The 55583-nt window shown below is 42.1% G+C and carries 63 protein-coding genes and 3 tRNA genes (2 of these 66 running past the window's edge); 21 read left to right on the top strand and 45 right to left on the bottom strand.

What is annotated here, in order from left to right:
* The 18 genes from TERMP_RS05680 to TERMP_RS11280 form a co-directional block, all read right to left on the bottom strand.
* Positions 1–1302: the 5' portion of a proton-conducting transporter transmembrane domain-containing protein gene (locus TERMP_RS05680; RefSeq protein WP_013467413.1), read on the bottom strand. The gene continues 261 nt to the left of window position 1, outside the view; only the first 1302 of its 1563 coding nucleotides appear in the window; it begins with the start codon at positions 1300–1302; its stop codon lies beyond the left edge, outside the window.
* Between the two features lie 11 nt (positions 1303–1313).
* Positions 1314–1799, bottom strand: coding sequence for a Na+/H+ antiporter subunit E (locus TERMP_RS05685; RefSeq protein ID WP_013467414.1), 486 nt, complete (start codon positions 1797–1799; stop codon positions 1314–1316).
* Positions 1796–2209 carry a Na+/H+ antiporter subunit C gene (locus TERMP_RS05690; RefSeq protein ID WP_013467415.1) on the bottom strand — a complete coding sequence of 138 codons (414 nt, stop codon included), beginning with the start codon at positions 2207–2209 and terminating at the stop codon, positions 1796–1798. The genes TERMP_RS05685 and TERMP_RS05690 overlap by 4 nt, the downstream gene beginning before the upstream one ends.
* Positions 2202–2972, bottom strand: a complete 771-nt coding sequence (locus TERMP_RS05695; RefSeq protein WP_013467416.1) for an MnhB domain-containing protein — start codon at positions 2970–2972, stop codon at positions 2202–2204. The genes TERMP_RS05690 and TERMP_RS05695 overlap by 8 nt, the downstream gene beginning before the upstream one ends.
* Entirely contained in the window at positions 2973–3227 is a 255-nt protein-coding gene (locus tag TERMP_RS05700; protein ID WP_013467417.1) for a hydrogenase subunit MbhD domain-containing protein, read from the bottom strand. It lies immediately after the preceding gene.
* A complete protein-coding gene (gene mnhG, locus TERMP_RS05705; protein ID WP_013467418.1) occupies positions 3220–3579 on the bottom strand; it encodes a monovalent cation/H(+) antiporter subunit G in 360 nt (119 codons plus the stop codon). Before mnhG ends, TERMP_RS05700 begins: the two co-directional genes overlap by 8 nt.
* Positions 3576–3860 (bottom strand): monovalent cation/H+ antiporter complex subunit F, encoded by a 285-nt coding sequence (locus TERMP_RS05710; RefSeq protein WP_013467419.1) that lies wholly within the window; start codon positions 3858–3860, stop codon positions 3576–3578. Before TERMP_RS05710 ends, mnhG begins: the two co-directional genes overlap by 4 nt.
* Positions 3850–4428 carry an NADH-quinone oxidoreductase subunit B family protein gene (locus tag TERMP_RS05715; RefSeq protein WP_013467420.1) on the bottom strand — a complete coding sequence of 193 codons (579 nt, stop codon included), beginning with the start codon at positions 4426–4428 and terminating at the stop codon, positions 3850–3852. Before TERMP_RS05715 ends, TERMP_RS05710 begins: the two co-directional genes overlap by 11 nt.
* A complete protein-coding gene (locus tag TERMP_RS05720) occupies positions 4421–4939 on the bottom strand; it encodes a 4Fe-4S dicluster domain-containing protein (RefSeq protein WP_013467421.1) in 519 nt (172 codons plus the stop codon). Before TERMP_RS05720 ends, TERMP_RS05715 begins: the two co-directional genes overlap by 8 nt.
* Before the next feature lie 3 nt (positions 4940–4942).
* Positions 4943–6556 (bottom strand): hydrogenase large subunit, encoded by a 1614-nt coding sequence (locus TERMP_RS05725; RefSeq protein WP_013467422.1) that lies wholly within the window; start codon positions 6554–6556, stop codon positions 4943–4945.
* Between the two features lie 2 nt (positions 6557–6558).
* Positions 6559–7440 (bottom strand): respiratory chain complex I subunit 1 family protein, encoded by an 882-nt coding sequence (locus TERMP_RS05730; RefSeq protein WP_013467423.1) that lies wholly within the window; start codon positions 7438–7440, stop codon positions 6559–6561.
* Positions 7437–9344 carry a proton-conducting transporter transmembrane domain-containing protein gene (locus TERMP_RS05735; protein ID WP_013467424.1) on the bottom strand — a complete coding sequence of 636 codons (1908 nt, stop codon included), beginning with the start codon at positions 9342–9344 and terminating at the stop codon, positions 7437–7439. Before TERMP_RS05735 ends, TERMP_RS05730 begins: the two co-directional genes overlap by 4 nt.
* Before the next feature lie 215 nt (positions 9345–9559).
* Entirely contained in the window at positions 9560–9754 is a 195-nt protein-coding gene (locus TERMP_RS05740) for a CooT family nickel-binding protein (protein ID WP_013467425.1), read from the bottom strand.
* A complete protein-coding gene (locus TERMP_RS05745) occupies positions 9755–10561 on the bottom strand; it encodes an ATP-binding protein (protein WP_013467426.1) in 807 nt (268 codons plus the stop codon).
* Between the two features lie 73 nt (positions 10562–10634).
* Positions 10635–12536, bottom strand: a complete 1902-nt coding sequence (gene cooS / locus TERMP_RS05750) for an anaerobic carbon-monoxide dehydrogenase catalytic subunit (protein ID WP_013467427.1) — start codon at positions 12534–12536, stop codon at positions 10635–10637.
* A 10-nt stretch (positions 12537–12546) separates the two neighbouring features.
* Complete coding sequence (locus TERMP_RS05755; RefSeq protein WP_013467428.1) at positions 12547–13182, bottom strand: 4Fe-4S dicluster domain-containing protein; 636 nt, start codon at positions 13180–13182, stop codon at positions 12547–12549.
* Between the two features lie 104 nt (positions 13183–13286).
* Positions 13287–14405: a winged helix-turn-helix domain-containing protein gene (locus tag TERMP_RS05760; RefSeq protein WP_048159771.1), complete on the bottom strand. Its 1119-nt coding sequence runs from the start codon at positions 14403–14405 to the stop codon at positions 13287–13289.
* Positions 14405–14965, bottom strand: a complete 561-nt coding sequence (locus tag TERMP_RS11280) for a V4R domain-containing protein (protein WP_081452206.1) — start codon at positions 14963–14965, stop codon at positions 14405–14407. The genes TERMP_RS05760 and TERMP_RS11280 overlap by 1 nt, the downstream gene beginning before the upstream one ends.
* Before the next feature lie 72 nt (positions 14966–15037).
* On the opposite strand from TERMP_RS11280, the gene sfsA reads away from it, so the two are divergent.
* The 3 genes from sfsA to xerA all read left to right on the top strand — a co-directional run bounded on the left by sfsA (position 15038) and on the right by xerA (position 17534).
* A complete protein-coding gene (gene sfsA, locus TERMP_RS05770; RefSeq protein WP_237702887.1) occupies positions 15038–15739 on the top strand; it encodes a DNA/RNA nuclease SfsA in 702 nt (233 codons plus the stop codon).
* A gap of 73 nt (positions 15740–15812) precedes the next feature.
* A complete protein-coding gene (locus tag TERMP_RS05775; protein WP_013467432.1) occupies positions 15813–16676 on the top strand; it encodes a toprim domain-containing protein in 864 nt (287 codons plus the stop codon).
* Positions 16677–16703: 27 nt separating this feature from the next.
* Positions 16704–17534, top strand: a complete 831-nt coding sequence (gene xerA, locus TERMP_RS05780) for a site-specific tyrosine recombinase/integron integrase (RefSeq protein ID WP_013467433.1) — start codon at positions 16704–16706, stop codon at positions 17532–17534.
* A 20-nt stretch (positions 17535–17554) separates the two neighbouring features.
* On the opposite strand, the gene pfkC is transcribed toward xerA, so the two are convergent.
* Together pfkC and TERMP_RS05790 are read right to left on the bottom strand one after the other, a co-directional pair.
* On the bottom strand, positions 17555–18937 hold the full coding sequence (pfkC, locus tag TERMP_RS05785) for an ADP-specific phosphofructokinase (RefSeq protein ID WP_013467434.1): 1383 nt from the start codon (positions 18935–18937) through the stop codon (positions 17555–17557).
* A 111-nt stretch (positions 18938–19048) separates the two neighbouring features.
* A complete protein-coding gene (locus TERMP_RS05790; protein ID WP_013467435.1) occupies positions 19049–19762 on the bottom strand; it encodes a maleate cis-trans isomerase family protein in 714 nt (237 codons plus the stop codon).
* A gap of 96 nt (positions 19763–19858) precedes the next feature.
* Here TERMP_RS05790 and TERMP_RS05795 point away from each other — a divergent pair, with 96 nt between their 5' ends.
* From TERMP_RS05795 to TERMP_RS05820, 7 genes are all read left to right on the top strand, one after another.
* Positions 19859–20464: a nitroreductase family protein gene (locus TERMP_RS05795; RefSeq protein WP_013467436.1), complete on the top strand. Its 606-nt coding sequence runs from the start codon at positions 19859–19861 to the stop codon at positions 20462–20464.
* Positions 20465–20508: 44 nt separating this feature from the next.
* Positions 20509–20829 (top strand): hypothetical protein, encoded by a 321-nt coding sequence (locus TERMP_RS05800; RefSeq protein WP_013467437.1) that lies wholly within the window; start codon positions 20509–20511, stop codon positions 20827–20829.
* Between the two features lie 5 nt (positions 20830–20834).
* A complete protein-coding gene (thiI, locus tag TERMP_RS05805; RefSeq protein ID WP_013467438.1) occupies positions 20835–21980 on the top strand; it encodes a tRNA uracil 4-sulfurtransferase ThiI in 1146 nt (381 codons plus the stop codon).
* A 21-nt stretch (positions 21981–22001) separates the two neighbouring features.
* Positions 22002–22595 carry a 7-cyano-7-deazaguanine synthase gene (locus TERMP_RS05810; protein ID WP_048159942.1) on the top strand — a complete coding sequence of 198 codons (594 nt, stop codon included), beginning with the start codon at positions 22002–22004 and terminating at the stop codon, positions 22593–22595.
* A 67-nt stretch (positions 22596–22662) separates the two neighbouring features.
* Complete coding sequence (locus TERMP_RS11735; protein WP_256381350.1) at positions 22663–22788, top strand: hypothetical protein; 126 nt, start codon at positions 22663–22665, stop codon at positions 22786–22788.
* A complete protein-coding gene (locus tag TERMP_RS05815; protein WP_013467441.1) occupies positions 22760–23581 on the top strand; it encodes a cysteine synthase family protein in 822 nt (273 codons plus the stop codon). Before TERMP_RS11735 ends, TERMP_RS05815 begins: the two co-directional genes overlap by 29 nt.
* Complete coding sequence (locus TERMP_RS05820; protein ID WP_013467442.1) at positions 23578–23877, top strand: hypothetical protein; 300 nt, start codon at positions 23578–23580, stop codon at positions 23875–23877. The genes TERMP_RS05815 and TERMP_RS05820 overlap by 4 nt, the downstream gene beginning before the upstream one ends.
* An 86-nt stretch (positions 23878–23963) precedes the next feature.
* On the opposite strand, the gene TERMP_RS05825 is transcribed toward TERMP_RS05820, so the two are convergent.
* On the bottom strand, positions 23964–24818 hold the full coding sequence (locus TERMP_RS05825; RefSeq protein ID WP_013467443.1) for a zinc ribbon domain-containing protein: 855 nt from the start codon (positions 24816–24818) through the stop codon (positions 23964–23966).
* Between the two features lie 206 nt (positions 24819–25024).
* Here TERMP_RS05825 and TERMP_RS05830 point away from each other — a divergent pair, with 206 nt between their 5' ends.
* From TERMP_RS05830 to TERMP_RS11285, 3 genes are read left to right on the top strand one after another with little or no spacing between them, the layout of a single operon-like run.
* Positions 25025–25981, top strand: a complete 957-nt coding sequence (locus TERMP_RS05830; protein WP_013467444.1) for a zinc ribbon domain-containing protein — start codon at positions 25025–25027, stop codon at positions 25979–25981.
* On the top strand, positions 25981–26250 hold the full coding sequence (locus TERMP_RS05835) for a hypothetical protein (protein WP_013467445.1): 270 nt from the start codon (positions 25981–25983) through the stop codon (positions 26248–26250). The genes TERMP_RS05830 and TERMP_RS05835 overlap by 1 nt, the downstream gene beginning before the upstream one ends.
* 11 nt (positions 26251–26261) lie before the next feature.
* Entirely contained in the window at positions 26262–29063 is a 2802-nt protein-coding gene (locus TERMP_RS11285; RefSeq protein ID WP_013467446.1) for a CGP-CTERM sorting domain-containing protein, read from the top strand.
* A 35-nt stretch (positions 29064–29098) separates the two neighbouring features.
* Here the strand turns inward: TERMP_RS11285 and TERMP_RS05845 are convergent, their stop codons facing one another.
* The 7 genes from TERMP_RS05845 to TERMP_RS05870 form a co-directional block, all read right to left on the bottom strand.
* Positions 29099–29806, bottom strand: a complete 708-nt coding sequence (locus TERMP_RS05845) for an acetate--CoA ligase family protein (RefSeq protein WP_013467447.1) — start codon at positions 29804–29806, stop codon at positions 29099–29101.
* A gap of 4 nt (positions 29807–29810) precedes the next feature.
* Positions 29811–31232: an acetate--CoA ligase family protein gene (locus tag TERMP_RS05850; RefSeq protein ID WP_013467448.1), complete on the bottom strand. Its 1422-nt coding sequence runs from the start codon at positions 31230–31232 to the stop codon at positions 29811–29813.
* Between the two features lie 167 nt (positions 31233–31399).
* Positions 31400–31882, bottom strand: coding sequence for a sugar phosphate isomerase/epimerase family protein (locus TERMP_RS11680; protein WP_013467449.1), 483 nt, complete (start codon positions 31880–31882; stop codon positions 31400–31402).
* A 1-nt stretch (position 31883) separates the two neighbouring features.
* Positions 31884–32159: an apurinic/apyrimidinic endonuclease family protein gene (locus TERMP_RS11685; protein ID WP_013467450.1), complete on the bottom strand. Its 276-nt coding sequence runs from the start codon at positions 32157–32159 to the stop codon at positions 31884–31886.
* A 1-nt stretch (position 32160) separates the two neighbouring features.
* Positions 32161–33336, bottom strand: a complete 1176-nt coding sequence (locus tag TERMP_RS05860) for a magnesium transporter (RefSeq protein ID WP_013467451.1) — start codon at positions 33334–33336, stop codon at positions 32161–32163.
* A 76-nt stretch (positions 33337–33412) separates the two neighbouring features.
* Positions 33413–34123, bottom strand: a complete 711-nt coding sequence (locus tag TERMP_RS05865) for an endonuclease III domain-containing protein (protein WP_013467452.1) — start codon at positions 34121–34123, stop codon at positions 33413–33415.
* Positions 34086–34520: a DUF6849 domain-containing protein gene (locus TERMP_RS05870; protein WP_013467453.1), complete on the bottom strand. Its 435-nt coding sequence runs from the start codon at positions 34518–34520 to the stop codon at positions 34086–34088. The genes TERMP_RS05865 and TERMP_RS05870 overlap by 38 nt, the downstream gene beginning before the upstream one ends.
* 123 nt (positions 34521–34643) lie before the next feature.
* Here TERMP_RS05870 and TERMP_RS05875 point away from each other — a divergent pair, with 123 nt between their 5' ends.
* The 5 genes from TERMP_RS05875 to TERMP_RS05895 are packed head-to-tail and all read left to right on the top strand — an operon-like array spanning position 34644 to position 37633.
* The gene (locus tag TERMP_RS05875) at positions 34644–35108 is read left to right on the top strand and encodes a PadR family transcriptional regulator (RefSeq protein WP_013467454.1); all 465 of its coding nucleotides are present in this window, start codon (positions 34644–34646) and stop codon (positions 35106–35108) included.
* Positions 35101–35505 carry a 4Fe-4S dicluster domain-containing protein gene (locus TERMP_RS05880; protein WP_013467455.1) on the top strand — a complete coding sequence of 135 codons (405 nt, stop codon included), beginning with the start codon at positions 35101–35103 and terminating at the stop codon, positions 35503–35505. The genes TERMP_RS05875 and TERMP_RS05880 overlap by 8 nt, the downstream gene beginning before the upstream one ends.
* Before the next feature lie 5 nt (positions 35506–35510).
* Complete coding sequence (locus TERMP_RS05885) at positions 35511–36503, top strand: ATP-binding cassette domain-containing protein (RefSeq protein ID WP_013467456.1); 993 nt, start codon at positions 35511–35513, stop codon at positions 36501–36503.
* Entirely contained in the window at positions 36500–37315 is an 816-nt protein-coding gene (locus tag TERMP_RS05890) for an ABC transporter permease (RefSeq protein WP_013467457.1), read from the top strand. The genes TERMP_RS05885 and TERMP_RS05890 overlap by 4 nt, the downstream gene beginning before the upstream one ends.
* A gap of 9 nt (positions 37316–37324) precedes the next feature.
* The gene (locus tag TERMP_RS05895; protein WP_013467458.1) at positions 37325–37633 is read left to right on the top strand and encodes a hypothetical protein; all 309 of its coding nucleotides are present in this window, start codon (positions 37325–37327) and stop codon (positions 37631–37633) included.
* Here TERMP_RS05895 and TERMP_RS05900 read toward each other — a convergent pair.
* The 8 genes from TERMP_RS05900 to TERMP_RS05935 form a co-directional block, all read right to left on the bottom strand.
* A complete protein-coding gene (locus TERMP_RS05900; protein WP_013467459.1) occupies positions 37619–38869 on the bottom strand; it encodes a phosphoglycerate kinase in 1251 nt (416 codons plus the stop codon). The genes TERMP_RS05895 and TERMP_RS05900 overlap by 15 nt on opposite strands.
* Positions 38870–38972: 103 nt before the next feature.
* Positions 38973–39587: a hypothetical protein gene (locus TERMP_RS05905; RefSeq protein WP_013467460.1), complete on the bottom strand. Its 615-nt coding sequence runs from the start codon at positions 39585–39587 to the stop codon at positions 38973–38975.
* Positions 39588–39677: 90 nt separating this feature from the next.
* Positions 39678–41654, bottom strand: coding sequence for a metallophosphoesterase (locus TERMP_RS05910; RefSeq protein WP_013467461.1), 1977 nt, complete (start codon positions 41652–41654; stop codon positions 39678–39680).
* A gap of 95 nt (positions 41655–41749) precedes the next feature.
* Positions 41750–42361: a DUF447 domain-containing protein gene (locus TERMP_RS05915; protein WP_013467462.1), complete on the bottom strand. Its 612-nt coding sequence runs from the start codon at positions 42359–42361 to the stop codon at positions 41750–41752.
* A 33-nt stretch (positions 42362–42394) separates the two neighbouring features.
* Positions 42395–43456, bottom strand: a complete 1062-nt coding sequence (locus tag TERMP_RS05920; protein WP_013467463.1) for an ABC transporter ATP-binding protein — start codon at positions 43454–43456, stop codon at positions 42395–42397.
* A gap of 10 nt (positions 43457–43466) precedes the next feature.
* A complete protein-coding gene (locus TERMP_RS05925; protein WP_013467464.1) occupies positions 43467–45308 on the bottom strand; it encodes an ABC transporter permease in 1842 nt (613 codons plus the stop codon).
* Entirely contained in the window at positions 45305–46708 is a 1404-nt protein-coding gene (locus TERMP_RS05930; protein ID WP_013467465.1) for an ABC transporter substrate-binding protein, read from the bottom strand. The genes TERMP_RS05925 and TERMP_RS05930 overlap by 4 nt, the downstream gene beginning before the upstream one ends.
* 90 nt (positions 46709–46798) lie before the next feature.
* Complete coding sequence (locus TERMP_RS05935; RefSeq protein ID WP_013467466.1) at positions 46799–47926, bottom strand: CGP-CTERM sorting domain-containing protein; 1128 nt, start codon at positions 47924–47926, stop codon at positions 46799–46801.
* A 222-nt stretch (positions 47927–48148) separates the two neighbouring features.
* Here TERMP_RS05935 and TERMP_RS05940 point away from each other — a divergent pair, with 222 nt between their 5' ends.
* Positions 48149–49276: a tyrosine--tRNA ligase gene (locus TERMP_RS05940; RefSeq protein ID WP_013467467.1), complete on the top strand. Its 1128-nt coding sequence runs from the start codon at positions 48149–48151 to the stop codon at positions 49274–49276.
* A 37-nt stretch (positions 49277–49313) separates the two neighbouring features.
* Here the strand turns inward: TERMP_RS05940 and TERMP_RS11400 are convergent, their stop codons facing one another.
* The 4 genes from TERMP_RS11400 to TERMP_RS05955 all read right to left on the bottom strand — a co-directional run bounded on the left by TERMP_RS11400 (position 49314) and on the right by TERMP_RS05955 (position 50382).
* On the bottom strand, positions 49314–49415 hold the full coding sequence (locus TERMP_RS11400; protein WP_081452207.1) for a HepT-like ribonuclease domain-containing protein: 102 nt from the start codon (positions 49413–49415) through the stop codon (positions 49314–49316).
* A complete protein-coding gene (locus tag TERMP_RS05945; RefSeq protein ID WP_013467468.1) occupies positions 49416–49790 on the bottom strand; it encodes a type II toxin-antitoxin system PemK/MazF family toxin in 375 nt (124 codons plus the stop codon).
* Complete coding sequence (locus TERMP_RS05950) at positions 49780–50058, bottom strand: ribbon-helix-helix domain-containing protein (RefSeq protein WP_013467469.1); 279 nt, start codon at positions 50056–50058, stop codon at positions 49780–49782. The genes TERMP_RS05945 and TERMP_RS05950 overlap by 11 nt, the downstream gene beginning before the upstream one ends.
* Before the next feature lie 236 nt (positions 50059–50294).
* A tRNA-Leu gene (locus TERMP_RS05955) sits at positions 50295–50382 on the bottom strand.
* Between the two features lie 99 nt (positions 50383–50481).
* Between TERMP_RS05955 and TERMP_RS05960 the strand changes: the two genes are divergently transcribed.
* Both TERMP_RS05960 and TERMP_RS05965 read left to right on the top strand, forming a co-directional pair.
* Positions 50482–50559 (top strand) — tRNA-Lys (locus tag TERMP_RS05960).
* A 42-nt stretch (positions 50560–50601) separates the two neighbouring features.
* The gene (locus TERMP_RS05965) at positions 50602–51750 is read left to right on the top strand and encodes a DEAD/DEAH box helicase (protein WP_048159944.1); all 1149 of its coding nucleotides are present in this window, start codon (positions 50602–50604) and stop codon (positions 51748–51750) included.
* Between the two features lie 6 nt (positions 51751–51756).
* Here the strand turns inward: TERMP_RS05965 and TERMP_RS05970 are convergent, their stop codons facing one another.
* The 5 genes from TERMP_RS05970 to asnS form a co-directional block, all read right to left on the bottom strand.
* Positions 51757–52899, bottom strand: a complete 1143-nt coding sequence (locus TERMP_RS05970; RefSeq protein ID WP_013467471.1) for a transglutaminase-like domain-containing protein — start codon at positions 52897–52899, stop codon at positions 51757–51759.
* Between the two features lie 120 nt (positions 52900–53019).
* On the bottom strand, positions 53020–53157 hold the full coding sequence (locus TERMP_RS11530) for a hypothetical protein (RefSeq protein WP_158304566.1): 138 nt from the start codon (positions 53155–53157) through the stop codon (positions 53020–53022).
* A gap of 153 nt (positions 53158–53310) precedes the next feature.
* A tRNA-Arg gene (locus TERMP_RS05975) sits at positions 53311–53387 on the bottom strand.
* A 200-nt stretch (positions 53388–53587) separates the two neighbouring features.
* Positions 53588–54703 carry a DUF4268 domain-containing protein gene (locus TERMP_RS05980; protein WP_013467473.1) on the bottom strand — a complete coding sequence of 372 codons (1116 nt, stop codon included), beginning with the start codon at positions 54701–54703 and terminating at the stop codon, positions 53588–53590.
* 96 nt (positions 54704–54799) lie between these two features.
* Positions 54800–55583 carry the 3' portion of an asparagine--tRNA ligase gene (gene asnS / locus TERMP_RS05985; RefSeq protein WP_013467474.1) on the bottom strand. The gene runs 509 nt beyond the window's last position, so the window shows 784 of its 1293 coding nt (coding positions 510–1293); the start codon falls outside the window, past its right edge; its stop codon occupies positions 54800–54802.

A 55583-nucleotide genomic window follows, 5' to 3' on the forward strand; every position in this document is an offset into this window, starting at 1 on the left:
GACAAGAACTAACGCTAAGACCAAACTCCTATCAAGGAAAGCATTAAAGAGCAACAATTTACTGAAGAATACGTTAAGCGGTGGGATTCCGACCAGGCTTAGCGTTGCAATTGCCAGTGAAAACGTGGCAATAGGCATTCTTCTTCCAAGTCCAGCCAAATCCTCGATATTCCTTGAGCCGACAGCATGAATAAACACTCCAGCCGCCAAGAACAACAACGCCTTGGCAATAGCATGATTAACTAAATGGAACAACGCCGCCTGTAAGCCCAGGGAAGTGCCAAGACCAACAGCCATAAACAAATAACCCATGTGCATGATTGTCGAATAAGCAATCAAACGCTTAACATCCCTCTGAATATTCATCATCAAAGCACCGAATAATGCTGAAACAGCACCCAAGACAATTACAATCGTGCTCAAAGTCCCAATAATATGAGCCAATTCTGGAGCCAATGAACCACCGTAAACAGTGTATAAGAACCTAATCAAAGCATAGACTCCGACGTTAACAACCAATCCAGAGAGGACTGCTGAGATTGGACTTGGAGCTGCCGGGTGAGCCTCCGGAAGCCAGAAGTGGTTTGGCACTATGGCTGCTTTAATGAGGAAAGCCCACGTAGCCAAAGCCAAAGCAACACCAGACGCCAAGATTATGTTCCCAACCGGACTGCCAGTAACGGGAAAACTCAAACTATGAACCTTTGCTGATAAATCAGCAAAATTCACTGTACCAAAGGCGCCATAAAATACCCCCAAGGCAAGGAAGTACATGGTAGTCCCAACTGCACCAATCAAAGCATACTTAAGCCCGGCAGTAACTGAGTCCCCCCTGTCGCGGTAGAACATTACCAAGGCATAAGCAGCAATGCTCGTAACCTCAATCATGACGAAGAGGTTGAAAGCATCACCCGTCAATAATACACCAAGCAAACCAGCCTCCAAGCCCAAGTAAAGCGTATAATACCACTCCAAGCCTTCCTCGTGCTCTAAATACCTATAAGAGTAGATTGCAATTAAGAACATTAACCCAGCAGTGACCAAGGCAATCAAAGCACTCAGCCTGTCAACCTCATAAACTATTCCAATTGGGGCAATCCACTTGCCGAAAGTATAAACTAAGGGAGTGCTTGAAGAGTAAGCCAGCTGGAAGAGCTTAAACGAGGAGATTAAAGTCAAGCCCGTTCCAATTAGAGCATAAGTTTGGACGATTTTTCTGTTTCCTTTGATGAGGATTGAGAATAATGGCAGTGCGAAGGCGAAGACGATTGGAATGATTGGGGTCAAGCCAGCGACGTTCATCCTTCACCACCTCACTCGAAGATTTTCTTAGCATATTTCTCAAAATCTTCGCAAATTTCCTTCTTTGCCTTCTCTGGTTCTTCCGTTGTAACGTTAATCCAGTTCACATACATGTACTCATCATCCAAGTCCACAACCACTGTACCTGGTGTGTTCGTTATGGAATTTGCCACAAGGGTTTTCGCATAATCCGTCTTCACATCAATTGGCACTTTGACAATTCCCGGAGTATAGCTGCCCGTGATTGTTCTAATCATCACATCCAAGTGTGCCTTTACTTCGGCAACAAGCATGTACCAGATGAAGTAAATGCCAAGCCAAAGCCATCTAACTGGATTTAACGCCTTAGCATCACTCTGAACGAGGTATTTGCCTACAAGCAAGCCAACACCAATAGCTACAACAACTCCAGTTGCTAAGTCAAATGGCTTTGCAGAGCCAGTGAAAATAATGTAAGTGATGAATGCTAATAGTGCAGTTGGAATTATCCCCCTCATTGACTCTCACCCCTTAAAATTGCTGGAAGTTTCTTTCCTAATTCTCTAGTGTCTACAGTCCCGTACAAGCGGTAGATTTGGATTATTGCAAAGGCAATGAGCACGTTTACAGCCATTCCAATGACTACTGCCGTTATTACCAAAGCCTGCGGCAGAGGATCAACTGCCGTGCTGACAAACTGTTGGAGTGACTCTTTACTTAAACTCGGCAAAATCGGCGGTGCTACTGGATAAATCAAACGGTAACCGAGTAAGACAACAAGTAAATTAGCAGTATCCCCAAAGATTGTTAACGCAATAAGTTTTTTGACTAAATTAGGCCTTCTGGCGATACCATAGAGGCTTATCACGATTGTCGCAATCAGGGATAATATAATGACTGCCCAGATGAATGTTACAACTTCACTCATTCTCAACCCTCCTTAAGAACTTCCTGAATACGCTTTCCGGGATTGCTAAGAGCAGGAATACTGCCGTGAATCCAGCTCCGACAGCCAAGAACTCGAAGAAGTTGTAGTAAATCAGTGAACCGCTTACAAGCTGTCCTCCAAGCTCAGCTGGGAAGACTGGTTGATTCTGCATGATGAAGCCACCACTGAGGATTGGAACTAATGCTATGAGAGCAATTCCCAAGAGACCAATAGAACGAAGTATCAGTGCCCTCGTCTTGTCCAAACCGTGTTCTTCAAGAGCATACTTTGAGTAGGCGGCAATTATCAGCAGAGGAGCAACAGCCAATGCCGAACCGCCCTGGAATCCACCACCTGGTGTGAGGTGACCGTGCAATGCTATTGATGCCGAGACAGCAAGAATCATAGCAACAATAATCTTCGTCACTGATTTGATTACCAAGGTCAAACCACCGTTGAATTCTTTTGGTTTTTGTTTTGCCTCCTTTTCCTGCTTTTTGTTTAATCTGAAGAGTGTTAAGCTTCCAATGATTGCAAGGAAGAAGACTGAGGTCTCAAAGAGAGTATCAACTCCACGATAATCCCACAAGATTGAGGTTACAACTTCCGGGCTTTTTGCTGAGTAATCGCCAAAGTAGCTGTTCTCCAAGTAGAATTCGCCCAACGGTCTTAACTCAGTTTGCTGTGGGAGTTTTGGGGCAATGTAGTATGCTAATGCGAAGATTGTGACTAAGATGACTGCAAGCGGGATTAGCTTTTTCATTTACACCACCTCGTATCTTTGGGTTTTACCTACCACGAAGACCAACAATGCCGTGTAAATTCCCACTGCTATTGCTACATAAGCTAAGACTATATCGGGCGCCATTAGAATGTAGAAGGCTATTGCATAAGCAATAGCTTGTACTGCCGAGAATCCAATAGCCTTAAGGAGGTCTTTTTCAATGATTGCGAGGTAGGAGAAGATTAATCCAATAAGGACTGTGATGAGGAGCATTAGTAAGTGGATTTCAATCATTCTCCCTCACCTCTGCCAAGTGATCGCATTTAGGCTCCCACTTGACGATTTTAGCCCTGTGGGCAGCGTAAGCTAAGGCATGTGCACCAGCTGGAGCTGCCAAGAGCACAATTATTCCAGTAACAAAGCTTGCCCCTGCTATAGCGTACTTGTGGGGTAAAAAATCAGAGCCTAACGCAAGGAAGCCAACGCCAAACAATGGAACTACTGCTCCCCCAATAGTTCCTACCGTAGCAGCGTGCAGGCGAATGTAAAAGTTTGGGAATCGTAGCAATCCTAATGCGCCAAAGAGGTCACATATTCCGCCGATGATTATCATGAGCGCTCCTAAGTAGAATAAAACCTCGCTCATGCCCCCACCTCCTTGCTGACCAAATGCTTTGCGATGTAAATGTCCAGCAGGTAAGCCCACAATGCCAAAGTTATTGCCGCACTGATTAAGAATGCTGACTTGAAGTAAACCGCAAGGATAGCCATGAATGCAGCAATGTCAAAACTCATGCAATCAACGGCAAGAATAATATCCACTATTGTGGGGCCCTTAAAAGCCCTGATTGCATAAATAACGAACGCCAAAAGGTAAAGCGGAATAACAAATTTCATCAAAAGAAAAAACTGGCTCTCAAGGCTCATCAGCACCACCATCCGTTTTAACAACTATGTTGGGAACAAAGTGTCTTGTCTCCTTTGCTTCTCCAAAGAGAATTTCAACTATGTCTCTCTCTGTCTTCTCGTCGAGCTCTTCGATGTAAATTTCTCTCTTCTGCTTCTGCTTTACTAAGCCCCTTGCCATTGCTACAGCATAGATTATCGCCTCAGGCTTGGGGGGACAGCCCGGAATGTAAATTGTCGTTGGCGGCTCAATGCCATACTCCTCCTTGAGGATTTTGTAGAGCTCTTTCACGCCGCCAATCACTGCATAGGTATCATACCATATCCCGCCACCACAGGCACAGGAGCCGATAGCCAAGACTATCTTCGGCTCTGGGACTGCCTTAAATGCCTCAATGACCTTTGGCAGACACTCTCTTGTAACTGGACCGGTAAAAGCTATTGCATCAGCATGTCTTGGTGAACCAACGAGCTTGATTCCAAATCTCTCAACATCCTGCTTGGGGGCGAAGATGTTAAGTATTTCAATATCACAGCCATTGCAGCTCCCGCTGTTTAAGTGAAAGACCCATAAGCTTTTCTCAAACAAATTCACCACCTCCCTTTGCAAAAATTAACCTTTCCGATACTTTCTTGGCCCTGCATTCTGGACACAGAAACATCATCTCCCTCTCCCAAGGCTGGAGTTCCTTCGCTGAGTAGAGCAAATGTCTGAAGGTGTCAAATGGTCTGCCGCATTCCTCACAGCGAACCATCTTCAGCTCAACAAACTGGTGCAGATCTTCTTCAGAGAGAGTAGCCAGCTCAAACTCTTTTGTGAGCTTTATTGCTCCGGTAGGACACACATCTTGACAGCGAGCACAGAAGATGCATCTTCCTATGAAGAGGTGAACCACTCTAACCCCTCTCTCTGGCTCATCATACACCTGCAGTGCTTGAGGAGGACAGGCATTTGAGCATGATGTGCACCCAATGCATTTCTCTGGATCAATTACGGGCTTTCCCCTAAAGCCCTCCGGAACTTCAATTGGGACAAAAGGATACTTCTCCGTTACCTTTCCAATGCTTACAGCCTTAGCAATAAGCTTAAACCTCCCCATCGCTCACAGCCTCCTTAAATACTCATCAAGGGAGCATCTGCAGACTTTTTCTCCGTCAACAATGACCATATGATCTGTACACGAGAAGCATGGGTCTATTGAGGCTATGATTATTGGGGCATCCGCTAATTTTTCTCCCATGAGCATTATGGGAACAGCAGGTAGATTGTTGTAGGTTGGCGCTCTTGGACGCCATCTGTAAACTTTGTTGCCACCCTCAGTAATTACAAAGTGCACATCTTCTCCTCTTGGGGCTTCAGTTGCTCCAATGCCAACTGCATATTCTGGGAGTTCATAATCTTCGTTTAGAATGTCTCCCTGTGGTAGTTGATCTAAAGCCTGCTCAATTAGCCAGAAGCTTTCAAATGTCTCCTCGTATCTTACCAAAAATCTCGCGAGAACATCTCCCTCCTTGTAGACAGGCACCTTGAACTCCAGGTCTCCATAGGCTGCATATGGATGATCCCTCCTTACATCGGTGTCAATGCCAGATGCCCTCGCAACAGGTCCAACTACACCTATTTCCCTGCCCTCTTTCTTTGGAAGAACACCAACTCCCTCCATTCTGCTTATGAGCTCCTTCATCCCAGCAGCGTTGTCAAGAACTTCTTTTGTCTCCTTTTTGGTTTTTTCAAAAATTTCAAGCACTTTTTTCTTCTTTTCTTCATCAATGTCTCTCCTGACGCCGCCTATGAGGTTCATCCCATAGGTCTTTCTATTTCCGGTCAAAAGTTCCGCCAAATCCATAAATGCCTCTCTTATACGCCATGTGTGCATGAAGCCAGAATCAAAGCCAAGTAAATGGAAGGCAACACCAAACCAGAGCAAATGGGAGTGCAGTCTTTCAAGCTCCAGGAGTATGGTTCTTATATAAAGAGCCCTTTCTGGAACCTCAATTTTGGCCGCATCCTCAACGGCTTGAGCATAGGCACAGTTGTGGGTGTAACCACAGATTCCGCAGATTCTCTCGGCTAAGAATGGAATCTGATTTATTGTCATCCTTTCCTCTGCCAATTTTTCCAGACCTCTATGGACGTGAAATCCCCTGTAGACTGCCCCAACTATTTCCTCACCTTTGACATGGAGCTCAAAAACTTCCGGCTCGTGAAGCGTTGGATGATAGGGCCCAACTGGAACCTCCATAACTCCTGGTTTTTTCTCCTTTTTTGGAGGCTTAAACTCAATCCTTGGGGGTCTTTCGTTGTAGTGGAATTCTTTTCTTAATGGATGCACACCTTCAGGCCAATCATCGGGCAGAATAAGCCTCAAAGGTTCTGGATGCTCATCAAAGAAAATTCCAACCATATCCATTGCCTCTCTCTCAGCCCAGTTTGCACCGCTTATGATCGGAGTGATTGAGGGTATCTTGGAATTATTTGCAACTGTTTTGAGAATTACATATCTCTTTTCAGATTCACAGTTGAAGATGTGATACATTGAAAAGCCTACTCCCAGTAAGCGCTCGTCAACACCAACTCCAGTGGCATAATAGCAGCCCGCTTTGAAAAGCAGCTCTGCAGTGGTTCTAAGCTTATCATTTGGAACCAAAGCCAAGATCACTTTTTCATCATGCCTGAGGATTTTAGCATCATTTCCTTTCAGAATCTCAATTATCATGACTACCACCCCACCACGGCTATGAGCCACACAATTAAAGCCAAAGCAGAAAGCTTCTTCATCAGCTTGACAGCTTGGTCAATCCTGAATCTTCCATAGTAAGCTTCGAATATTGAATAAATCATTGAAAGGATCATTATGCCAAGGAGATAACCAATGAGTCTTGTTGGATTCTGGATCGGAAGGATGAAGTTCAAAAGCAAGCTGTAAAGGAGAAGGCGCTTCAGGAATATCGAATATTCAAGTAAACCGAGATGCTTTCCGCTGTATTCGATTAGAGGACCCTCAATTATTTCAGGCTCAGCTTCAGCAATATCAAAGGGCAATCTGGCACTTGCAACGTATATCACAAGGAGAAGCAAAAGTAATGCAAGAACTGAGGAAATCCTCAAAGGTAGCGGGAACAGCTGATCAAAACTCAAGCTTTTACCTATTACAGCTATCGTACCTACTATGAAAGCCAAGAGCAGCTCTTCACTCATAAAGAGGGAAACCTCCCTGTTTGAACCTATCTGGGCATAGGGATTCCCCGAGGAAAACGCTCCGATGACAAAGCTCAAAGTTGCCAGGCCAAGGAGATAAACCACAACTATAAAGTCTCCAATGAAGTTTATTGAGCTGGGCAGGAGAGTTGGAACTATTAAATAAGCTGTCAGGACGGCTGTGAAGGTCACATACGGGGCGAGCTTGTAGAATGATTTAACAGAATCTTGAGGTTCAACTGTAGGTCTCTTGAAGAGCTTTATCAAGTCCCACCACGTCTGGAGTATTGATGGTCCTTGTCTGTTCTGCAGACGTGCTCTGATTTTCCTCTCAAGACCATCCACTATTGGAGCAATAAGCAGGGCAAATGCCAAGTTGATTGCCATGAAAATAATGTTCATAGGCTTACACCTCCTAAAACTGCCACCAAAATTACTATCAGAATCATTGCAAGGGAGAGCATTGAGTCCAAATCGTAGGACAGGACTTCAAACTTGGTTCCAAACGCCTTTCCAATCCTCGCAACTTTCTGCACAATGTCTTTACTGGCGTCACCTAAGAGGTAAACTTCATTGAAAGCCTCTCTAAAGTCCCGATAATAAGCGTCAGCAGGCATACCCACATTGAGGTCTTCACTTCTCCCGGTCTTCCAAGTTGACATAACACTGCCCTTTGAGGGAAGGATCAGCAAAGCTATTAATGTTGAAACCAGCAAGAATGCAAAGACTATTACCGGTGAATAACTCCCTGTTTTTGGCACAACGAGAGAGGGATAAACTACAAGAGAAGCTAACGGAACACCTATTGCACCTAAAGCTTGGGATATCATTTTCAATGGAACGAAAGGATAAATTCCAAATGCTATACAAAGCAAAGCTAAGAGGATCTGAGGAGCAGACATTAGGAGGGGAACTTCCTTTGCATTAATTTCCTTAACTGCAGGTTTTGTAAAGATTGCCGTAAAGTATTTCACAAAAGCTCCAAGGGTCACAGCGCTTATGAAAATCGCAATTATTCCAAAAAGTGAAGTTGCTGGAGAGGAAAGGGTTGAGATGTAAATCATCCATTTGCTCACAAATCCGTTGAGGGGTGGCATACCAGCTATTGCAAGTGAGCCTATTAGGGCGGCAAAAGCAGTCAGAGGCATCTTTTTTGCCAAACTTCCCAAATAATTCAAATCCCTTGTGCCTGTTTCATACATCACTGAACCAGCCGTAAGGAAGAGGAGTCCTTTGAAGAAAGCATGATTCATTGTGTGGAAGAGTGCAGCAGCTAAGGCTACACTCCCCAAGAGCTGATTTCCATTCGCGAGGAAGTAAATCCCAGCTCCCATGGGCAAAAGGATGTATCCAATGTTGTCTATACTTGAAAAAGCCAATAAACGCTTTGAATCTTCTTGGAGTAAAGCGTACATCATACTGAAGAAAAGCGTCAGGACTCCAAATACAGCTATTATCAGCCCAATTTCAGGCTCCAACGGGAAGAATGTTATGAAGAATCTTAGCATCATATATATCGGCAGTTTGATCATGATGCCACTCAGTAAGGCTGAGACATTGCTCGGAGCCTCTGGATGGGCATCGGGAAGCCATGAATGGAATGGAATCATAGCCGCTTTAACCCCAAATCCTATGAGCAGTGCAAATGTCAGGGCATAAAGCACTCCAAGATGAGCCGAGAGATAAGCCGGCAGAATGCTGGCAATTTCAGAATAGTCAGCATTAAAGCTTGTCACTTTGAGAATTATCAGCACAACGGCCAAAACAAGAAACTCAGCTCCAGCTTTTGTCATGCAGAAATACTTGAATGCTGCCTTTACGGCTTTCTCTTCGCTCTGCTCAAACGCCACTAAGAATTGGGAAAACAGGCTCATCAGCTCCCAGAAGATTATGAACCACAGTAAGTTCCAGCATATCAAGACAAAATACATTGTCAACAGGAAAATTGGATAGTTGAAGGTGTAAACACGCATGTCCTCTTTGCCGAGATACTTTTCCATGTATTTGATACCGTAAACTGATGCACAGAGGCTTAAAATACCGAGCAGGAGCAGGAAAAATGCCGAAAGCGAGTCAACTCTAAAGACAAGCCAATTGAGGGTTGCAAAAAGCGAAGATGAGTTGAACAGATTGTATTTAAGCTCAAGTGTTGCTTCAAACCCCAATATTCCAATGTATATCATTACCACTGAGGCTATTGCTGATAGTGTACTTACCATTTTGAGAGATATTTTTGCCTTTGACAACCCCACTACTGCCGCTACAATTAATATACCAACGGGTATTAACAACATCTGAGTCTCCATTGCTGTTCACCCAAATTTTTCTTAATTTGTCTTGATTTTAGCAAAGTATCTATTTACACACCACATTGCCCGAAATACATTGGGTGAAATTTTTATTCATGAAATTAAACTCATACATCTGTGAAATTTTCTGGCGAGTTTTGTTTATATATTTTGCCTAATGTATTCATTTTAAACCTTTGGTTAAAACGTACATTATGGGACAAAAATGAGTATCAAACAGAAAGTCTCAAATAAACCTTGTGTGAGATAAAATCAATATAGTCAATCTCGTATCCCTCAAGAACTAACTCTTTACCAAGCAAATTCTTTACAATGATTTTCCCATCCTTAACTTCAAGCAGAGTTACATCTGTCATAACAACTTCTGCTTTTCCATCTTCAAAGACTATGACTTTTGACTGACACATTTACAACACCTTAGAACGCTTTTTTACGTTCAATATCCTTCTTGCAAGTGCTTCGACATCTTCATATATCGGAGAATCCTTTGGAATAGAATCAACTCCCTTCCCTTTATTATCCACATTAATAACGCTTTCATCAAAGTTTACAAGATGGTAGGGCGTTGAATCCGAGAAGACTTTTGCATAAAGCTGGGAGGCTTTTAGGGAGTTGCGAACTTTGTTTATTACAAGGAATATATTTGATATGTTGAGCTGCTTCCCCATTTCTATGAGCTTCCTTGCTATCAATAAAGATTTCAGCGTTGGCTCTGCTACGCATATCATGACGTCGAATTTCTCCGCTAACCCTCTTCCGAAAACCTCCGCTCCAGCCTCGCTGTCCACAATTACAATATCCTTTTCAGATAGCAGGACATGCATCAAAAATGCTCTTGCGAGAGCTAACGCTGGACACAGACAGCCTTCTTTGCTCTGCTCTATGCTACCAACAACAACAAGCTTCAAATTTGGCTTTATTGTTATACCGTATTGCTCAGCCAAATCATCAACTTTTGGAGTCAGTGAGAACAGAACTCCCCAGCCTTCACCTGGTCTTGCTCCAGTCCTTTCCTCCGCAAGCTTTTCATTTCGTGAAAGTGGAACAATTTCTAAAGCTTCTTCAAATGGAACTCCCAGGCTTTGAGCAAGATTGGGAACTGAATCTGTGTCTAAAGCCAGTATATTATACCCTTTATCGGCTAAGATATGGGCTAATAAAGCCGAGATTGTAGTTTTTCCAACTCCCCCTTTTCCAGCGACAAGTATCTTCATTTTAGTACCTCCAGTGATTAAATCCCGCTTCTCCTATAATTGCTTTTTTCAAAATTAAAGATAAAAGGAGAGATCAAACAGGCCACTTGAGCTTCTTCCTCTTCTCAATTATTACATTGTATATTGTCTCTGCTGCCTTTACTGGATCCGGTTCAACGTAGAACTTCCCTCCAAGGAGGTCTTCAATCTCATCCGTGAGGAGCCTGGTAACCTTCTGGCTTCCGAGCACTGGTGGAACTACTCCCAAGTGGGTGAATACACCGCTCGCAACGAAGTAAGTTCCAATTGACACTGCTTTTTCGCTCATCCATTCCGGAGCAGAGCCAGCTACTGGCAGGTCTGGAATATCAACGCCCAAAGCCTCAGCAAGCGCTCCAAGAACAATCAGGATTCTTGAACAGTCAACACAGCTACCCATATGGAGGCATGGCGGAATTCCAAGTGTCTCACACACTGCTCTAAGTCCCTCTCCTGCCATTTTTGCCGCTTCAGGTGTTAATAATCCATGCATCGCTGCTGCAATTCCCCAGCAACCAGTCCCAACTACCAAGATATCTCTCTTTATGAGCTCCTTGGTTAACGTTACATGACTGTGGTTGTGCTTGACCTTTGGATTATTACATCCAACAACTCCAACGATTCCTTTAATTGTACCTTCTCTGAGTGCATTGATGAGAGGTTCGAGCGTTCCCCCAAGGGCTTCAAGGATTGCTTCAACGCTGAAGCCCGCAACAACTTCACTCTTGTGTTTTGGAATGAAGACCCTTTCTTTTGGCCTGTTTTGGAAGTTTTCAATTGCAATCTTGACTATCTCCTTAGCTATCTCATCAGCCTTCTCTGGTTTGAACTCTATGTGCACTGCTCCGGGTATGTGTGCCTTGGGTTCGGTCGTGATTATCTTGGTGTGATAACAGCCGGCTACATCAACCAATGATGGCATTAGGCACTGGTAATCAACGACCATAGCTTCAACTGCTCCAGTAATTATTGCCAGCTCCTGCATCAGGAAGTTTCCAGCTGGGGGGATGCCGAGCCTCACTAAGACCTCATTTCCAGTACAGCACATTCCCGCAACATTCACCCCCTTGGCGCCGTATTTCTTGGCCAATTTCTGCATCTCTTCACTTTGGGCAACTTCGGCTATCTTCATTGACAGTATTGGGTTATGACCGTGGACAATTATATTCACATAATCTTCTTTGAGAACACCCAAATTTGCAGTAGTCTTAATTGGCTTTGGCGTTCCAAAGAGTATGTCGCTCAAATAGGTAGCCATCATTGAGCCGCTCCAGCCGTCAGCAAGAGAAGTCCTCACACCGTGAAGAAGGAGTGAAGCTGGATCTGCATCAACACCCATATGGGTTCTGTGCATACACTCACAGATTTCCCTGTCAATTGCCCTTGGCATGACTCCAAGCCTCTCCCAGACCTTAATCCTCTTCTTAGGTGCCGTCGCCATGAGCAATTTTAATGGCTCATCGTCAGGCTTTCCGAACTCCAATTCCAAGATATGTGCAACTTCCGAGGCTATTTCACTTTCACTCTTCCCCTCGATATCAATGCCAAGAATTTGAGCCAATCCTTTAAGCTTCTCAACATCTGTCAGCCTGTACCCCTTAAACTCTCCTGTTGCTGCTCCTTTAAACACGTGGACGATGTCTCTTGCATGATCGCTGTGTGCTGCTGCTCCTGCAGCAATCATTCTCAAAATGTTCCTTGCAACTATTGTATCAGCATCTGCTCCACAAACACCTTTTGTTGGCCCAGCGCCAAATGGGTCGATCCTACATGGACCCATGTTACAGTTTCTACAACAGATTCCCAGAAGACCGAACCCACATTGGGGTTGCTGCTCTAAAAAGCGGTGCCAAGCGGTCTTCACGCCCTCCTCTTCAGCCTTCTCAATTAGGTTACCAACGCCCTTAGTTTCAGAAACCTGCTTTGCAGGAACCTTAAACTTTATATATTCCGCCATCACAACCACCTCAATACCACTTAACCTCTAAGTAGGCAGCATAGACATCCATTGGGCTGATTCTCTCTTCCTTTTTCTTTTCCTCAACAACTGGCTTCATGTATACAATTCCTGGAACTTTCAAGCCCGAAATTAGTTCCTCCGCTCTTTCTTTTCTAATCTCGTCAAGAATCTCCTCAAGGGTTCCAAACTTCAATGCCTTGGTGGGGCAAGCTTCTACACATGCCGGCTCCCTGCCTTCCCTAACTCTCTCAATGCATGAATCGCACTTCAGAACAACCTTGTACTCTGGCTCATATTTCGGATGTCCAAATGGACATGCCATAACACACATCAAACAGCCAATACACTTGTTGGTGTTGAGTATTACAAAGCCTTCTTCGCTCTTCTTTATTGCTCCAGTTGGACAAACTTTCATACATGGAGCATCTTCACAGTGCTGACACCTCAGCGGAACATTGAAGAAATCCGCAACTACAACCTTTAGCCTCGGCTTGGGTGTTGGTTTTTCAAAGATTGCTCCAAATAGTGTTTTGCTCATTGAATGTTCAACGGCACACGCTATTTCACAAGATCTGCATCCCATGCACTTCTTTGGATCAATGTAAATTGTTGGTCTCTCCAAACTTGTCTTAAGAAGCGACATTGTTATCACCTCGAAACTTAGGTAAACAAAGGAGATTAATAAGGAGACCGTGTTCGGCAAATAACTCAAAAACTTCTTAATTTGTTCATGCACAAGAACACGTTTCAGTATTCATAAAGTGATACTATTGCTTTTTCTCTTATTTCCCTGTACTCCTTTAAAAGGTCTTTAGCAAACTCCGTCAGAATTGTTATCCCTTTTTTCCTGCCCCCTCTGACAGATATAATCAAAGAAATGCCAAGTTTTTCTTCGAGACTTCTTATTTTTTCCCAATACGTCGAAGGGGAAACTCCAAGGGCTTTGCATGCAGCTCTAAATGAATTAACCTGGGAAATTAGTTCTAAAAGTTCCAAAATCTCTCCAGGGATCTCAACACCTTCTTTTGTCACGAATGAGACCCGTATTTTAGGTGAAAGCCCAACAACGTTTCGATTTATTGCACAGGGTGAAAAGAGCATTTTTCTAAGGTCATCCTTAGTGATTTTCTTATAATTCACTTCAAATCTTGAAAGTGGACATTTTGAGAAGTTCCCATATGGATTCAAGTATAGAGTTTTACAGTTCTCAGCACCTGGAGATGTCAGCAACGTTACTGGATAATTGTCTATGAAGACCTTAATGGCATTGTAGAAATATTTCCTTCCATAATGAAGACCAATTTCAACGTTTTCTTTTTTCGCAATTTTTTCAAGAAATTTATCTGCATATGGAGATGCGTAAAGCTTTGGTCCTAACGTTATCTTTAACCCGTAACTTTTGCATAGTTCAATTGTTGAAAGAATTTCAGCAAAGTCAGAGTTGGAATCCAGCAAAATATACGCCTCAAGATTGTCTATACCCTGAGAAAGGAGCATTTTTACTGTCTGAAGGTTTGACTTTATGTCCTTATAAGAGGGTATAATTAGAGAAATAAAATCAACGTTTTCAAGAGAAGTTTTGTTGAGAAAATTTCTTGAGACTGATACTGGAATGAAGAGAGTAAGCTTTTTACAGAGTTCCATAGTTTGCCGGAGTATGATGTCAATCTTTGGATGGAGGAGAGGATTTGGGCATGTCAAAAGCCCTTCATCAAATCTAAAATCCTCAAGGTGAGAGCTGAGTATTTCTAATGCCTCAAGAGGGAGCATTATTCCAGCGCAACCAAATTTCTCTTTCCAAGGACATATCAGACAACTACTGTCACATTTGCTTGAAGGCTGAACTGCTAAAATGCTCATATCCATCACTCGAATATCACTTCAAATCCACAGAAAGAATTGCCAAGTCCCCAGCAGTAGATTTCACGAGTTACGTTCTTTCCAACGAGTTCTTCCATGACACCTTGAATAAGCCCTGCTTCAAAGTCACATAGGGTTCTGCCAATAGGAGGTGCTCGGTAACAACTGATACATTCATATATATTCACTTTCATCTTGCTGAATGACTCGTCTACAATGTCAAGAAGCCCTATTTTTTGATTTAGAAAGACTTTTGGCAGGTCATCAATGCTCCTAATCTCTCCAGTTTCTATCAATCTGCGAGCCAGATTATACCCTGCACCTCTCAAAATTAGAGTTCTCAAAGACGGGCTGTATTCAAGCATGCCATAAGAAACCATTCTGAATGTCCTCACGTATTCCCTATCCTCTGGAGAGATTTTCACGAAAAACGGACGTACAACATTGAAGTAATTTTCCGGGGTTAGTCTAATCTCTTCTCTATGTTTCCTTTTGCTTTTAACCTCCTCTTTGTAAATTTTCCTCCACTTTTCTATTAGAACACTAATATCTTCCATACCAACCATCTAATGAAATTATTTGCATACATCACTTTAAGATTTTTGGTCACAAATCTTTTCAATGAAGAGATTCAACTGATTTCTGTGATACTCCTAAAGCTTCCCATCATTGAAGGAGAGTTCATTAAAAGGATAAACAGATTTGTTGGGTTGGTCAGAATAAGAGGTGAAGTCAAAAAAGCTCTTATAACAAACACTGGTCGCTTAGAGGAATTTATGATTAAAGGTAGAAAGTGCTTCTGTATTCCAAAACAAGGAGGAAAAACAGACTTTATTTTAGTTGCATTTGAAGATAAAAATTCGAAGGGAGCGGTAATTGATACAAGAACTCAAGCAAAAGCATTTGAGAGGGCTGCAGAGCTTGGATTAATTTCATGGCTGAAAGATTGCTACATTAAAAAGAGGGAAGTCAAAGTTGGAGCTTCTCGACTGGACTACCTTTTAGAGTGCAGTGGAGAAGAAATTTGGGTTGAAATGAAAAGTGCTGTGCTTAGAGAAGGAGAATATGCAATGTATCCCGACTGTCCGAGCTTAAGAGGTCAGAAGCACATCAGAGAGCTCATAAAACTCCGAGAGGAGGGTAAAAGAGCTATGATTGTTTTTATTGGTGCTTTGCCAGAGGTTAGGAAGTTTAAGCCTTATGCCAAAGGTGATCCGAAAATTGCAAGGCTTTTAAAGGAAGCAAAAGCTAAAGGAGTTGAAATAAGAGCTTTGAGTATAGCTCTCTTACCCTCAGGAGAAGTTGTTCTTGAAAGAGATAATCTTGAGGTTGAAATTTAGGAGAGTTTTTAAAGCCCATAGAGCTTAACACTTCTTAGGGGATAACACCCCAAGCTTAAAAGAGGTGTCTGGAATGACGATTGTGGATGTTAGAATTTTAGTTGAAGGTGCGAGCGACGTTGAGGTTGTTAGCAAAGCTCTGCAAGGTCTTGCATTGGGGAGTGAATACAACATAACGATTTCCTCAATAATTCCAACGACGAATTTAGAAATTGCAAAAAGCGCAGCTGCTGGAGCGGATTTATTAATAATAGCAACTGATGCCGATAGAGTTGGGAGGGAACTTGCAGACAGGCTTTTCAGAGAGCTCAGCGAATTAGTTGGACATGTTGAGAGGATGAAAATCCCTCTTGGGCATGACTTAGAGCATATAGATGTCGAGCTTGTGAGGAAAGAGCTCAAAAATACTCTCGTGAGAGCAGGATTGAAGAGTCTGCAGCTTCTCCCGGAGTATATGGCTCTCAGAAATCAGTTGCTTGACTTAAAGGGAAAATACGATATGCTTGAACAAGAGAAACACAGCCTCGAAAATCAGCTGCAGGAAATTGAGCAGAAATATGAAGAACTTAAGCAAGAATATCAGAGGTTAAAAGATGAAAATGAAAACTTAAAAATACTCCTTGACAAGAGAAGCAACTTGGTGAAGATTGAAGAGGCTTGGAAGCAGATTTTTCCAGGGGAGGCGGTTCCAAACGAAGAAATCATAGGGAAAGCCGTTGAAAGGCTCGGGTTACAGGGTAGGGTAATTGTCGGTCAAGGATACATTTACGCAGAGGAGGAACGGCTGATTGAAGAGCTCTTAAAGATTGTATATCTTACCATGACAATTGCAAAACCAGAAGGACGAGAACCACCAGAAGAAAGAGCTGATGAAAGTGAGAGAATAGAAGAGACTAAAGAAACTGAGGTCTTTCATGAAAAAATAGAAGAGCTTTGATTTCTATATTTTATTTTGTGATGCTCTATGAACATTGAAGAATTTGAAATGTATCTTGAATTAGAAGGCAAAAGCCAGAATACAGTTAGGATGTATTCCTATTATGTGAAAAAATTCTTAGAAGAAGGAAATGATTTAAACGCCCGCTCTGCCCTTCGCTTCTTGGCAGTGCTTAAAAGGAGTGGATATTCAAATAAAAGTTTAAATCTCGTTGTTCAAGCATTAAAAGCCTACTTTAGGTTTGAAGGGCTTGAAGAGGAAGCTAAGAAAATAAAATCTCCGAAAGTCCCCAGAAGCTTACCAAAAAGTTTAACAAAAGAGGAAGTGAAGAAACTCCTAAGTGTAATTCCACCAACAAGGAAGAGGGACAGGCTTATTGTATTACTGCTCTACGGCTCTGGACTTAGAGTAAGCGAGCTCTGCAATTTAAAAATCAATGACGTTGACTTTAAGCGCTCTTTAATCATCGTCAGAGGCGGGAAAGGCGGAAAAGATAGGATAGTACCAGTTCCAGGAGCTCTCCTCAAAGAGATTGAAGATTACTTAAAAATGAGAAATGACGACAGTGAATATCTGCTTGTTGAAGAAAGAAGAAGCAGAAAAGACAGGCTCTCACCAAAAACAGTATGGTACATTCTCAACAAATATGGAAAAAAAGCCGGGATCAAGGTAACCCCCCACATGCTCAGGCACAGCTTTGCTACCCACATGCTCGAAAACGGGATTGATATTAGGGTCATTCAGGAAATCCTTGGACATTCAAACCTCTCAACGACCCAAATCTACACCAAAGTAACAGTTGAACACTTAAGGAGAGCACAAGAAAAGGCAAAGCTAATTGAGAGTTTGATAGAATAAAGCATTTAGGTCAAACAAATCTAATACATCCCCTTTCTTCTCAATAAGGCGAGGTAGCTCGTAAATGCCCCTGCTGAAATAGTATCTCCAAGACCTACTGTTGATACTGGATTTTTAACCAGCCTTGTTGGGATGATAACAATCTTATATTCCCTCGTTCTCAATTTTCTTTTTGCCTCCTCAAACCTAAGCTTCACGAATTCGCCATATTCATTATACGGCACTCTCAAGCCTACTTTAAAGTCCTCTGGACTCTTTATGTCTCCAAGAGAAGCTCTTGCTGCTGCGAGTGTTGTTGCAATCTCCAAACTCTGCCTAAGCTCATCTTCGCTGAGCGGGTTGTCTTTGTGGGTAATGTACATAAGATAGTAGATTGTATGAATCTGCAAAATTTCGAGATTGAGCTCATCAAGAATAATCTTCCCACCCAAAACGGTATCTTCAATTCTGTTGTAGTTAAAAATCCTATCTGCAAGCTTTGGATATCCAAGAGAATTTAAAATGTGAGCAATCTCTGATTCATCCATCCCAACGCTATCAGCTAAGGGAAAGATGTTGTAGATAACCTTCTTTCTCAGCTCTCTGTCCTGAATTGATGCAAACTCCACATGGATTTTGATGTCCTTGTTTTTCTTAAGAAGTCTTATATCTTCCTTTGCCTTCCTTAAGTAATAGTTGGCATCTTTTCCATCAGAATATCGTTTTTTAATTCCCTGATATCCAGATAAAATGGCACCATCTACAAGCTCACCAATTTTCGGTAAAAATGGCTTTAGGTCTTCTTTGGTCTCAATCCTAATGCTCTCAAAACGGGAAGCAACAATAAAGCGGCCAGAATGGGGAACTTCTATAACCTCATTACCCAGCTTAAATCTTGTTCCTTTTCTAAATTCAAAAATCCTGTTCACCTTTACGGGATCATTCTCACGATAAGCTTCAATCGGCTTCTTCAAAACCAGCTCTCCATTCTCAACAACAGGATAAAGAAGATTTGGCTTGTTAACAAACATTTGAGCCTGTCTCTTAGCTAAAATGGGGGAGTATGCTATAACTTTTTTAAAATCAAGATTAGCAAGAAGGTTGGCAATGATTCCAACTTGACCTCCAATCCTCTCCACATTGTACTTAAATCTCTCATCAAACCATGTATGCATTTCTTCATTTACAAGAGGAACAGCCATAGGCTTTCCAGTTTTTAGAGCATGAATAAGACGAGCAACGAAATCAATTGGCTCGTTGATTTCTCTCGGATAATCCTCCATCCTTCTCCTTACGTTCTCTGATCCAAGCTCTCTGATCAGCTTTTCAATGTGCTCCTTTCTGAGGTAAACTATTGCATCCACGTTAACATTGTACGCTAAGTACAAGCTGAGCTTTTGGGCATCTTGAAAAACATCAATCATTGGTATCACCCTCGGTGAATACTAATCCAAAGTTAAGGATTCTGTTTAAAATGTTTTCGCTGTAATCACTGGATAAATGTCAAATCGAACCAAGGGAGAAATAGAAAAAGTTCAATATTCCATGAAGAGCCTTCCAAGCCATGGAATTCTCTCCCGAATGTCCAATTCTCGCAGGACAAGCCACAGTGATGCCTGATTGCTTGTAACAACTGGTACACCCAAATCTTCCTCAAGGGGTTCAATTATTTCAAAAGTTCTTAAGTTGGTGCAGCTTATGAAAACTGCATCCACGTCATCAATGAACATTGCTTTTGCCATACGATAAGCTTCATAGGGTTCAAGCTTCCCCACTTGAACGTTATCAACAATTCCGAGTCCTCTAATATCAAGAACCTCAAATTCGTTAGCTTCAAGAAATTCCTTTTCTCTCTGATTTATTTCATCGGTATAGGGGGTTATTACCATTATCTGCTGAGCATCCAATATCTTCAGTGCCTCAATAACAGCTGTGCTTGTTGTTACAACCGGAATGTTGACTTCTCTTTCAATTTTTTCCTCGAGTTCAGCTTCAAAATTAATCCCACCTATAAAAGAACCGCTGGTACATCCATAAAGGATTAAATCGACATCTGCATCTTTCAAAAGTCGTGCACTATCAATCGCAAGGGAGCTCATTTTTAAAAGTTCTTCCTCTGTAATGCCTTTTAATGGCATCCTTGCTGTGTGAAGGGAAACACCCTCAGGCAGGGCAGAGTGAAGCTCCATCTCCATCGTGGTGTTTGAGGAGGGAACAATCAGCCCAATTCTGCCTCTCCATCCATACATGCATTCCACCTAAAAGAAGTTCTCAGGGCATTACTTAAACCTTTGGTTCACAAAAGGTTAATTAGCTAAAAACATAACGTTAAGATGGTGATTTTCATGGAGTTAAGTGAAGCTATAAACAAGAGGACATCAGTAAGATTTTATGAGGAGAGAGAGGTTGATGAGGAAACTTTAAGAGAGCTAATTAAAGCCGCCATAAGAGCACCGACTGCGAGCGGACTGGAGAACTGGCTTTTTGTAGCATACAAAAGTAAGGACATTCGGGAAAAGCTCTATGAGCTCATAAAGCAGGGGCATATCGAATATTTTACTGAAAGAGGATTACCAGAGGAAAAAATGAAGAAACTTCTCAAGAGATTCGAAGAAGGTATGTACAAGGCACCGATTTATTTGGGTGTATTTATCAACAAAAACGTTAAAGCGCTGAAAGATGAGAAATACAGCGAATTGGAGTTCTGCTTTGCATTAGAAAGTGCCGCAATGGCGATTGAGAACTTAATGCTAAAGGCTGTTGAACTCGGATTAGGGACTTGTTATATAGGGGTTGCATGCTTCGAACAAATAGAAAAGGAGCTCAAGAAGATGGCAGGTCTGGGAGAAGAGTACTTCCTTGTGGGGTTGATAACAATAGGATATCCAAAGGGCGAGATTTCTCCGAGAGAAAGAAAGAAAAGTGTCGAAGAGGTGCTAAAAATAATTTAGGAACCTTTTTATTAAACTTATGCCTATCAGCATACGGTGAAAAAATGATCGAGTTTGTAATACTGCTCGGCATTATTGGTGGATGGGTCATTTTCGCATCTACTCTATTTTTGATGCTTGCTCTGGGCAAGATGTGGGGCTTACTGGGAATTGCCCTTTTAATTGCCGGAATTGAAATAAACCACAAACTGAAGGCAAAGTATATGAAAGCAGTTATGGACTATTCACCGAGAGCAAAAGAACTTGCAATGCATATATTTGAAATGAATGAGCTTATATTAATGTCATCATATGTAATAGCCTTGGCACTTTATGCAGTCATCCAAAAATACATAGAAATAATGATAAAACTTCCTGTGGTGTGAGAGCTATGTTTAACTGTGTGATAATTCGATATGGAGAAATCGGAACAAAATCAAAGCAAACAAGGAGATGGTTTGAGCAGATTTTGGTGAACAACATTAAAGAGGCATTGATTACTGAGGGGGTTGAATATAAAAGCGTTCTTGCAAAACATGGAAGGATAATAGTTAAAACAAATGAAGCAAAAGAGAGCTTGGATGTTTTAAAGCGGGTATTCGGTATTGTTTCCCTCTCTCCAGCGATGGAAGTTAATGCTGAATTAGAAAAAATCAACAAGACTGCTCTGAAGCTCTTCCGCAAAAAGAAGAGAGAGCTCAACTTGGAAAAGCCCAAGTTCAGAGTTACAGCGAGACGAATTACAAAGGAGTTCCCCCTGAAAAGTCCAGAAATTCAAGCTAAAGTTGGGGAGTATATCCTGGAGAATGAAGAGGCCGATGTGGATTTGAAAAACTATGACATAAATGTTGGCATTGAAATTATGGAAGGCAAAGCCTACATCTTTGTTGATAAAATAAAAGCCTTTGGCGGCTTACCAATAGGGACACAGGGAAAAGTTGTTGTCCTGCTTAGCGGCGGGATAGATTCCCCCGTGGCAGCGTTTCTCATGATGAAGAGGGGCTGTGAGGTGGTTCCAGTTCATATATACATGGGAGAGAAAACCCTTGAAAAAGTCAGAAAAATATGGAATCAGCTAAAAAAGTATCACTATGGTGGAAAAAGTGATTTAATCGTGATCAAGCCAAAGGAAAGGGAAAGGGTTCTCCGAAAGCTTAAGGAGCTTGGGAGAGAAAACTACACCTGCATTTTCTGCAAATTCATGATGGTGGAGAATGCCGATAAGATAGCGAGAGAATTTGGGGCTAAAGGCATTGTCATGGGGGACTCCCTCGGACAGGTTGCATCCCAAACGCTGGAAAATATGTATATAGTTAGCCAAGCAAGTGATTTACCTATTTACAGACCGCTCATAGGACTGGACAAGGAAGAAATAGTAGGAATAGCAAAAGAGATAGGCACTTTTGAGCTATCAACACTACCTGAAGATGAAGTCCCATTTATTCCAAAGCACCCAGTGATTAGAGGTTCTTGGGAGGAATTCAAAAAGCTCTACAGGGAGATCTTCGGGGAAGAACCAAAAGAGAGGGGATGCTAAAATAAAAGAGGTGATGAGATGGTGAAAGCCGTTGCTTTGCTTAGCTCAGGGATAGATTCACCTGTAGCTATTTATTTAATGCTTAAAAAGGGGTTAGAGGTCATCCCAATCCACTTTAAACAAGATGAAGGCAAGTATAAAAAAGTCCAAAAAATTTGGAAGCAACTGAAGGAGCTCTACCCCGAAAGGCTGAAGGAATTAGTCGTCGTTGATGTCTATGAGTACCAAGCTCCCGTTTTTGAAAAGATTATGGAGATGAAAAAGCACAAGTGGATTTGTGTCTTTTGTAAATTCACTATGTACAGGAAAGCCACAGAGATAGCAAGAGAGAACGGGGCATTAGCCATTATAACCGGGGATTCCCTGGGACAGGTTGCATCTCAAACCCTTGATAATTTGTTTATAATTTCGCTGGCAACAGATTTGCCGATCTTGAGACCACTTATTGGATTAGACAAAGAGGAAGTCATAAAAATCGCCAAGAAAATTGGAACTTTTGATATAAGTATTGAACCTGAAGAAGGTTGCCCCTTTGTGCCAAAACATCCAATAATCAGAGGCTCGCTGGGAGAGTTCAGGAGGATATACAAAGAGATCTTCCAAGCCTCATGCTAATTACACAATTTTGTATAATTTTGCCTTAAAAGAAACACTTATATAGGAAACTTCTTACATATTGACGGTGATAAAGATGAACGTATTTTCAAATACACTCGAGCTTTATGAGAAGTTTAAGCCAACCCCCCTGGTTAGACTTTCGCTTTCAGACGAAAGGGGGGATGTATTTTGCCAAGTTAGAGTTCTTTAACCCCTTCAGCAGGAGCATAAAAGACAGAGCTGTTTTTAACATGCTTATGAAAGCCAGAGAGCGGGGAGAAATAAATGGAAGAAATAAGCTTTTTGAAGCAACTTCAGGAAACGTTGGAATTGCCATGGCTTCCATAGCAAACATCCTTGGGGTTAAATTTAGAGCATACCTACCCAAGCCAACTCCTACCACCACGGAAATTCTGTTGAGAGTTCTTGGTGCAGAAGTCATAAGGACAGAGTTCGATACAATAGACCCAGCTATGGTAGAGTTCGTGAAGAGGGAGGCAGAGAAAAACAACGCTGTAAACCTCAACCAGTTTGAAAACGAGGACAACTTTGAGGCGCATTACAAATATACCGCAAGAGAGATTGAAAAGCAATTAGAAAGCATAGGAAAAAAGCCGGATGTCATAGTGGCTGGAATCGGGACTTCAGGGCATATAGCGGGCATATCTAAGTACCTTAAAGAGAAGTACGATACTAAAATAATAGGAGTGGTTCCGGCAAAAGGAGAGAAAATCCCAGGGATAAAGAGACTTGAAACAAAGCCAAAGTGGGTGCCCATGGTAGAGATTGACCAGATAGTTGAGATAACTTTAAAAGAAGCGATAGAAGGTGCTATAAAAATTGCCAAGAACGATGGTATTTTGATAGGTTTAAGTGCAGGAGCAACTGTGAGAGCTCTCGAAATGCTCAGGGATGAATACAAAGGTACAGCAGTATTGATGTTTCCTGACGATGGATTTAAATATGTTGAGATATTTGAAAGATACTTGAGTGGCAGAATATGAAATTAGCTGTGTATCTACTGTTTCTCCAAGCTTTCTTTTTATTGTACTATTATGTTAGTGAAAACTCCTTAATATATCTGGCATTTGGTTTGTTAAACTTTATCTTAGCATGGGCTATTCTTAGGGGAGAGAAAAGGGCAGTTAAGGTTACATTGGTTTATAAAGGAGTGGATCTATTTTTCTCAATCCTAATGCTGATGAGTGGAGTTTTAAGTGCTGGAATCAGTGCCTTGATAGACTTTGCAATAATCCACGATCTTATTGGTCTATTTGGAGCTGGAAATAAGAATAATTGACACTTTGGTGGAATCTGCCCTCCTCCCCGCCCTGAAGGGTGAAGCTTGCAAAAGAAAAAAATCAAAATCCAAGAGCTGAGGTGCGATTATCCTCTAACCTTTCCAGGGATCACCTTCTCCAGCGTACTTTTTAGCCCATAGTACTCGTCCTTATTGCCTATACTAACTTCCACTTTTCTGGTTTTTCCTTTTTCTGGATCTCTGTATCTGATTTCGACTCCTGAAGACAGCCATCCCTTTTTGAACTTAATCTCCTTCACAAGCTCATATGGACAGAAAAATTCGTACCCTATTAGCTCCCCGTTGTCAACTCTACCAATGGCTATGCCATCATTTAAAACGCAAATATCTTTGTAAACACCATCGTCATCTAAGAAGGAAGCATAAAAGAGAACTCTTCTGGATTCTTTTAATCCTTTTATCTGCTCTGACCACTCATTAAAAATATTCTTATCTGTATAAAACCTGCGAATAATTTTTTGAACTTCTTCTCTGCTGGCGTTGTATGAGATATCAAATGCGGTTTCAAGCTTTCTAACTCCTCCCTGAACCATATATGTTCTGTCCGGGTTCAAATATACGAAAAGTGTCCCTTCTTCTCTATCTAACGTAAGAGTTACAGGCACTTTCTTTCCTTTTTTCAAATCTTTTATGTCTTTTTTTGGATACTCGGTTGGTAGTTGTGAAAACACCTTAAGCGTATCTTCAAGCGTTAGACTACCAAGATTAATCTCCACCCCTTTCCCGGTATATTTCCTCAAATCTTCAGAAACTCCCACAACACTCACAGTGCATTTGGTTTCCGGGAATTTAACACGAAATTCATTGGACATCGGTTTTTTTGAGTAAATCTTTTCCTTAACTTTACGTAAATCGTAGCCACATACCGGGCAAAAATCAAACTCCTCATCGAGCTGAGTTCCACATTTTGGGCAGTACATGCTTCCCACCCACTTTATTTTATCAAAAATTCTTGGATATAATTAAACATTTTTAGCACCTATTATTTTACATAATTGGTTAAACACTTTTAGTTTATAAAAAATTTATTAAGATTTGGCCACCTAAATAACCACTGAATACCTAAATACATTGGGCTGGAGCCTCTTCTTTATAGGGGCTTTGGCTCATAGTGGAGGGGAATAGCATGGGACATAATTTTAGGTTCTGTCCCTACTGCGGCGGGGAGCTTAAGGAGAACTATAAATTTTGTCCGTACTGTGGAAAACCTCTCGAATCCTCTGAATCCATTGAAAAACCAATTTCCGAATCGGCTGTTGTGAAAGAACATATCCAACAAATATCAGACAGACCAAAAGAGGAATTCTCCCTGTCTTATATTCCCCGAGGGAAACCAGAACCCAAGAAGGTCAAGCGTAAGGTAAAAGTAACTGGGGTGGATAAAGACCTGAGATTCAACGGATCTAAGGGCACAAAGTTTGGAAAACTCACACTTAATGAAGCACTTGCTTTATTTGAGAGACTGCCAAGAGAGTATCCTTATTTTTCGGAAGATGCAAATCCAATAGTCTTTGAGCTTAACGATGGTGCCCTGAGAATTGGATTGAGAACAGATGGACAATACCAGATTACATCAGTGCTACCTATTCGAGGAACTGTAATAGGATTTACACTGCTTGAGCATGCAAGCTTTGAAGAGGCACTTGGAGCTATTGAACGATTTTATAAGGAGAAAGACTTCTGCAAAAATGCATATTATGCAAAGGAAAGGTACCTCGAGAAGCAAGAAGTCAGAGAAGGTAAATATCTTCTGAAAATGCCTGGAATATTTGTGAGGTACGATGGTGACGTAAAAATCCCCTCCGTCCTCTATTTAACCGCAAAGGGACTTGAATTCTACGGTCATGAAGGGATTTACTATTCCATGGAGATTCCGGAAAATCTACCTTATTTTGCCAGAGAAGGCATAAGAAGGATAAAATTCAACAAAAAGCGCACTGAAATGGAGGTTACATACGTTGACGATAGTGGAAAGAAGGGTAAATTCACATACGTCTTTCTCATTCCGGAAGAAGGAGATAGGTACTATCAGGTGCTCTCTTCCCACTTCCCCGGAAAAGTTAAGATAGGAGGTTGGTTCTGATGAGCAAGCTTGCCTATATTTTTGCCGCAATGCCGGGATTTGGTTTGATGCTGAGTTCCTGGGGGAAGGGAATTGTTTATGAGAAGGAGATGTGCATAGGCTTCCCGTGCTATGCCATTTTGATAGGGTACATTTTAGTTTTTGTTGGAGCTGCTGGATGGATTTTAGATATCAAGTTCAATACGGAGAGTGACGAATACCGGAAAACCGTCGCACTTTCATTTTTGGTATTTTTCGTGGTTGGTCTGCTCGCAGTAGTCAGTAGTTAGGGGGTAGATACATGACAATTTCAAACAAACTCCTCGCCTTTCTTTTGATTTTTCTGTTTTTGACGTTCGTACCATACACAAAAGGGAGCAACGACTACTGGATAATGAAGTATACCTACAAAGAGAACCCTGACCTCCTTCTGGAATTTGGAAAAGGCGCTCTTCGCAGTGCACGGTATGAGAATGGGGACATAGTTATGGTTGAGACCATTCCAATGAGCAAAACAAGATTTGACTTTGCTGTTTCCCTTGTAAGTCAAGACGGGGAAGTCAAGTGGACTAAACTCTATGGAAGCAAAAAAGACGATGAAATTTTAGCAGTTGCCATTCTGAAAAATGGAGACATCCTTCTGGCAGGATGGAGTGGTTATCCAAGGGACGGGCTTGTGGTATGCCTCGATCCAAATGGAAACATAAAATGGAGCAAGCTTATTGGCGGAAAGGAAAGTGACGAGATCAGAGCTGTAGACGTTGCACCGGATGGCAGCATTATTCTTGTTGGAGAAACATATTCCGAGACTTCGACTCAAAGCCTGTGGGTGATCAAGCTTAAGCCTGATGGGAAATTGAAGTGGCACCGTGTATTTCAGCTTTATGAGAAGGATCACTATCAATCCGTAACGGGACTTTCCGTTAAAGTTTCCTCGGGGGGAAGTATACTCGTAGGAGGTGTTTCAAAGCAGAGGACTGCATTTTTAGCAAAGCTCACAGAAAATGGAAGCGTTAGATGGGCAAGGGAATACACCATCTCAGAAAGCGGAGAGGGCATTTACGGGATTGAAGTGCTGGAAGATGGGACAATACTAACTGCCGGGGAATACTATACAACAACCGCCAACCTCTTCTTGATGAAGCTCAACGGTGAAGGTCAGGTTCTCTGGAAAAAAGGATACGGATCAAAATATGGGAAGAATGAGAGAAACACTGAATTCTACAATATCGTTTTAACCACCGATGGAGATATACTTATTGCAGGACGTTCTGAACAGTTGGATATTTCAGCGGGGCATGGGGTGTTAATTCATGCCGACAAGAATGGAAACCTAAAGTCCTGGTGGTCGATGAAACAATTTGTTAGCGTTAGGGCTATATATGTGGATGGAAAAGACATCATCGCCTATGGAAGTGGATGGAAGAAAACCTCAGTCTTAGCTGTTTTTCCGCTGGAAGGTTCCTTTGAGTGCTTTGAAGAAAGCGATGTTGAAGTAACTTCCAAACCCCTGACTGTAAAAACATCCAAGATTAACTTAAAAGGCAAAGCCGTTCAGTTTGCCTATAAAAACGCCGGCATTAACGTAACAGGAAAAATTGAGCTTATAGGGGAAGAATTGTGCAGAAGCAAAGGGGATATGGAAGAAACCCAAACTTCAACAACTCCCCGAGAAGTGTCAACCCCAACCGAGGAGAACTACTGGGTAAAGAGCCTCATTGGAATAGGAGATGATGAGATAACTGACACCGCCATTACTGCAGAAGGGGATATAATCGCAGTCGGCACAACCACAAGCTTTGGAGAAAATGGAGATGTTTTGGTAATGAGGTTAAGCTCAAAAGGGGAAATCCTCTGGCAGAAAGTGTACGGAGGCAAAGGAGACGACAGTGCACATGCCGTTGCTGTAACAAACAACGGCGAGATTATTGTTGTTGGACAGACGAACAGCTTTGGTGCTGGGGATTATGATGTATGGATTCTTGGACTGGACAAAAACGGAAATGTAAGGTGGCAGAGCACCTATGGTGGTGAATACGGCGAAGGCGGATTGGACGTTGATCTCTTTACAAACGGTGATATTCTGGTTGTGGGATACACCGGGGGGTTCGGAGCTGGAAACTTTGATGCATGGGTACTTAGGCTTGACCCCGTGGGGAACATTAGATGGCAGAGAGTGTATGGGGGAAGTGGAGAGGATATAGCATGGGGAGTAAAGGCAGTAAACGGTGGAACCGAGATAGTGGTGGTAGGCTATACCAAGAGCTTTAACGCGAAAGGTGAAGATGGATGGATAATGTACCTCGATGGCAATGGCAACATAAAATGGCAGAAAATGATCGGAAGTGATAAGGATGATGAGTTCTTGGCTGTTTCAGAAGATGCTGATGGAAACATAGTTGTAGCAGGAATGTTAACCGGAAAGGATGACTACGAAAAAGGCTGGGTGGTTAAGCTGAACAAGAGGGGAAAAGTACTGTGGCAGGGAGCATATGGAGGAGAAGAATACGGAGATGCATTTTTCGATATAGACACAGCAGGAGATAGAATTACTGTTGTGGGAGGCACTCAAAACTTTGGAACAGAAGAGACAGGATCGTGGGTGCTCCATTTGGACTCAAGCGGAAACATAATTAATGAATTCGTGTGTGAAGAAGGCGATTCAATGCTTTGGAGCGTTGCAACAGATGAATCATCAACGGTAGCCGTTGGGTATTCCACAGTTGAGGGGAAAGACATCTTCATCATGAAGCTTCCTAAAGACGGGAACTTAGAATGCACAATTTGCAGAAGCTCCGAGGCGATAGTTAGAACTCCAGCTATTATCATCAGAGACTCGAAAGCGGTTAGTGAAAACACTAAGGGGATCATGAAAGAAAGCAGAGGAACCGTTGACGTATCAGACTTTAAGGAAAAAGTGAACTGTCCTGCTGAAGAGATAAAAGAGACAAAACATAGAGAAATCAGCTCCAGTGAATCCCCGTCGGAAGTTACACCAATCCAAAGCCCTGAAGAAGAAAGCACTAAAGGAATCTGCGGTCCGGGAGTTTTTGCAGTTCTGGCAATTCTGGGGAAAATAATAAGAAAACGCAAGGGAAACTGAGCTTTTTCTAATTTTTGTTTTTAATCTCCAAAAATTTATTTCAAAATTATCCTCGCATCAACTACAACTGCTCCTTCGCCTTCGTTGTAGACAAACACTGGGTTCAGATCCATTTCCTTTATGTAGTCTTTCAGATCATCAACAAGCTTTGAGACTTTCAACATCATGTCAACCAATGCTTTCATGTCAGCCGGCGGCTCTCCTCTTGCACCGGCAAGGATTGGATAGCCTTTGATGCTCTTTATCATCGCCCAGGCATCCTTTTCTTCAATTGGAATAATCCTAAATGTAACATCCTTGAGGATTTCAACGAAGATGCCACCAAGACCGAACATTATTGCATGCCCGAACTGCGGATCTTCAGTTACACCAATAATAACTTCCCTTCCAGGCTTGAGCATTGGTGCAACAAGAACGCCCAAGATCTCTGCATCTGGGCGGTATTTTTTGGCATTTTCATGAATTTCCTCCCACTTTTTCTTTAACTCTTCCTCATTTTTAATGTTCAGGGCAATGATTTTTGCGTCGCTCTTGTGAAGTATCTGTGGTGACATCAGCTTAAGAACAACGGGGTAGCCGATCTCTTTGGCATATTCAAGGGCTTCATCAAGGGTCTTTGCGAGCTTTTCATCTGGAACAGGCAGTTCATAAGCCTTTAAAACCTGCTTTGCTTCATATTCAACTAATGCTTTTCTACCTCTGCTCAAAACATCTTCAATAACTTTCAAAGCTTCATCCTTCATAAAATCACTCCCCTTCAACCTTCTCCAAATATTTTGCGTATTGAACAAGACCGGCTAAAGCCCTAACTCCCCTTTCGGGTGTTGGATACACCGGAACTCCTTTCTCCTCAAGCAGCTTTGCATAATACTCCGTCTTTTTACCGCCCATTGCAACTGCCACAATTGGTTTCTCACTATTCTTTGCATATTCTGATAGGATTTCAATTATCTCCATCTCATTTAATAGCGGCACCTGGAAGAGTACTATCACCAGAATGGCATCAACATTCGGGTCATTTACAAAGCCTTCAATTGCAATCTTGTATCTTTGAGCGTCTGTGTCGCCAACAACATCAGTTGGGTTACCAGCGACTGCATGTGGTGGGAAGTTCTCCTTAAGGAACTTGAGAGTTTCTTCGCTGAGCTGCGCCATCTTCAAGCCGAATTTGGCAACTGCGTCACTTGCCATGACTCCAGCTCCACCACCATCAGTGATTATCCCAATCCTATCGCCTTTTGGAAGCCTGCACTTTGCAAATGCCTTAGCAACATCAAACATGTGCTCAAAGTCTTCAGCTCTGATTATTCCAGTCTGCTTGAATACCGCATCGTAAATTACATCAGCTCCTGCCAGCGAACCAGTGTGTGATGAGGCAGCCTTTGCTCCATACTCGGTTCTCCCACTCTTCAGTGCAATGACGGGTTTTACTTTTGTTATCCTCTTTGCAGCTTCGATGAACTTTCTACCGTCCTTAACTCCCTCAATGTAGAAGGTAACAACTTTAATTTGGTCGTCATAAATGAAATAGTCCATTAAATCAGCATCGTCGACATCTATCTTATTTCCATAGCTGACCATTTTTCCAATTCCTATACCCGCCAAAGCAGCCCAGTCAAGCATTGCTGCTGCGAAGGCTCCACTTTGAGAGACGAAAGCTATTGGGCCGCTCTTTGGCCTGTCCATCTTTTCCTCCGGTAAAAATACGGTATCCACACCTGTGTCTGGAACATAGACACCAACACAGTTTGGTCCAATAACTCTAATCCCGTTTGCCTTTGCTATTTCGTAGATTTCTCTCTCTAATCTCTTTCCTTCTTCACCAAGCTCTCCAAAGCCTCCTGTGATGATTATAACTGCTTTGATGCCTTTTTCCGCAATGTCCTTCATTGTGGCTGGGACAAAGGGGGCAGGAATAGATATAACAGCCAAATCTGTGTCTTTGGGGAGTTCCTTAACGCTCTTATACACCTTATACCCCTCTATTTCATCAAGCTTTGGATTTACGGGATAAATGTTGCCCTTGAAAATCCCCTGCTCCTTATTCCTCTTAAAGTTCTCAAAAATAACATTTCCAACCTTCCCTTTTTTGTTCGTTGCTCCGATGATAGCGACTGCCTTTGGTTCAAAAAAAGGCTTTAATTCTTCAACGATTTTTGGCATTTCCATTTCTATCACCTTTAGTTAAAAACTTTCGTTGAATAAAGCTTTCTTTCGAAGCTTTTTCCAATTAACTTTCTTCCTTTCGCTGTATAAAAGTTTTATGTATGTCAAACAGAATCCTTGATGAATTAGAAACTACATTGATGATAGCAATTTGGAAGAAATGCCCAGAACTATTTTAGGTAACTTTTCAAAAATTCAAAGCTCTTTTTAAAATCATCCAAACTTCTGACTTCTAAGCTCCAAGTAACATTTTTGGGCAATATCCTAAGCACCTTATCCCACGGAATTATACCCTCCCCCAATGCCAAGTGAGAATCGTTTTCCCCCTCATTGTCATGAAGATGAACATGGATTATCTTATCTTTCAAGACTTCAATGAATTCAGCAAAATCATCACTCACTGTGTACAAATGCCCCACATCGAAAGTAACGTATAGATTTGTACCGTCAATTAACTCATATATCCTCCCAGCTGTTTGACCATCTAAAATTGGAAATTTTGGCATATTTTCAAGAGCCACCTTAATTCCAATTCTCTCAGACACCTTGTCAATTTCTTCCAAAGAGCGTTTATGGACTTTTTCATAGGCATTGGAGAATTTAAGCTCAAGGTGAATAATGTCCCGGATGAAGAACAACCAGAGAGAACCCATTTCATGTGCATTTCAGAGTTTCAAAGATTATTTCAAGCGTTACTCTTCGGAGCTTTTCATTGAGTGCGGCAAGATTTAAATCGCTGAAGGGAGCATGAATAATGTTTTTCATGCCATAGCTTTCTAAATATTCAAGATGAAACCTGTAGTTGTATTTATCTAATACATGATACCCCTCACTCATTATTTCAACGAAGTCTAAGGGAAATTCTCTAAGTTTGTATATAGCAACACCCAAACTTCTGTCAAACAGTGCGTACGTTGAGGCACCTATCAATTTAACCACCCACAATGAGCTTTGCTATTAAAACAGCATATATTGTGCCGAATATATCGCTGTTGTTTGAAATTAATGGAATCGCAACGTTGTCTGGATCTATATCCCTCTTAAAGAGGAGGTATGAAATAGTGTAGGAGTAGAACATTATGAAAAGTGCCATAAGTGGATACGTGAGAGCAAGCTCTAAGGAAAAAGATACGCTGCTTCCAAGAATAAGTTTTGCAAGCATGATGCCGAAGATGTTTATTAAACTGCCTATTACAGGAGTGGTTGCAAACAGAGAGAGTATATCCAAAAACGGTTCCACAGAAAAGAACTTTTCAATTTCTCCAAGATGCAGCTTTGTTGAAGTCTTTGCTGCAATAACAGAACCATAGTTTCCAAAGCTGCTGAGCAGAGAAGGATAAGCGAATCCGAGAATTACAGAGGCTTGAATTAAGTGGCTGAATTTTTCCAGCGTAAATCCAGAGATTAGAGAAAGAAGAGCCAAAAGGGTTATTATCACAAAAAGCTCTTTGAACTCCAAAAGCTCTGTTCTTCTTACTTTGCTGATCTCAACAAGAAATAAAAGAAGGAGTATAAGACCAATATTCGAAGTCCAAAACACTGTTTTAGAATGCTCTAAGATAAGAATAAAGGCTATAAGAGATGGTATCGTCAGCAGATCTCCCATTGAAGCAACTAAAGGGGCGGCAACACTATCTGGATCTGTCCCTCTTTTAAAAGAAAATATAGTCACAAATGCTGTAAAATATCCAAGTAATAGGGATACAAAAATCGTAGAACTTATGACTATCAGCAAAATCTGAAAGGAATGATAGCGGATTCCCTTAATTACCCCAATCATCCAGAGGATTGTAACAGGAATGAGAGAAAGCATCATTGCAATCACAATGTTCCTTAAAACCCTCTTCTCTCCAATTTTTGGTTCTAAATCACCCAAATAAAGCATCGTTGAAAACCGAGATGCCATGGAACCAAAAACATTACCTCTCAACCCCATCATTCCCGGAAGAATCACCAAAATGCCGGGATAGGCAGAACGAATCTTATTAAAATACTTACCCAGAAAAGTTCCTCCAAAAAATCCAATTATCAATGAGATTACCAATGAAGCCAATGTTGCTGTATATGCTTCTTTTAGTCTCTCTTTCAGATCCAAGAAGACTGTCATCGCTCTCACCCTCCATCTCTGACACCTCCTTCCTTCTCATCTTGAAATCAACAGTTAGGTATATAAAATTTCTCAGCTAAGTCTTTCTTATCTCTTCATCACTAATAAAACCCTTTGCATATGGGCAGAGTGTCTTCAAGGGGCATTCATCGCATCTTGGACTTATCGGACGACAGATTGCTTTTCCATGGTCTACCATTGCATGGTTCACATAGATCCAAAGCTCTTTAGGAATAAGCTCCTTTAAATATTCCTCAACTTTTTCAGGTGGGGCTTTTGGTGGAGCTAAACCTAAACGCTTGCTTATCCTGTTCACATGGGTATCAACAGGGATTGCTTGCTTGCCGAATCCATAAGCCAAAACTATATTCGCACACTTCCTCCCAATGCCGGGCAGTTTAACAAGCTCCTCTAACATGTCGGGGACTTTTCCACCGTATTTTTCCAGAATTATTCGAGAGCATTCCACAATCCACTTTCCCTTATTTTTCCATAAACCAACTCCATTCTCCCTCAACAATTTCTGAACATCCTCGATTTTAGCATTTGCCAAGGCATGAACTGTCGGATATCTATTAAAAAGCAACTCACTTACCCTATCAGTTACTTCATCTCTATTCCTCTGGGAGATTATACATCTTATAAGGGTGAAGAAAGGGTCCCCATGTAGAATTCTATCCCTTGGATACATCTCAATTAACTTTTTAACAATTTTCAACGCCCGCTCTTTCTTTTCTTCCCAGCTCTCATTAAATGTGAATGAGTCTGAGCTTTTTACCTTCTCCATGAACTATCACCAGTATATTTTTAGTCCCCCTAACTTCTTTAAGCCCTTCGAATTTTTCATTATAAATTTTGTGTCCGTCCTCAGTCAAGACTAAGACTTCATCTTCAAAAATGAGTACAATGCTCTTTTCGAGGAATATAATATTCTTGACAACTTTATTAAATTCAAAGTCCAGAGTTAAGGGTTTTTCTGAGGAAAGTTCTATTTTTGTGTCCTCTCTCACTCTAAATTCTTTAGGTTCCGCATAAATGACCTCAAACTTCAATGGCTTCCCCAATAAGTCAATCTCAATAACATCCCCCTCTTTAATTTCTCTACCCTTTATCTTTGCCTTTAAGATATCAACAAACTCTGGGGGGAGTTCTACTTCAAAGAGAGGTTTGAGAATGAGCCTCATTTAGCATCCCCAATTAAAATAACCTTTACTGCACTTAAAAGGATATTCATAATTCTGGTAGTCTATATACCCGAAAGGTTTATAACGGCTAATATATCTATCGATATATCGAGGTGAAAAGCATTGGAGCGACCAAAGTTTAAAGGACATCTCAAGTTGCTCGTGCTTCATCTGCTAAGCAAGAAGCCAATGCACGGGTATGCTGTAATGAAGGGACTTGAAGAAGAGTTTGGGATTCCAGCTCCAAGTGCTGGGGTTATATACCCAATCCTGTTCAGCTTGAAGCGCGCTGGACTTATTGAAACAGCGGGGAGTGGAAGGAGAGAGAAAAAAGTCTACAAAATAACAGAAGATGGTGTGAGATACCTAAAAGAGCATGAAGAGGAACTGAGGGAGGCAATCAAACTCGCAAGAATTTATAGGGAATTTTCTGAGATGGGAGGGAGAGAACTTAGAGAAGCCTTCAGACTACTTTTTGACAGATTTGATAACCTTACAGAAAAGCAGAGAGAAGAGCTTTCTAAGATAATAAGAGAGTTTGCAAAGAAAATCAAATTCATCGTTGAGTTTGGTGATTCGTATGAGTGAAACAAAAAGCTGGAAAGAATATTATGACTATATGGAGCAAAAAACCCCATTGACAATTTACTACCCAATATGCGGTGGAGGGGAAGAGTGCATAACTGCCTGTCCCTATGGTGAAAAGATCTGGGACGTTGAACCTATGAAGGTCTCCCTCTTTGGCTTCAATCAAAAAGTTCGCCTAAGGCCGGTTATGAAAAATCCAGAGCTGTGTAAAGAGTGTTATTTATGCGTCGAAGCCTGCCCAACGGGCGCGTTGAGACCTAAAGATAAGCCCGCTAATCATCCATTATTGACTCTTGTCTACAACACATTAAAGCTTCCGTTTAAGAGGAGATACAACATCAAGTTCGTTTTTCGTCCTGAACATGTTGAGAAGTTCAGGCGCAATAATGGGAGGTGAATAAGATGGAATATGCAATAACAGCTGACAATCTTGTTAAAAAGTATGGAGATTTCACAGCTGTTAAAGGAGTGTCATTTAAAGTCAAGAAAGGGGAAATATTTGCATTCTTAGGCCCTAACGGTGCTGGAAAGACAACAACAATCCACATGCTCGTCACACTGCTCAAACCAACCTCAGGAAATGCCACCGTTGCTGGACATGATGTTATAAAGGAACCAGACAAAGTTAGAAAAAAGATCGGAATTGTTTTTCAGGATCCAAGCCTGGATAGAGAGCTAACAGCTTACGAAAACATGTACATTCATGGAAAGATCTACGGGCTGAGTGGAGACAAACTGAAGAAGAGGATCATGGAAATGCTGAAATTTGTCGAGCTTGATGAGTTCAAAGACAGGCAGGTAAAGTTTTTCAGCGGTGGGATGCAGAGAAGGCTTGAAATTGCGAGGGCTTTGATCCATGAGCCAGAAGTTCTCTTCTTAGACGAGCCAACGATAGGATTAGACCCACAGACCAGAGCTCACATCTGGGAGTATATAAAGAAAATGAAAGAAGAACATGAAATGACGATTTTCCTGACAACGCACTACATGGACGAAGCAGAGCAGCTGGCAGACAGAATAGCAATCATTGATCACGGGAGAATCATAGCGGAGGGAACTTCAGAGGAGCTCAAAAAGCTCGTTGGGAATGATGTCATTTACATCAGAATAGCGAATGGAAAAGAAGAGGTAAAATGCTTAAATGCTGATTTCATAAGGGGATGTAAGGTTCTTCCTGACGGAAGGGTTAGGCTTGAGGTTGCAAACGCCGCTGAAGCTCTGCCAAAGCTCTTTGAGCTTGCCCAGCAAAATGATATCAAAATCTTGGAGGTTACGTACCACAGACCAACACTTAATGATGTGTTCTTATATCTGACAGGCAGAGAGCTGAGAGAAGAAAGCGCAGGCGGTTTTGATATGGCAAAAATAGCAGTTAGAAGGAGGTATATGAGATGAAGGCATTTACAACAATGGCGTATAGACAGATTAAGAGATTTTTCAGAGCGAGATCAAGAGTAATAGGAATGTTCGTGAATCCGCTAATGTGGCTCATATTCTTCGGGCTGGGATGGAGCAAGGTCTTCAACTTTCCGGCAGCAAGTGCACTCTTTGGAGGAGTTGATTATCTCTCATTCCTTGCACCGGGTATAACGGCAATGACAATCTTCAACGCAAGCTTCATAGCCGGGATAAGCGTTATCTGGGACAAGCAGTTCGGCTTTCTCAAGGAGATTTTAGTTGCCCCGGCATCAAGGAAAGAAGCCATAACCGGCAGAATAGTGGGAGATTCAGTAATGGCAGTAGTTCAGGGATTGGTCATCCTTCTATTGACCTTCACAATAGCAAGTAGCCTCAAGTTTTCCGGTGTGCTGCCGATGATCCTCATAGGCTTCTTGCTCGCAATAGCATTCTCAAGCTTCGGCGTCAGCCTTGCATTGAGGATGACAAGCATGGAAGGATTTCAGATGATAATGAGCTTTTTAATGCTTCCTCTGATGTTCCTCAGCGGTGCATTTTATCCCGTTGAAACAATGCCAACATGGATGCAGTATTTAGCCTATATAAACCCGTTAACATATGCTGTTGACGCAGCAAGGCACGTATTAGTTAATGCTCCAGCAACTACAGCAACAGCTCCAATACCGGGCATACCAACGGTCTCATTAACGAGATTTTCACTGATGACAGACATCGGTGTTCTTGCCGTATTAGCTTTGGCATTCCTGGCAATTGCTATGATTTCCTTCGAAAGGGCAACGATTGAGTGAGGGATAGAGATGAACAGACAAAAACTTACAATGCTTTGTGTTGCCCTGGCTGGGCTGATCTTTATTCCTTCAGTCTTTTTTAATAAGCCCTCCTTTGCATTAATTGGAGCTTTCTTTGACTGGCTTCCATTGCCAACAGGATGGATGAAAGCAGAAAAAGAAATCAACAGAACATTCCTCAAGCTCCATGTAGCGGTGACATTGATAGCATACGTCGTCTTTGTAGCGTGGCTCATTAAAAGAGCGGCAACAGTCGGCTTTACATTTCTCGAAATCTGGTGGCTGGCAGTAATCTTTGGAGTTCTAATGAACTACTGATTCTCTTTTTACTTTGTCCTTGAACTTTTCATAGCTTATCCTGAAAGCTTTCAACACTGGCAATTTTTCTCCTGCAAAAAATGCGAGCATTGCACCTCCCCCTGTTGAGATGTGGGTGATTCCCTGAATATTGTATTTATATATGCTCGCTATGCTGTGTCCCCCACCAACAATTGAGAACGCTTCACTCTCTCCAATTGCTTTAAAGACTCCTATTGTGCCCAATGCAAACTCTTCAATTTCAAAGACGCCCATAGGACCATTTGCCACTATTATTTTCGCTTGGTTTAGGATCTGAGAATATTTTTCAACGGTTCTTGAACCAATATCTAAAATTGGATACTTGTCAAACAGCCACTTTTCATCACTCAGCAAATCCACCTCAAGCCTCTCCCCTCTGTAATCAATGGCAAAGTCAACAGGAGTCCTGATATATGGATAAAACTCATCTAAGAGCTTCTCAGCTAAATCAACGAACTTCAAAAGCCCTTTCCTTTCAAGAAATTCAATGTTTGCGACTCCAAGGTTGTATCCCTTCGCCAATGTAAAGATGTGTCCAACCAATCCGCCAGTGAGTATTAAATCTGCTTTTTCTTGTTTTAACACGTTTTCTGCCACCCTAAGAGAATCGCCAACTTTCGCACCGCCCAGGACGTACACCTTTGGCTTTTCAGTGCTTTCATATGCTTTTATCAATGCACGAACTTCCTTTTCCATTAAAAAACCCATTATCATGGGTTTGATTCGTGCAAAACCTACAAGGGATGGTTGAGAGCGGTGAGCTGCAGCGAATGCATCATTGACAACATAATCTAAAAGCGGGGCAAGCTTTCTCACAAAATGTGTTCTTTCACATTCCTCAATTGGTTTCTGCTTTATCTCTTCAGCGGCAAAGCGGAGGTTCTCTAAAATCACAGCATCGCCTGGCTTGAGGGATTTTATCTTTTCTCTGGCATATCTGCCAAAAATGTCCTCAACATACTCGACTTCTCTGCTGATTAAAGAGCTTAGAATTTCAGCATGCTGTTCTGTTGTTATGTAGTCCTCGTTATATGGCTTGCTTTGATGGGTTGCTATCACGACCTTTGCATCATGTTCAAGAAGGTAAAGTAGAGTGGGCAGGATAGCCTTAAATCTCGCATCACTTATTATTTTCCCGTTCCTTACTGGGGAATTTAAATCCACTCGCAGAAAGACTGTTTTGTTATGATAATCAAAATCAGGAAGTCTAAACATTTCATCACCAAGAATATGTCAATCAAAAGCGCATTAAAAGGTTATCCTATACACTTCAAGTGATAACACGTATGAAAAAACATTGTAAGAAAAATTCAAAAAGTTAAGTCATCAAAAGATTTTCAATAAGCCTTATCGCTTCAATGATTTTTGCCTCCGGCTTTTCCTCCCCTCTCGGAAGTTCAAGGTTTATTACAAGCCTTTCTTCCCTGCCATCTTCCTCAAGATCATACACTTCAAGCTCCTCTATGTCGACATCTTCAAAGAGGCTCTCAACCTCTGGTCCAATTATCTTCTTGTCGTTTCCGTAGACCTCAACCCTCACAATATCATCTTTCGATGACGTTAGAACAACTATTTCGTAATTCCCAACTTTTTTTGTAAACCGTATCATGCTGCCGTACCCTACTATTTCCTCCTTGAATCCGAGTCTCTTCATGGTTGCCCTTATGCTGTCAACCTTTGCCTTCATCTTTCTCAGAATTCTCTCCTTGAGTTTGTAGCTCTCCTCAAGAGCTTTTTTAATACCCTCACCAGCCTTTTCAATCTCGCCTTCCCATATACCAATGATCTTCAAACCTGAAGAAGTAGATCTAAGCTCAATCTTAAGGTTATCAACATCAAAATCCCTCAGATCATCTATTTTAAGCTCACTAAGCCTTAGGATTTCAAATTCAATCCTCACCATATCACCAAAAGCTTTTCCCTTAAATTTCACGGGCATCACCCAAAGGAGGGAAAGAGATAATAGTTTAAAAACTCTTCTCTTCACAATATTGTAGAAAAGACAAAGAAAGAAGGAAAAAGCTCACTTTCTTTTTCTCAAGAGCAGCGGGATCAATGCTAATCCAACAAGAACTGCTGGACCACATGTTGAGGCTTGGGTAGCTGTTTGGGTTGTGGGTGAGCTTTCACTTGAAGTTTGTGAAGTTGTTGTGGTTGTTGTCTTTGTAGTTGAAGTGGGAGTTGGCTTGCCCATGACTTTTTCAGCAACAGCCTTGTTGCCGTAGAAGTCAATTGCAACTACTCTGATTGTGTACTCATCTGCATTAACTCCAGGAATCTGTGCAAGGAAGTAGTCCACGTTTGGTCCACCCTTGGTTGGCTCCGCTGGGTATTTCTTAACTTCACCGTTGGCTTCAATTTCAACGTATAGGTCTTTGATTCCCAGATTGTCGCTTGCCTTGAAGTAGACCTTAAACGGCTTTCCTTTTACCGGCTTGGCGGGTGAAGTGTAGGCAATGCTGACCTGTGGCTTTTCTGTGTCCTTGCCCTTTGTAATGACAAGCTGACTGACACCCTTTGGAACAGTAACTTCAAGGAGCATGTAGTGCTTGTCGCCAATTGTTCTCTCTCCAAGAACCTTGTATTTGACGGTTGTTGCACCTGCATCCACTTTTGCTCCGTTTGGCACAACAACAGCCAATTTTCCGCTTGCCTCTTTAAACTCGTTCACAAATTTGATTGCCGAACCGAAGTCGGTTGTGTGTCTGAAGACTATAAACTCCTGGGGAATTGGGAACGAACTTATTGGGCCGAATATTGTGCCGAACATATCCTTAATTCCAGGCAGCCTTACGTTTCCGTTCTCATCGATTTCCACGATTCTTGAGCCGTACCAGTTGTCCTTCTCTCTTTTATCTGGTGCACCTGTTGTGGTGGATGTTACAAACCAGTGCTCGTTGCCTTTCTTATCAACATAAACTTGGACGTAATCTGCGTGAACGTGTCCGCTTAGGACAAGCTTTATGTTGTACTTCTCAACATCCTCAAGGAAGCGTTTTGCAATATCCTCTGTCTTCCTTTCCTTACCGCCTATCCAGTACCAGCTTACGAGTGGAGCAATCTTATCCCAGTCCTCGAAGACGCTCATCCCTTCTATCTTTCCGCTTCTCCCCTCCGGTGTCTTGTACCAGTATGGGTGGTGCACTATGATAATTGGTATTTTGTCTGGGTTCTGCTCAAGTATCTTCTCCATCCATTCAAGTTGCTCCATTGTTGGATGTGATCTCTCGTTGTCTGAGTCGAGTGCAATTATTATGAACTTGCCAATTGTGAGATAGTATGTCGGTGGTGCAATCATCTTTGAGAAGTATTTTGGAGGATCATCGTGGTTACCCTTGACTATTATTGTTGGCTTTCCTGCGGCAATTGCATTTTCCATGAGTCCAAGAAGATACCCGTAAGCCTTGCTGTCGCCGGCAGTATCAACTACGTCACCCGTTGCGATTATGACATCAACATTTGGATTCATTCCCCAATAGGTGAAGAAGCTGTCATCAGCTACATAGCTGTGAAGAGGTATTGCCCCCTCACCGCACTTGAAGATGCTTCTGCAGAACTTTTCTCCGTTAACATAGCCAATCTTTGCTCCGCTTGTAACGTGAAGGTCGCTCCCATGTGCAATCCTGAGAACCTTCGGATACTCCTTAAGAACCCAGACGCCATTGGGGACAATGACTTTACCTTTGTTTGATTGCACGATAAGGAAGTAGTCGTCTGGAGCAACATTCTCTGGGATTTTAACTTTAAGCTCATCACCGTTCTTCTCAACTATTTGCAATTCATAAGGCCCATGGAGAATTGAAACTATTGAGAGCCCAGTGATTTCAACCCCAGGTTGTGCTTTAACGGTAATTGTATCCCCTGGAATTGCCACTGCTGGTGCTCCAGGTGCCGGGTACTGAAGGACGTCAAGGGGATAAAGTGTTGCTGCCTCTACTTGCACAGCTTGGAACATAGAAAATACCATCAAAACCAAAAGTAGTGCTATCCCCTTCCTCATGCCATCACCGAATAAAAAATTGCTCTGTTTCTCTATAAAACCTTATCCAACATAAACTTGTGTAACAGTGGAAGAAAATAGAATTGGATTTAACACTATGAGTTCCATCTAACTGAAATTAATGCCAATCCCATAATCTTCTCTGCAAGTTCACTTTTTCCCCCTAATCTCCTATATTCCTGGTATCCCTGCCATATTTTTGAGTACAGCTTTTGAGCAGTTTCAACTTTGTGCCTTCTTGTTGCAACAAACAGCCTTGTTAAATGAACTGCCATCTCCAGCAAAACAAAATCTGCTCTGCTGAGAGGTTTCGTAATTGCAGAAATAATCTCACCGTAAAGAGGGATAAACTTGCATTTCAGCACTTTGCTTTTTCCGAGCTCATCTTCAATCTCAGCCTCCTTGAGCTCTATTCTACCCTCAACCCAGCTCAGGTTTTTGATTCTTTTCAATGGTATTACCTTCGTGTTTTCAAACTCTGCATTAATTGGAATGTTCAGCGCAGCTTTTATCAGAAGCTCCACATCCTGGGTAATGTGGATAACTCCAAAAGGATGCTCCTTGATTTCCCGAAAACTCTTTCCCCAAAAAAGCTTGAAATACAAGCTATCTCCTCTTCGGACAACCCCTATCGGGGTTACATTAGACTTCGTTACCAGCAGAACCTCATATACCTTCCCTTCCTCAAATAAATCCAAAATTTCCATGCTCTCACCAAGAATGGAGTTAAGAAAAGAAAGTTAAAGCTGTTTTGGTAAAACAAGAATGTCGTCCTTGTTTATGTAGAAGGTAACCGGACCTTGAGGTTTTAGGCTCATTACATCTTTGTCACTTATTGTCCTTGCTATGATTCTGGTCTCTCCAAACATTCCAACGACCTCAATGAAGAATCCATAGTATTCAATGAGATCAACTTTCCCTTCAAGCTTCACTGCATTTTCAATTGGCTTTAAACTGATACGCTCTGGTCTTATAACAATGACAACTTTGTCGCTCTTATCAGTGTATGTTACTCCTTCAAGTCTGAAGTGCTCGAACTCGACAGTAACTTTGTCTCCCTCCCTCTCAACAACTTTTGCTGGAATTACGTTTGTCTTACCCATAAATGATGCAACAAATTCAGTCTTTGGCTTCTCATAGATTTCCCTCGGCGTTCCCACCTGCTCGACAGTTCCAACGTTCATGACAGCTATCCTGTCACTTATTGCCATTGCTTCTTCTTGGTCGTGTGTAACGTAAAGCACTGTTATTCCCAGCTCACGTTGAATTCTCCTGATTTCAGAACGCATCTCAAGTCTGAGCTTTGCATCAAGGTTCGAAAGGGGTTCATCGAGGAGGAGCAATTTGGGTTCAACTACTATAGCTCTCGCTATGGCAACTCTCTGCTGCTGACCACCGCTGAGCTGAGTAGGATAACGATCTTCAAACCCTTCAAGCTTTACCAGCTGAAGTGCCCATCTGACTTTTTTCTCGATTTCATCCTTTGGAAGCTTCTTGATCTTGAGACCGTATGCAATGTTGTCATAAACCGTCATATGAGGCCAGAGCGCATAGTTCTGGAACACTAAGACTGCTCCCCTTTCGCTTGAGCTCAGGTAGGTAACTTCTTGATCATCAAAGAATATCCTTCCCTTGTCTGGAAAGTCGAGACCTGCAATTATTCTCAGCGTTGTGGATTTCCCACATCCACTTGGGCCGAGCAGAGTAAAGAGCTCACCGTGCTTTATGTGAAGATCTATTCCCTTCAATGCCACAGTTTCCCCAAAGGTCTTAACAATATTCTCAAGTTTGACTTCAACCAACTTTCTCACCTCATGTTAATCCTATGAATGCATACCTCTGCTTGGTGATTATGTTAACCAACACAATTGAGAGTATCTGGACTGTAATTAACAGCACACCCAGAGCTGCAGCAAGCTGGGCACTTCCGGCAGCAGACATCATGATGTCCTTCATGAACGCTGTAATCGGTGCATACTGCATGTTGAGTGAACCCAGTGTAATACCAACGCTTGTTTCGCTCATTGAGTAAACGAAGCTGAGCATTGCACCGCCAAAGACATTAAGTGATATCAGGGGCAGCAAAATACCTGTTACTGTTTTCCATCTGCTCGCTCCAAGGTTCATTGAAGCCTCCTCAAGGGAAACATGAACCTGCTGAAGTCCTGCATATACAGAACGAGCTGAGAACGGCAGCCTTCTTATTGAATATGCCAATATAAGCACAAAGGCTGGGTTGAAGCTGAAGATATTCGTTGGATCCAGTGGAGTGTTGGGGAACACTTGTGAGAAGAAGTAGAAGTAGCCCATTGCCACAACTATACCTGGAACGGCTATTGGGATTATGACCAAGCTTTCAAGCACTGGGGTTAAGATTCCTTTGAACCTGCTGGTTGCATATGATGATGTAACTGAGAGAAGCACGATAAGCACAACAGCGGCACCTGAATACATCAGGCTGTTTATGATGTATCTCCTGACATCAGGGTTGAAGAGCATCTGCTTGACGTATTCCGTTGTAAATCCTTGGGGCATTACAGTAACGCTCCACTGCTTGGAGAATGCCAGCAGGACAACACCGATTTGTGGAAATATTGTTAGGAGCAACAGAGGAAGTAAAACCACATAAATTATCGCAGCCTGCCATGGTTTTGGTTTGCTGACTCTCGGCTTCCATCTTCCGCCTTTGCTGAGCATAGCGTACTGTCTCAAGCTGACATACTTCCTGATTCCAAGGAATGCGAGTACAGCTAAGGTGAGCATTATAATTGACAATGCCGCAATTTCAGGACTCCTTTCACCCAGACCATAGAGGAATTTGCTGAAGATTTGATAGGACATCAGCTTCTTAGCCAAAGGATCACCTTGGAAGACGATTGGTGCTGCTAAATCTTCAAGGCTGAAGATAAACACAAGCGTTGCACCAGCCGCTATACCTGGCAAAGCTAATGGAAATGTTACTGTTCTAAACAAATGGAACCCCCTGCTCCCGAGATTCTCTGCCTGCTCCTCCAATGTGGGATCAATGTTGATAAAGCTTGCATATGCGTTGAGATACACTATTGGGTAGTAGGTCATTGCTTGGGCTAACACAACACCTGCCAGACCATCAATTTTAATCCTAAACGGCAGGATATGGAGAAGCTCATAGAAAATGTAGTTGATTAAACCTGTGTCAAGGAACATCTTCTTAATGACATATGCATTGACGAATGGAGTAACCAGCAGGGGAATAAACAGGGCAATTCTAAAGAAATTTTTCCCTTTAAACTCATATCTCGCCATTATAAAGGCAAAGATCGTTCCCATTAAGGAAGCTAAAAGCGTCACAAGGGCGGCAACTACAAGCGAGTTGATGACAACTCCAAAATCTATTCCCCTGATTAAATACACGGTCTCTCCAGTCGCAGTAACTGTTTTTATTGCAAAGTCTCCTTGGGGCGGGAATTGTACATAATAACTTGAGGTTAATATGCTCTTAAACCAGTAGAGGGAGAAGTGCCCCTCATGGCTAAATGCTATTGCAAGCATAGCCAAAACGGGTATTATTAAAAACACGACTATATACAGTAGGGGGAAAAGGTAGGAAAAGGAAACGAGAGGTTCAAAAAGTGGCGTTCCAAAAAGCTTTTCGCTCCACTTGCTTACCCTCATCCTTGCACCTCCGATAATACTTTGTTATACTTAGCCCTTGCGGCATCTCTCCACTCCTGCATGAGTGTGTCTTTAAACCCGGGATCCTTTATAAGTCTTTCATTTATTTTCTTTGCATAGTCTTCAGTAAAGGTAACCATTTTTCCTGTATCTGGGTCTTTAAACTGTATCGGAGCCAAAAGCTGTGCTTTAAGCTGTTCATACTTGTCCTTACTAATCTTACCCTGCTTGTATGCCTGGACAAGGGCAACCCATGCCCTGTGGAGCTCTTGGTTTGCATCAACGAGTGTCGCCTTAAAGTAGAACTGCATCGCATAGACAGTTGCCAGTGCCCTTGCATCGTCAAACTGAATACCCTGAGTCTGAAGAGCCAATTCGTAAGCTTTCTTCAAATCTGGTCTCTTCTGCCCCTCAGGAGTGTCGAAGACTGCAGGGTTTACTGGAAGCCTGTTGACATCTTCATTGAGCCAGATCTTCTGTCCATCAGTGAGAACCCAGTATATGAAAGCCTGAGCAGCCTCCGGGTGCTGAGAGTTCTTAAGCAAAGCGATGGGATCACCATTGATTATGCTTTCTCCTTTGGGTATGATATAGATACATGCAGGGTTGAGCTTCATTGCTGTATATCCATAGAAGTCAATTGTATTTCCAACAGCTATATCACCAGCTATAACTGCCTCTCTAACAGCGTCACTTGCATCATAAATCTTTGAGTTTGCAGCTATGATTGTGAGAACCTTCCATCCTTCGTCCCAGCCAAAAGCTTGAAGGATGATCTGATAGATTCTTGTGTTTGATGTACTTCTTGTTGGATCTGCGATACCAACCTGCGGTGGATCCAAAGCAAATGTCTCACTTGCTATATCCTCCCACTTTTCGGGCATTGGGAGGTTCCACCTCTTCAGGACATCCTTGTTCACGGTGAAACCGAATGACGAAAGTGCAGCTGCAATCCAGTAAACCTTTCCATCCTTTCCTTTTCTTACCATTGGCATTCCGGCGATGTCTTCTTTTATCTGTGTTCCAAGAAGACCAAGAACCTTCTCATCTGTAATTGGGGCTAAATAACCCTGCTTAAAGAGGTCATCAAACAGTGTTGGTCCTCCTCCCCACCCGATATCAGCACCTCTCTTAATCAATGCAGGCCACTGGGAGTCTGGAGCCTTAATAAACTTAATGTTTACGATGTTGTACTTCTTTGCGATGTCGCTTTTCAGAAAAGCCTCTTTTGCCAGCATCTGAATTGTTGTGTCATGTCTCGTCAGAACGATTAAGGTTATTCCCCCACTGGGTTTTGATGTGCTTGTTGCGGTAGTGCTTTGTTCTCCACCACCAATGCATCCGGATACTATACTAACGAGAAACAGCAGCACAAGGGAAAGGGCAATGCCTTTTTTCATTTTGACTCACCTCTGAGGGAGTTTTACAAAAGCTTCTTTAAATTTTTGCCACAAAAAAATGTCAAAAATTAAAGATTTAAAGAGAAAAATTCACTTTCTTTTTCTCAGTAGGAGTGGGATTAATGCCAATCCAACAAGAACTGCTGGACCGCATGTCTTGCTGGTTGTAGCTGGAGCTGAAGTGCCTGTTTCAGTTGGCTTTTCAGTCTCTGTTGGCTTTTCTGTTGTTGTCTCTGTTGGCTTCTCCTCCACCTTGCTTGCTTCTTTAAGTGCCCAGTGGATGAAGTTTGTAACGAAGGTTGGACCGTCAAGTGGAACTCCGTGGTACTTTGGCGCCCATGTTGGCTCATAATCTCCATATGGTGATTCACCGCTAACAATGAGCAAGCTCTGCTTTCCGTTGTCAAGCTTAACAAACTCAACCGCTAAGAGTGGGAATACACCAGTGTCACCGGCCATGTATGCATTTGCCGGTGGATCGTTGTTCTCAACGATTGTACCGTCCTTTGAAGTTTTGACGATTCTGTAGACATTCTCTGGGATGTTATCTGTCAAGGTATGCCAGTTCCCTTGGTCATCGACGTAAGCAACAACGCCAGGACCGTGATAGAGGACTTTTCCTCCATGCTTAAAGCCTTGAGTGATCATGCTTGCGTCTGGTGTGTTTGGATCTGGATTAACGATACCAACAACTCTGTATCCTGCTCCAGCGTTGCTTACTGGGTCTTCAACTGAACAGAGGTCTAACCTGAGGTGACCGATTCCAAGCTGGTCGAGGAGAGCGTTAACTGTCTCCTGAACCTGTACACCGCTTCCGTAGTCGCTGTCACCAGCAATCCAGAGGACTTTGCCACCCTGCTTGAACCATTCTGCAATTGCTTGTATTTCATCTGGTTCGAATGGGCTTGATGGCTGACCGATAATAAGCATGTCAACGCCCTTGAGGGCATCGGCGGTAATTTTATCGCCAAGGTGTGGGATTCCCAGTGTATCGGCAGCAGCAGGATCACCAAAGTATGCCCACTTCACGTCAGTAATTGTCTTCACAATCCCATGTGCTAAAGTTTCATTTGTATCTCTGTCAATAACATCCCCTGCAAGGTACTTGTCGTTTTCACCGTGTGCCAAATCCACAGCAACTGTTGCTGCACTGGCAAAAGCGACTCCAAACAGCCCAAACAGAACAAAAACTGACAACAGTACTGCAAGCTTCTTCATGGCGTTCACCAAAAATGTTTAACGTATAAAGGAGTTATAAATCTTATTGAATCTCCATTAGGTAACAATGTGTACCAAGGAACCCGAATTTATATTGGTAAATGTTTAGATAATCAGCATTGAGAGACAGCATCGTACATCTGTAGCTGTTTAAATTGTATGACAGACCTCAATGCGTAAATGCCTTAAAGGATAAAACCATTTTTGGCTTAGGTGGTGCAAATGGACATAGAGAAAAAGATCGAACTGATAACAAGAAAGCCAACTGAGGAAGTACTGACCGTAAAGAATCTGAGGCAGCTCTTGGAAATGGGCGTTCCTCTTCAGCATTATATCGGATTTGAAATAAGCGGTTACATTCATCTCGGTACTGGATTAATGGCAGGTGCGAAAATCGCTGACTTCCAGAAAGCGGGTATAAAAACAAGGATATTCTTAGCGGACTGGCACAGCTGGATTAACGATAAACTTGGAGGAGACCTCGAGACGATTCAAAAAGTAGCTTTAACTTACTTTAAAGAAGGAATGAAGCAGAGCATCAAAGTTATGGGCGGAGATCCAGATAAGGTGGAGTTCGTCTTAGCGAGTGAGATTCTTGAAAAAGGCGACTACTGGCAGACCGTCATTGACATTTCAAAGAACGTTACGTTAAGCAGGGTTATGCGTTCCATCACGATCATGGGCAGGCAGATGGGAGAGGCAATAGACTTTGCAAAGCTGATCTACCCGATGATGCAGGTTGCTGACATATTCTACCAAGGAGTTAACATCGCACACGCTGGAATGGATCAAAGAAAGGCTCATGTCATTGCAATAGAAGTCGCTGAAAAGCTGAAGTACCATCCGCTTATCTGGGAAGGCAAGAAATACAAGCCCGTTGCAGTTCACCACCACCTCCTGCTCGGATTACAAGAGCCTCCGAAGTGGCCAATTGAGAGCGAAGAGGAGTTCAAAGAGATTAAAGCAGCAATGAAGATGAGCAAGTCAAAGCCATACTCCGCTGTTTTCATACACGACAGCCCTGAAGAGATCAGGCAGAAGCTTAGGAAGGCATTCTGTCCTGCAAGAGAAGTCAGATACAATCCAGTTCTTGATTGGGCAGAGCATATAATCTTCCGTGAGGAGCCCACTGAATTTACCATTCACAGACCAGCCAAGTTCGGTGGTGATGTAACTTATACAACGTTTGAAGAGCTCAAGAAGGACTTTGCTGAAGGAAAGCTGCACCCACTTGACTTAAAGAATGCGGTTGCCGAATACCTGATAGAGCTCCTCAAGCCGGTCAGAGAGTACTTTGAAAAGCACCCAGAGCCTTTAGAGCTGATGAAGGAAGTTAAGATTACGAGATGAGCCTAAATCCCTTCTGACAATTTTCCTATTTTCTCTTTTAAATCGGGAGCTTATTTTTGATGATATCCCATATTAACTCTACGTCAATTCCAAAGTATTGGTGTATCAAAATGTTTCTGAGTCCAACATAACAGAACATCTACAAACGATAAAGCTTCCGAATAACCCTTTTAACATCTTCAACTTTTTCGCTTGAAAGCAATCCTACCCGAGCTCTCACTATTCCCTTTGCCACAGAGAAGACGATATACGGCTTTATAATGCTTTTCTTCTTAAGGTAACCTCTGGGGTAAAGATTTATGTCTTCCTCAGTTAGCTCCACATTGTATTCCCTAAGTCCGCTGTTTAGGTTTGTGCTTATTTGAACCACAACCAAACTGTTGCTGATCCGGTTGAAATCCGTATTTGAGATAACCAAAACTGGTCTGGTCTTCTTTTGGGTTTTATCGGTAAAAGGGAAATCCATAGTAACTACTTCCCACTGCTGGATTACCTTTGGAGGATCAGGGCTCATAAGGTACTCCTCCCACGTAATCATCTGGGTCATTATTCCAGTCCTCGGCGAGAATTGGCTCGATCACCTTGAGCATGCTTTTTATAAACTTCTCGTCCTCATCCTGAGATTTAGCGTTAGGAATCTTCTTTGAAAGTACAAACTCCCTTAAGGCTTCTTTGACCACCTCACTTCTGTTGGAGTACAGTCCAGCCTCTACAAGTTCATCTATCATCTTTGCTATTCCAGCGGGAATTCTTACGGTTATCTTTACACTTGAAGCAGACATTTAGATCACCTTGTAGCCTTATTGTCAGACACAAATATAAAGCTTTTGGAGACAGTTAAGATTAGACACTCTTTTTAAAACAAAGATTCATGAATACTTCCGTGAACACATCTTTACTCTGGTGGTGCTCCTTGAACGTTAACTTAGATGATCTTTTTCAAGGGAATTCCACAGCAACATCAGCACTTCCAAAACACTCAGGGACTTTTGATGAAACTTTTCGTCAGAAAAGTTTGTGGTGCGGGGGCGGGGATTTGAACCCCGGAACCCCTACGGGACGGGACCCTCAATCCCGCGCCTTTGACCAGGCTCGGCAACCCCCGCTCAAGCCAAAATATTTCGGTTAAAATCAGCTTATAAAGTTTTCTGTTTGCTGTTACCGAAAAATTTATAAAACTCTCAACTCCCAATGATTTTGGACGCGGGCCGGTAGCTTAGCCTGGTTAGAGCGGCGGACTCTTAATCCGCAGGTCGGGGGTTCAAATCCCCCCCGGCCCGCCAACAAGCTGCACTTCTTCTGGAGTGCTTTTCGGAGACAAGAAAATGAGTTTTGAAAAATTAGGACTCTCAGAAAATACACTGGGAGCAGTCAGAAGAAAAGGGTTCTCAGAACCTACAGACATTCAGAGGGAAGTTATCCCTCTTTTCTTAAGAGGAGATGCAGATATAGTTGGACAATCACAGACAGGAACTGGAAAAACAGCATCATTCGCATTACCGCTTGTGGATGTTATCAACGAGTATGAAAGGGAAGTCCAAGCAATAATTTTAACGCCAACAAGAGAGCTTGCTCTTCAAGTAGCTGACGAGATAAAGTCTCTTAGAGGCAAGAAAAGGATAAAAGTTCTTTCAGTGTACGGAGGACAGCCAATAGGTCCTCAGATAAGAGCCCTTAGAAAAGGAGCCCACATAGTGGTTGGAACTCCTGGAAGAGTTCTCGACCACATCAGGAGGGGCACATTGAGGCTTGACGGAATTCAATACTTCATCTTAGATGAAGCTGACAGAATGCTTGATATGGGTTTCATAGACGATATAAGAGCAATATTCAGAGAAACACCAAGGGATAAGCGTGTTCTCATGTTTTCAGCAACGATGCCCCGTGAAGTTTTGAAATTAGCAAAACGATACATGAAGGAATATGAACTGATAAGAACAAGCAGCGACGAGCCAGTTCCAAACCTTGTGGAGCAGGAGTATATTGAAGTCGTACCAGCAAGAAAAATATCCGTGTTGGAAAGAATACTAAACAGTGAATTCTATGGGATAGTCTTCTGCCAAACGAAGAGGGAGACCAGGATACTGGCAGAAAAGCTTGCACGTATAGGATATAGCGCTGAAGCTTTAAACGGAGATATGAGTCAAAAAAGCAGAGAAAGGGCTCTGATGCGCTTTAAAAGGCGAAAGATAAACATCTTAGTTGCCACAGATGTTGCTGCAAGAGGAATAGATGTTCAAGACATCACCCACATTGTAAACTATTCTTTGCCACAAAACGCTGAAATGTATATACACAGGATTGGCAGAACAGGAAGAGCGGGCAAAAAAGGAAAAGCAATAACTTTCATCATGCCGGGAGAGTACAGGAGGTTAAGGTACATTGAGAACATTGCAAAAGTTAGCATAAAGAAATCAAAGCTTCAAGAAAGTATAGACAGAGAAAAGAGGAGAGACTCAAGAAAGATATACTGAGATTTGTCAAGACTTGGCAATATCAAGAATTATTTTAAGGTTCTCCCCCTCTTCTCTTATCTCAATCCAAAACGCTGAATACTGTTCTAAGTCAGCTCCAACTTCTGGGTCTGAAATTATAATATTGTAAAGATATTCGATCAGCTGTTCATGGAACAGAGGGTTATAATATTCAACAAACTTTTCAAATCTGAATGTCCAGACTTTTCCTTCAGAATAGCCCTCCGGCAGTATGCCTTGAGAAAGTGACTGAAGTTTCTCATCAAGCCTCAAGTTTGGAAAGCTCCTCAAAATTACTGATGTCAAGCTTCCAAAAATTGCCTGTGCATCTGCATTGGTGAACTTGTAATCCTGCTTTAGGAACTCTATCCCAGAAACAATTCCTAAGCTCTTTACTTCAGCACTGCCATTTACAAGCTTGATTTCGTAAATTGTTGCATTTGAAATTATTTTCCCTTTCTCCTTCCAGTACCGGTAATATGCCCCCAAATCCATGGCGGGAGGGTGCTGATCTAAGACAAAGTACCAGCCTTCAATTTCTATTACAGCTGCCGCATGCCCGGTATCACTATTCGTGAAGTTAATGCTGAAAATATAAACCGGGGAGTAGTTCATGTCCAAAAGCAGTCCAGCCGTTAGGATTGCATAGTCAGTGCAGATGCCTTTTCCCTTCATTATCGTTTCGTAAGGAGTTTGTACTGTGTTGTTCTTCCCCTTTACGACCTTAAAACTTCCATTGCTGTACATTTCAATTTCTGGAGCTGGGAGGGATGCCTTTTTCCAGTCATATTGGATATGCTCCTTCTCCCACTCTAAGATGTTCCAGGCACTTTGCTGTAAGCTGTCACCTTTAAGCTGCTCAGCTAAGGGCTTTATTTTAGCAAGCTCCTCTTTATTCAAAGCACACGGAATTGCCCTTTCGAGGATGTATCTCCAGAGAGGGTCTGAGCAAGAGGAAGTGGTGTTAACTTGGGGCAATACTGCCGTTGAAGCGGTGGTCTGAGTGGAAGGAGCAGCTGTTGAGGAATGGGTAGAAAGAGTTTCAGAAGTTGATCTTTCTGTTTGGGTGATTGTCTCGATTTGAATGCATCCGCTTACAAATACAAGTGCTATTATGAGTGCTGAGAGCATGAATTTAAGCAGCTTCATAACATCTCACCTTAGAGGTTGTTATGTGTCGAGGATTTAAAAAGTTCCGAGAGCACTAAGTAGGTTTTATCCATGAGCTCCCTTAGTCTGGCTGCTTTATTTTATATATTCCTCTTCTAGCTATTTAATAGCAAATTCGATCTTCTTTACTCTTTTATCCTTTGCATCTTCTTCAGGTGTTAACACAAACGCAAGCATTACTCTCCACAATTCTTGCAAATACCTTTCACCAGCTCTTTTCATCGGAACAGATTTCATTCCCTGTCAGTACTTTATAAAACAAAATTCTTAGGGTCGTGGGGGCGTAGCCTCCCAGTAGATGAGAAGAAAGCGAGGTGTGGAGCGAAGCCCCACTATGGGGGTTTGAGAGTACAGAGAGATAAGGGGGCAAAGCCCCCTTGTCTTTCGTTGTGGCGGGCCCGGCGGGATTCGAACCCGCGACCTCCGGCTTAGAAGGCCGGCGCCCTATCCTGCTAGGCTACGGGCCCTCGAACTTCTATGGGCTTAATTGCATTTATAAATCTTACGATTCCCAAGGAAGCTAAGACTATTAAAAATAAGTCTGAGGTATAATGAGAACGTATTTCATGTTTTTTACAAGCAATTTACGGTATCTCTTTGCTTTTTCTGTGTTCTCTTATCCTTAAGTCTCATTCCCTGAAAAGGACAAAAATAAATGGTACAACTTTTATATACTTGATTTTACTATCTGTATAGCTTTGTCTATTTCTCCTCTTTTCTTGAAAACTTCGTAGAATTTGACCATCATCATTACTGCCCACTCTTTTATGTTTTCGTCATTTAGGGCATTGTCTAAACTGCCGACCAATTTTTCAACATAGATTTTTCTCCACTTACTCCCAAGTTTTCCAAATTTTATATCCATTATCTCCTTTCTGAGACCCTCCTCTTTAGACTTGAAATACTCAAGTAACTTTTGATTTAACATTTCATTAACATCTTCAAAGTGCAATCCAACTTCTAACATCTTGTTTGGCTCTCTTCCTCGGAAGAGCCACTCAAAATGAATCGGACCAAACCCAGTAGGAATTTGTAACCAATTATCACAAGTTGCTCTTCTCTCAGTTGCTCCTTCTTCGATTTCTTTGAATCGTGAAAGTATTTCAGAAAAGAATCTTAAATACTTCTTTTGTGTCTCTGTTAGTGTTTTCTTACTGCTAGCTTTCTTAATATCTCCAATATCTAATAGTTTTGGAACGAATATCTCTTTGTCTTCGCTTTTATAGTACTCGAACTCTACGCAAAGGATATTTATTCCAAAATTTCTGAGCCACTCTACGAGTCTTTTAGTATCATCCCCGATTATGTACGAAGCCAAGACAAGTTGGATTTTCATAGGGTCTTTAATAGACTTTAAAAAATTTTGTCTAAACTCTTCATAACTGTATTCCTCTCCATTTCCATAAAAACTTCTGAAAACCTCTTCCAAAGAATTAAATTGGGTTTTTCCAGAGTTAAAAATTTCATTTTCATCCATTTGTTGAAGATCAGATGCATAATCGAGCAACTGAGCAATGGCTTCTCTGTGCCCTTTACCTCTTTTTAATTCCACTATCGTTAGACTTCCACTGGAATCTACCAATAAGAGATCCAGCTCTCCGCCACTAGGGAGTCTTAAATGGCTTGCTAATGTTTTAACATCCCTCTCTGCGATATCTTTTAAAATTATTTGAGGAGTTCCCTCAATAAGTTTATGCAAATATTCCTCCCTTTTATCAGCTGAAAAGTTCTCCTCCTCAATGATTTCTATATTGCTACTGTTTTTAATAACAACGTAGCTCATAATTGAAAATTTTGCATTAAGAAATATTTAATTTTTTCTTTCCCAAAGATTATGTACACCCTCAGTTTTAAAAATTAAAAGCAACAGAAGAAAAGCTCATGGATAGAGCCTTGTTGGGGTTCTCGGGAACAGGGTTGCCCATCTGACGTGGTCAAGGTTGAGGATCCATGCAACTACCCTCTCAACTCCAAGTCCAAAGCCGCTGTGCGGGACGCTTCCATACTTTCTGAGGTCAAGATACCACTCGTAGTCCTTTGGATCCATGCCTTCCTCCAAAATACGCTGCACAAGCTTGTCATAATCATCCTCTCTCTCTGAACCACCAATTATTTCACCATATCCTTCAGGTGCAAGCATGTCAGCTGCTAAGACCTTTCTTGGATCACTTGGGTCCTCCTTCATGTAGAACGCCTTGATATGCTTTGGATAGCCATAGACGAAGAACGGCCTGTCGAATTCTTCTGTCAAAACTCTCTCTTCATCTGCACCCATGTCTTCGCCCCACTCTATGTTGACGCCTTTGCTCTGAAGGATATCAATTGCCTCATCGTAACTTATTCTCGGGAATGGCGGCTCTGTGTTCTTTAAGGTTGTGAAGTCTTTTCTGTACATTTCAATCTCTTTTCTTCTCAGCTCTAAAGTTCTCTGAACCATATAGCTCACAAGCTCCTCTTCAACCTTCATGATGTCCCAGAGATCCATCCATGCAGCCTCAAGCTCAAGGTGCCAGAACTCTGTTAAGTGCCTCCTCGTTCTGCTCTTCTCTGCTCTGAAGCTTGGTGTTAGAGACCAAACCTTTTCAAGACCAAATATAGCTGCTTCAAGATAAAGCTGAGCTGATTGGCTCAGATAGGCGGTTTTATCGAAGTACTTTAGCTTA

Origin of the sequence: Thermococcus barophilus MP, assembly GCF_000151105.2 — an archaeon.
Lineage (GTDB): Archaea > Methanobacteriota_B > Thermococci > Thermococcales > Thermococcaceae > Thermococcus_B > Thermococcus_B barophilus.

Excerpts from the sequence above, each read along its gene's own strand:
- TERMP_RS05710 (WP_013467419.1), bottom strand. The coding sequence starts at position 3,860 with ATGAGCCTTGAGAGCCAGTTTTTTCTTTTGATGAAATTTGTTATTCCG.
- TERMP_RS05880 (WP_013467455.1), top strand. The coding sequence starts at position 35,101 with ATGAGTGAAACAAAAAGCTGGAAAGAATATTATGACTATATGGAGCAA.
- TERMP_RS05935 (WP_013467466.1), bottom strand. The coding sequence starts at position 47,926 with ATGAAGAAGCTTGCAGTACTGTTGTCAGTTTTTGTTCTGTTTGGGCTG.
- TERMP_RS11680 (WP_013467449.1), bottom strand. The coding sequence starts at position 31,882 with ATGGGTTCTCTCTGGTTGTTCTTCATCCGGGACATTATTCACCTTGAG.
- TERMP_RS11280 (WP_081452206.1), bottom strand. The coding sequence starts at position 14,965 with ATGGTTGGTATGGAAGATATTAGTGTTCTAATAGAAAAGTGGAGGAAA.
- pfkC (WP_013467434.1), bottom strand. The coding sequence starts at position 18,937 with ATGATTGATGTTTTTCAAGATGCCCAAAAGCTCAGCTTGTACTTAGCG.
- TERMP_RS05970 (WP_013467471.1), bottom strand. The coding sequence starts at position 52,899 with ATGAAGCTGCTTAAATTCATGCTCTCAGCACTCATAATAGCACTTGTA.
- TERMP_RS05775 (WP_013467432.1), top strand. The coding sequence starts at position 15,813 with ATGACGATTGTGGATGTTAGAATTTTAGTTGAAGGTGCGAGCGACGTT.
- TERMP_RS05735 (WP_013467424.1), bottom strand. The coding sequence starts at position 9,344 with ATGGAGACTCAGATGTTGTTAATACCCGTTGGTATATTAATTGTAGCG.
- TERMP_RS05910 (WP_013467461.1), bottom strand. The coding sequence starts at position 41,654 with ATGAGGAAGGGGATAGCACTACTTTTGGTTTTGATGGTATTTTCTATG.
- TERMP_RS05685 (WP_013467414.1), bottom strand. The coding sequence starts at position 1,799 with ATGAGGGGGATAATTCCAACTGCACTATTAGCATTCATCACTTACATT.
- TERMP_RS05950 (WP_013467469.1), bottom strand. The coding sequence starts at position 50,058 with ATGTCTGCTTCAAGTGTAAAGATAACCGTAAGAATTCCCGCTGGAATA.
- TERMP_RS05915 (WP_013467462.1), bottom strand. The coding sequence starts at position 42,361 with ATGGAAATTTTGGATTTATTTGAGGAAGGGAAGGTATATGAGGTTCTG.
- TERMP_RS05800 (WP_013467437.1), top strand. The coding sequence starts at position 20,509 with ATGATCGAGTTTGTAATACTGCTCGGCATTATTGGTGGATGGGTCATT.
- TERMP_RS05745 (WP_013467426.1), bottom strand. The coding sequence starts at position 10,561 with ATGAAGATACTTGTCGCTGGAAAAGGGGGAGTTGGAAAAACTACAATC.
- TERMP_RS05940 (WP_013467467.1), top strand. The coding sequence starts at position 48,149 with ATGGACATAGAGAAAAAGATCGAACTGATAACAAGAAAGCCAACTGAG.
- TERMP_RS05870 (WP_013467453.1), bottom strand. The coding sequence starts at position 34,520 with ATGAGGCTCATTCTCAAACCTCTCTTTGAAGTAGAACTCCCCCCAGAG.
- TERMP_RS05885 (WP_013467456.1), top strand. The coding sequence starts at position 35,511 with ATGGAATATGCAATAACAGCTGACAATCTTGTTAAAAAGTATGGAGAT.
- TERMP_RS05980 (WP_013467473.1), bottom strand. The coding sequence starts at position 54,703 with ATGAGCTACGTTGTTATTAAAAACAGTAGCAATATAGAAATCATTGAG.
- TERMP_RS05835 (WP_013467445.1), top strand. The coding sequence starts at position 25,981 with ATGAGCAAGCTTGCCTATATTTTTGCCGCAATGCCGGGATTTGGTTTG.
- TERMP_RS05720 (WP_013467421.1), bottom strand. The coding sequence starts at position 4,939 with ATGGGGAGGTTTAAGCTTATTGCTAAGGCTGTAAGCATTGGAAAGGTA.
- TERMP_RS05895 (WP_013467458.1), top strand. The coding sequence starts at position 37,325 with ATGAACAGACAAAAACTTACAATGCTTTGTGTTGCCCTGGCTGGGCTG.
- TERMP_RS11530 (WP_158304566.1), bottom strand. The coding sequence starts at position 53,157 with ATGAAATCTGTTCCGATGAAAAGAGCTGGTGAAAGGTATTTGCAAGAA.
- TERMP_RS05755 (WP_013467428.1), bottom strand. The coding sequence starts at position 13,182 with ATGTCGCTTCTTAAGACAAGTTTGGAGAGACCAACAATTTACATTGAT.
- TERMP_RS05725 (WP_013467422.1), bottom strand. The coding sequence starts at position 6,556 with ATGATAATTGAGATTCTGAAAGGAAATGATGCTAAAATCCTCAGGCAT.
- TERMP_RS11400 (WP_081452207.1), bottom strand. The coding sequence starts at position 49,415 with ATGTTCTGTTATGTTGGACTCAGAAACATTTTGATACACCAATACTTT.
- TERMP_RS05850 (WP_013467448.1), bottom strand. The coding sequence starts at position 31,232 with ATGGAAATGCCAAAAATCGTTGAAGAATTAAAGCCTTTTTTTGAACCA.
- TERMP_RS05795 (WP_013467436.1), top strand. The coding sequence starts at position 19,859 with ATGGAGTTAAGTGAAGCTATAAACAAGAGGACATCAGTAAGATTTTAT.
- TERMP_RS05890 (WP_013467457.1), top strand. The coding sequence starts at position 36,500 with ATGAAGGCATTTACAACAATGGCGTATAGACAGATTAAGAGATTTTTC.
- TERMP_RS05845 (WP_013467447.1), bottom strand. The coding sequence starts at position 29,806 with ATGAAGGATGAAGCTTTGAAAGTTATTGAAGATGTTTTGAGCAGAGGT.
- TERMP_RS05930 (WP_013467465.1), bottom strand. The coding sequence starts at position 46,708 with ATGAAAAAAGGCATTGCCCTTTCCCTTGTGCTGCTGTTTCTCGTTAGT.
- TERMP_RS05860 (WP_013467451.1), bottom strand. The coding sequence starts at position 33,336 with ATGACAGTCTTCTTGGATCTGAAAGAGAGACTAAAAGAAGCATATACA.
- TERMP_RS05900 (WP_013467459.1), bottom strand. The coding sequence starts at position 38,869 with ATGTTTAGACTTCCTGATTTTGATTATCATAACAAAACAGTCTTTCTG.
- TERMP_RS05695 (WP_013467416.1), bottom strand. The coding sequence starts at position 2,972 with ATGAAAAAGCTAATCCCGCTTGCAGTCATCTTAGTCACAATCTTCGCA.
- thiI (WP_013467438.1), top strand. The coding sequence starts at position 20,835 with ATGTTTAACTGTGTGATAATTCGATATGGAGAAATCGGAACAAAATCA.
- TERMP_RS05815 (WP_013467441.1), top strand. The coding sequence starts at position 22,760 with ATGTATTTTGCCAAGTTAGAGTTCTTTAACCCCTTCAGCAGGAGCATA.
- xerA (WP_013467433.1), top strand. The coding sequence starts at position 16,704 with ATGAACATTGAAGAATTTGAAATGTATCTTGAATTAGAAGGCAAAAGC.
- TERMP_RS05760 (WP_048159771.1), bottom strand. The coding sequence starts at position 14,405 with ATGGATATGAGCATTTTAGCAGTTCAGCCTTCAAGCAAATGTGACAGT.
- TERMP_RS05865 (WP_013467452.1), bottom strand. The coding sequence starts at position 34,123 with ATGGAGAAGGTAAAAAGCTCAGACTCATTCACATTTAATGAGAGCTGG.
- TERMP_RS05830 (WP_013467444.1), top strand. The coding sequence starts at position 25,025 with ATGGGACATAATTTTAGGTTCTGTCCCTACTGCGGCGGGGAGCTTAAG.
- mnhG (WP_013467418.1), bottom strand. The coding sequence starts at position 3,579 with ATGAGCGAGGTTTTATTCTACTTAGGAGCGCTCATGATAATCATCGGC.
- TERMP_RS05965 (WP_048159944.1), top strand. The coding sequence starts at position 50,602 with ATGAGTTTTGAAAAATTAGGACTCTCAGAAAATACACTGGGAGCAGTC.
- TERMP_RS05925 (WP_013467464.1), bottom strand. The coding sequence starts at position 45,308 with ATGAGGGTAAGCAAGTGGAGCGAAAAGCTTTTTGGAACGCCACTTTTT.
- TERMP_RS05945 (WP_013467468.1), bottom strand. The coding sequence starts at position 49,790 with ATGAGCCCTGATCCTCCAAAGGTAATCCAGCAGTGGGAAGTAGTTACT.
- TERMP_RS05825 (WP_013467443.1), bottom strand. The coding sequence starts at position 24,818 with ATGTACTGCCCAAAATGTGGAACTCAGCTCGATGAGGAGTTTGATTTT.
- cooS (WP_013467427.1), bottom strand. The coding sequence starts at position 12,536 with ATGGCGGAATATATAAAGTTTAAGGTTCCTGCAAAGCAGGTTTCTGAA.
- TERMP_RS05700 (WP_013467417.1), bottom strand. The coding sequence starts at position 3,227 with ATGATTGAAATCCACTTACTAATGCTCCTCATCACAGTCCTTATTGGA.
- TERMP_RS05690 (WP_013467415.1), bottom strand. The coding sequence starts at position 2,209 with ATGAGTGAAGTTGTAACATTCATCTGGGCAGTCATTATATTATCCCTG.
- TERMP_RS05790 (WP_013467435.1), bottom strand. The coding sequence starts at position 19,762 with ATGTATGGATGGAGAGGCAGAATTGGGCTGATTGTTCCCTCCTCAAAC.
- TERMP_RS05740 (WP_013467425.1), bottom strand. The coding sequence starts at position 9,754 with ATGTGTCAGTCAAAAGTCATAGTCTTTGAAGATGGAAAAGCAGAAGTT.
- TERMP_RS11285 (WP_013467446.1), top strand. The coding sequence starts at position 26,262 with ATGACAATTTCAAACAAACTCCTCGCCTTTCTTTTGATTTTTCTGTTT.
- TERMP_RS05730 (WP_013467423.1), bottom strand. The coding sequence starts at position 7,440 with ATGAACATTATTTTCATGGCAATCAACTTGGCATTTGCCCTGCTTATT.
- TERMP_RS05820 (WP_013467442.1), top strand. The coding sequence starts at position 23,578 with ATGAAATTAGCTGTGTATCTACTGTTTCTCCAAGCTTTCTTTTTATTG.